Annotated in this window: 57 protein-coding genes and 1 pseudogene (1 of these 58 running past the window's edge); 3 read left to right on the forward strand and 55 right to left on the reverse strand. The window is 63.3% G+C overall.

The features are described 5' to 3' along the window. Positions 1–173: 173 nt before the first annotated feature. The 9 genes from ccmI to ccmA form a co-directional block, all read right to left on the reverse strand. Positions 174–1373, reverse strand: coding sequence for a c-type cytochrome biogenesis protein CcmI (ccmI, locus tag IFU31_RS03175; protein ID WP_192102296.1), 1200 nt, complete (start codon positions 1371–1373; stop codon positions 174–176). Next, a complete protein-coding gene (locus IFU31_RS03180) occupies positions 1370–1855 on the reverse strand; it encodes a cytochrome c-type biogenesis protein (RefSeq protein WP_244657634.1) in 486 nt (161 codons plus the stop codon). The genes ccmI and IFU31_RS03180 overlap by 4 nt, the downstream gene beginning before the upstream one ends. 2 nt (positions 1856–1857) lie before the next feature. Beyond that, positions 1858–2394 (reverse strand): DsbE family thiol:disulfide interchange protein, encoded by a 537-nt coding sequence (locus IFU31_RS03185; protein ID WP_192102298.1) that lies wholly within the window; start codon positions 2392–2394, stop codon positions 1858–1860. Further along, complete coding sequence (locus IFU31_RS03190; RefSeq protein WP_192102547.1) at positions 2391–4361, reverse strand: heme lyase CcmF/NrfE family subunit; 1971 nt, start codon at positions 4359–4361, stop codon at positions 2391–2393. Before IFU31_RS03190 ends, IFU31_RS03185 begins: the two co-directional genes overlap by 4 nt. Before the next feature lie 11 nt (positions 4362–4372). After that, complete coding sequence (gene ccmE, locus IFU31_RS03195; protein ID WP_122475863.1) at positions 4373–4816, reverse strand: cytochrome c maturation protein CcmE; 444 nt, start codon at positions 4814–4816, stop codon at positions 4373–4375. Continuing rightward, the gene (gene ccmD, locus IFU31_RS03200) at positions 4813–4989 is read right to left on the reverse strand and encodes a heme exporter protein CcmD (protein WP_122475865.1); all 177 of its coding nucleotides are present in this window, start codon (positions 4987–4989) and stop codon (positions 4813–4815) included. Before ccmD ends, ccmE begins: the two co-directional genes overlap by 4 nt. Further along, on the reverse strand, positions 4986–5750 hold the full coding sequence (locus IFU31_RS03205) for a heme ABC transporter permease (RefSeq protein ID WP_185794566.1): 765 nt from the start codon (positions 5748–5750) through the stop codon (positions 4986–4988). Before IFU31_RS03205 ends, ccmD begins: the two co-directional genes overlap by 4 nt. 61 nt (positions 5751–5811) lie before the next feature. Continuing rightward, the gene (ccmB, locus tag IFU31_RS03210) at positions 5812–6480 is read right to left on the reverse strand and encodes a heme exporter protein CcmB (protein ID WP_122475867.1); all 669 of its coding nucleotides are present in this window, start codon (positions 6478–6480) and stop codon (positions 5812–5814) included. Next, the gene (ccmA, locus tag IFU31_RS03215) at positions 6477–7109 is read right to left on the reverse strand and encodes a cytochrome c biogenesis heme-transporting ATPase CcmA (protein ID WP_192058214.1); all 633 of its coding nucleotides are present in this window, start codon (positions 7107–7109) and stop codon (positions 6477–6479) included. Before ccmA ends, ccmB begins: the two co-directional genes overlap by 4 nt. Positions 7110–7280: 171 nt before the next feature. On the opposite strand from ccmA, the gene fliK reads away from it, so the two are divergent. The 3 genes from fliK to IFU31_RS03230 all read left to right on the forward strand — a co-directional run bounded on the left by fliK (position 7281) and on the right by IFU31_RS03230 (position 12110). Next, positions 7281–8846 (forward strand): flagellar hook-length control protein FliK, encoded by a 1566-nt coding sequence (gene fliK, locus IFU31_RS03220; RefSeq protein ID WP_192102299.1) that lies wholly within the window; start codon positions 7281–7283, stop codon positions 8844–8846. Further along, entirely contained in the window at positions 8843–9163 is a 321-nt protein-coding gene (locus IFU31_RS03225) for an EscU/YscU/HrcU family type III secretion system export apparatus switch protein (RefSeq protein ID WP_192053356.1), read from the forward strand. The genes fliK and IFU31_RS03225 overlap by 4 nt, the downstream gene beginning before the upstream one ends. A 196-nt stretch (positions 9164–9359) precedes the next feature. Continuing rightward, the gene (locus tag IFU31_RS03230) at positions 9360–12110 is read left to right on the forward strand and encodes a dermonecrotic toxin domain-containing protein (protein WP_192102300.1); all 2751 of its coding nucleotides are present in this window, start codon (positions 9360–9362) and stop codon (positions 12108–12110) included. A 41-nt stretch (positions 12111–12151) separates the two neighbouring features. Here the strand turns inward: IFU31_RS03230 and IFU31_RS03235 are convergent, their stop codons facing one another. From IFU31_RS03235 to IFU31_RS03455, 46 genes and pseudogenes are all read right to left on the reverse strand, one after another. After that, positions 12152–12544, reverse strand: coding sequence for a DUF2802 domain-containing protein (locus tag IFU31_RS03235; protein WP_049858773.1), 393 nt, complete (start codon positions 12542–12544; stop codon positions 12152–12154). Next, the gene (locus tag IFU31_RS03240; RefSeq protein WP_043186096.1) at positions 12545–13024 is read right to left on the reverse strand and encodes a chemotaxis protein CheW; all 480 of its coding nucleotides are present in this window, start codon (positions 13022–13024) and stop codon (positions 12545–12547) included. 40 nt (positions 13025–13064) lie between these two features. After that, positions 13065–13934 (reverse strand): CheW domain-containing protein, encoded by an 870-nt coding sequence (locus IFU31_RS03245; RefSeq protein ID WP_192102301.1) that lies wholly within the window; start codon positions 13932–13934, stop codon positions 13065–13067. Next, the gene (locus IFU31_RS03250; protein WP_122475877.1) at positions 13934–14722 is read right to left on the reverse strand and encodes a ParA family protein; all 789 of its coding nucleotides are present in this window, start codon (positions 14720–14722) and stop codon (positions 13934–13936) included. Before IFU31_RS03250 ends, IFU31_RS03245 begins: the two co-directional genes overlap by 1 nt. Before the next feature lie 55 nt (positions 14723–14777). Beyond that, positions 14778–15662 carry a flagellar motor protein MotD gene (gene motD, locus IFU31_RS03255; protein WP_185794517.1) on the reverse strand — a complete coding sequence of 295 codons (885 nt, stop codon included), beginning with the start codon at positions 15660–15662 and terminating at the stop codon, positions 14778–14780. 11 nt (positions 15663–15673) lie between these two features. Continuing rightward, positions 15674–16414, reverse strand: a complete 741-nt coding sequence (locus tag IFU31_RS03260) for a flagellar motor protein (RefSeq protein WP_122475880.1) — start codon at positions 16412–16414, stop codon at positions 15674–15676. Beyond that, positions 16414–17538, reverse strand: coding sequence for a protein-glutamate methylesterase/protein-glutamine glutaminase (locus tag IFU31_RS03265; RefSeq protein WP_185794516.1), 1125 nt, complete (start codon positions 17536–17538; stop codon positions 16414–16416). Before IFU31_RS03265 ends, IFU31_RS03260 begins: the two co-directional genes overlap by 1 nt. Before the next feature lie 16 nt (positions 17539–17554). Further along, the gene (locus IFU31_RS03270; protein ID WP_185794515.1) at positions 17555–19729 is read right to left on the reverse strand and encodes a chemotaxis protein CheA; all 2175 of its coding nucleotides are present in this window, start codon (positions 19727–19729) and stop codon (positions 17555–17557) included. 58 nt (positions 19730–19787) lie between these two features. Further along, positions 19788–20576: a protein phosphatase CheZ gene (locus tag IFU31_RS03275; RefSeq protein ID WP_185794514.1), complete on the reverse strand. Its 789-nt coding sequence runs from the start codon at positions 20574–20576 to the stop codon at positions 19788–19790. A gap of 19 nt (positions 20577–20595) precedes the next feature. Next, a complete protein-coding gene (locus IFU31_RS03280; protein ID WP_090362272.1) occupies positions 20596–20970 on the reverse strand; it encodes a chemotaxis response regulator CheY in 375 nt (124 codons plus the stop codon). A 213-nt stretch (positions 20971–21183) separates the two neighbouring features. Next, complete coding sequence (gene fliA / locus IFU31_RS03285) at positions 21184–21930, reverse strand: RNA polymerase sigma factor FliA (RefSeq protein ID WP_240998692.1); 747 nt, start codon at positions 21928–21930, stop codon at positions 21184–21186. Beyond that, entirely contained in the window at positions 21924–22757 is an 834-nt protein-coding gene (gene fleN / locus IFU31_RS03290; RefSeq protein ID WP_122475888.1) for a flagellar synthesis regulator FleN, read from the reverse strand. The genes fliA and fleN overlap by 7 nt, the downstream gene beginning before the upstream one ends. 118 nt (positions 22758–22875) lie before the next feature. Beyond that, positions 22876–24195, reverse strand: a complete 1320-nt coding sequence (flhF, locus tag IFU31_RS03295; RefSeq protein WP_192058203.1) for a flagellar biosynthesis protein FlhF — start codon at positions 24193–24195, stop codon at positions 22876–22878. Between the two features lie 11 nt (positions 24196–24206). After that, positions 24207–26336, reverse strand: a complete 2130-nt coding sequence (gene flhA, locus IFU31_RS03300) for a flagellar biosynthesis protein FlhA (RefSeq protein WP_122476754.1) — start codon at positions 26334–26336, stop codon at positions 24207–24209. Between the two features lie 193 nt (positions 26337–26529). Further along, complete coding sequence (flhB, locus tag IFU31_RS03305) at positions 26530–27666, reverse strand: flagellar biosynthesis protein FlhB (protein WP_122713695.1); 1137 nt, start codon at positions 27664–27666, stop codon at positions 26530–26532. 3 nt (positions 27667–27669) lie between these two features. Then, complete coding sequence (gene fliR, locus IFU31_RS03310) at positions 27670–28455, reverse strand: flagellar biosynthetic protein FliR (protein ID WP_122475893.1); 786 nt, start codon at positions 28453–28455, stop codon at positions 27670–27672. Continuing rightward, positions 28455–28724 carry a flagellar biosynthesis protein FliQ gene (gene fliQ / locus IFU31_RS03315; RefSeq protein WP_043186065.1) on the reverse strand — a complete coding sequence of 90 codons (270 nt, stop codon included), beginning with the start codon at positions 28722–28724 and terminating at the stop codon, positions 28455–28457. The genes fliR and fliQ overlap by 1 nt, the downstream gene beginning before the upstream one ends. 27 nt (positions 28725–28751) lie before the next feature. Further along, a complete protein-coding gene (gene fliP / locus IFU31_RS03320) occupies positions 28752–29504 on the reverse strand; it encodes a flagellar type III secretion system pore protein FliP (protein WP_122475897.1) in 753 nt (250 codons plus the stop codon). Continuing rightward, entirely contained in the window at positions 29504–29947 is a 444-nt protein-coding gene (gene fliO / locus IFU31_RS03325; RefSeq protein ID WP_192102302.1) for a flagellar biosynthetic protein FliO, read from the reverse strand. The genes fliP and fliO overlap by 1 nt, the downstream gene beginning before the upstream one ends. Then, positions 29947–30417: a flagellar motor switch protein FliN gene (gene fliN / locus IFU31_RS03330; RefSeq protein WP_122475901.1), complete on the reverse strand. Its 471-nt coding sequence runs from the start codon at positions 30415–30417 to the stop codon at positions 29947–29949. The genes fliO and fliN overlap by 1 nt, the downstream gene beginning before the upstream one ends. A 42-nt stretch (positions 30418–30459) precedes the next feature. Further along, positions 30460–31428, reverse strand: coding sequence for a flagellar motor switch protein FliM (fliM, locus tag IFU31_RS03335; RefSeq protein WP_043186057.1), 969 nt, complete (start codon positions 31426–31428; stop codon positions 30460–30462). 9 nt (positions 31429–31437) lie between these two features. Then, the gene (fliL, locus tag IFU31_RS03340) at positions 31438–31947 is read right to left on the reverse strand and encodes a flagellar basal body-associated protein FliL (protein ID WP_192102303.1); all 510 of its coding nucleotides are present in this window, start codon (positions 31945–31947) and stop codon (positions 31438–31440) included. 118 nt (positions 31948–32065) lie between these two features. After that, on the reverse strand, positions 32066–33418 hold the full coding sequence (locus IFU31_RS03345) for a flagellar hook-length control protein FliK (protein WP_192102304.1): 1353 nt from the start codon (positions 33416–33418) through the stop codon (positions 32066–32068). Between the two features lie 90 nt (positions 33419–33508). Next, positions 33509–33853, reverse strand: coding sequence for an Hpt domain-containing protein (locus IFU31_RS03350; RefSeq protein WP_185794565.1), 345 nt, complete (start codon positions 33851–33853; stop codon positions 33509–33511). Between the two features lie 66 nt (positions 33854–33919). Continuing rightward, on the reverse strand, positions 33920–35629 hold the full coding sequence (locus IFU31_RS03355; protein ID WP_185794508.1) for an ATP-binding SpoIIE family protein phosphatase: 1710 nt from the start codon (positions 35627–35629) through the stop codon (positions 33920–33922). Beyond that, positions 35629–35952: an STAS domain-containing protein gene (locus IFU31_RS03360; protein ID WP_122475908.1), complete on the reverse strand. Its 324-nt coding sequence runs from the start codon at positions 35950–35952 to the stop codon at positions 35629–35631. Before IFU31_RS03360 ends, IFU31_RS03355 begins: the two co-directional genes overlap by 1 nt. Positions 35953–36036: 84 nt before the next feature. Further along, positions 36037–36486 (reverse strand): flagellar export protein FliJ, encoded by a 450-nt coding sequence (gene fliJ / locus IFU31_RS03365; RefSeq protein ID WP_122475909.1) that lies wholly within the window; start codon positions 36484–36486, stop codon positions 36037–36039. Between the two features lie 6 nt (positions 36487–36492). Further along, positions 36493–37851, reverse strand: a complete 1359-nt coding sequence (gene fliI, locus IFU31_RS03370) for a flagellar protein export ATPase FliI (RefSeq protein WP_122475911.1) — start codon at positions 37849–37851, stop codon at positions 36493–36495. Further along, positions 37841–38608: a flagellar assembly protein FliH gene (gene fliH / locus IFU31_RS03375; RefSeq protein WP_122475912.1), complete on the reverse strand. Its 768-nt coding sequence runs from the start codon at positions 38606–38608 to the stop codon at positions 37841–37843. The genes fliI and fliH overlap by 11 nt, the downstream gene beginning before the upstream one ends. Positions 38609–38707: 99 nt before the next feature. Next, positions 38708–39727 (reverse strand): flagellar motor switch protein FliG, encoded by a 1020-nt coding sequence (gene fliG, locus IFU31_RS03380; RefSeq protein WP_043193255.1) that lies wholly within the window; start codon positions 39725–39727, stop codon positions 38708–38710. After that, positions 39720–41507 carry a flagellar basal-body MS-ring/collar protein FliF gene (fliF, locus tag IFU31_RS03385; protein ID WP_192053332.1) on the reverse strand — a complete coding sequence of 596 codons (1788 nt, stop codon included), beginning with the start codon at positions 41505–41507 and terminating at the stop codon, positions 39720–39722. The genes fliG and fliF overlap by 8 nt, the downstream gene beginning before the upstream one ends. A gap of 14 nt (positions 41508–41521) precedes the next feature. Beyond that, positions 41522–41848: a flagellar hook-basal body complex protein FliE gene (fliE, locus tag IFU31_RS03390; RefSeq protein ID WP_122475915.1), complete on the reverse strand. Its 327-nt coding sequence runs from the start codon at positions 41846–41848 to the stop codon at positions 41522–41524. Positions 41849–41999: 151 nt separating this feature from the next. Further along, positions 42000–43409, reverse strand: coding sequence for a sigma-54-dependent transcriptional regulator (locus IFU31_RS03395; protein ID WP_192102305.1), 1410 nt, complete (start codon positions 43407–43409; stop codon positions 42000–42002). Beyond that, positions 43406–44623, reverse strand: a complete 1218-nt coding sequence (locus IFU31_RS03400; RefSeq protein ID WP_192102306.1) for a sensor histidine kinase — start codon at positions 44621–44623, stop codon at positions 43406–43408. The genes IFU31_RS03395 and IFU31_RS03400 overlap by 4 nt, the downstream gene beginning before the upstream one ends. A 225-nt stretch (positions 44624–44848) precedes the next feature. Then, entirely contained in the window at positions 44849–46330 is a 1482-nt protein-coding gene (locus IFU31_RS03405) for a sigma-54 dependent transcriptional regulator (RefSeq protein WP_122475920.1), read from the reverse strand. 151 nt (positions 46331–46481) lie between these two features. Further along, a complete protein-coding gene (locus tag IFU31_RS03410) occupies positions 46482–46775 on the reverse strand; it encodes a flagellar protein FliT (protein ID WP_122475922.1) in 294 nt (97 codons plus the stop codon). A 10-nt stretch (positions 46776–46785) separates the two neighbouring features. Further along, positions 46786–47193, reverse strand: coding sequence for a flagellar export chaperone FliS (fliS, locus tag IFU31_RS03415; RefSeq protein ID WP_122475924.1), 408 nt, complete (start codon positions 47191–47193; stop codon positions 46786–46788). Positions 47194–47398: 205 nt separating this feature from the next. After that, positions 47399–48853, reverse strand: a complete 1455-nt coding sequence (gene fliD, locus IFU31_RS03420; RefSeq protein ID WP_192102307.1) for a flagellar filament capping protein FliD — start codon at positions 48851–48853, stop codon at positions 47399–47401. A gap of 80 nt (positions 48854–48933) precedes the next feature. After that, positions 48934–49278, reverse strand: coding sequence for a flagellar protein FlaG (locus tag IFU31_RS03425; protein WP_122475927.1), 345 nt, complete (start codon positions 49276–49278; stop codon positions 48934–48936). 72 nt (positions 49279–49350) lie between these two features. Further along, positions 49351–50808 carry a flagellin gene (locus IFU31_RS03430; RefSeq protein ID WP_122475929.1) on the reverse strand — a complete coding sequence of 486 codons (1458 nt, stop codon included), beginning with the start codon at positions 50806–50808 and terminating at the stop codon, positions 49351–49353. Positions 50809–51338: 530 nt separating this feature from the next. Beyond that, a complete protein-coding gene (locus tag IFU31_RS03435; protein ID WP_122475930.1) occupies positions 51339–52265 on the reverse strand; it encodes a ketoacyl-ACP synthase III in 927 nt (308 codons plus the stop codon). 270 nt (positions 52266–52535) lie between these two features. Further along, positions 52536–54119, reverse strand: a complete 1584-nt coding sequence (locus IFU31_RS03440; RefSeq protein WP_192102308.1) for a flagellar hook-associated protein 3 — start codon at positions 54117–54119, stop codon at positions 52536–52538. A 13-nt stretch (positions 54120–54132) separates the two neighbouring features. Beyond that, positions 54133–56175 (reverse strand): flagellar hook-associated protein FlgK, encoded by a 2043-nt coding sequence (flgK, locus tag IFU31_RS03445; RefSeq protein ID WP_192058182.1) that lies wholly within the window; start codon positions 56173–56175, stop codon positions 54133–54135. An 11-nt stretch (positions 56176–56186) separates the two neighbouring features. After that, positions 56187–56879 carry a flagellar assembly peptidoglycan hydrolase FlgJ gene (flgJ, locus tag IFU31_RS21800; protein ID WP_446731002.1) on the reverse strand — a complete coding sequence of 231 codons (693 nt, stop codon included), beginning with the start codon at positions 56877–56879 and terminating at the stop codon, positions 56187–56189. Continuing rightward, positions 56859–57389: pseudogene (locus IFU31_RS21805) on the reverse strand (rod-binding protein); the annotation flags it as partial. The gene flgJ and the pseudogene IFU31_RS21805, both read right to left, overlap by 21 nt. Positions 57390–57400: 11 nt before the next feature. Further along, a protein-coding gene (locus tag IFU31_RS03455) for a flagellar basal body P-ring protein FlgI (protein ID WP_122475937.1) crosses the window boundary here: on the reverse strand, positions 57401–57671 show its end. The gene runs 839 nt beyond the window's last position; 271 of the gene's 1110 nt are visible here — the last part of the coding sequence; the start codon falls outside the window, past its right edge; its stop codon occupies positions 57401–57403.

Raw genomic sequence — 57671 nt, forward strand, 5'->3', positions numbered from 1 at the left:
GCAGGCGGTGCGGGCGGCGCAGGCGGGGTCGGCGCCGTGCTCGGTCCGGCTGGTGGCAGGGTCTGCACCGGCGGCCGGGGCTCCGGTTCGGACGGGCGCTGCACGGCGCAGGCACTCATGCCCAGGGCCAGGCCGATCACGGCCATTCGAGCTAAACGGTTCATGGCATCTCTCTAAAGGTCGGGACTGTCGATCAGCAATTGCTGCACGGCGGCGCTGTCACTGGCAATCGGCGCACCGCGTGCCAGCCATTCGCCCTGAGTGGGCTGGCCGGCCCTGGATATCCGGGCGATGAGTTTGACTTCGGCAAAGTTCGACAGTTTCAGCTGTGGCATCATCGCGTCGCTGTCCGCCAGCTCGACCTGCGCCGGGAGGTCAGCGACCGTCAGGCGCTTGACCGCCAGCGGCATCGGTGGCCCGGACACCGCGCGAGCAAAGACGAACACGCTGTCACCCGGCTGCACCTTGGCGACCAGCGCGGGCGCCAGCGTCACCCGCACCTTCAACCCGGCGCGTGCTGGCGTGGGCCGGGAGGCTGGCGGTGTGTCGGCGGACGCCAGTTGGCTACGAGCGCGCGCGATTCCAGCCTGCAATGCCGTGCGTGCCGGGTCCGCATCCGGCAACGTTGCCAGCAGCCGCTCCCAGTAGCCGATGGCTTGTTCGAAGCGCTGGCTCTCGAAGGCGGCGATGCCGAGCAAGCCAAGGCTGGTTGGCTCCTTCGGATCGCCCAGCAGTGCTTCGTCGGTCAACGCCTGGATGGGTTCGGACCACTGCTTGCCCGCAGCAAAATACAGCGCCTGCGCCCACTGCCCCAAAACCTCGGGCTGCCGCCCGGTCAGGGACGCCGCACGCTCGAACAGCGCGGCTGCTTGCGCTGGGCGATTCTGCGCCATGTAGGTTCGTCCCAGGATGTAAATGCCCTCTACGGCCTCTGGCTGCATCTGCACCGCCTGCTCCAGGCGCGCCGTCATCTGCGCCACGGACGTGGGCGGCACGGCGAACTCGCGGCTCAACTCGACCTGGTCGCTGGCGCCGTAATGCAGGTACAGCACCAGCCCCACGACCGGCACCAGCAGCGCCGCGGCCAGCGGTACCGCGCGGCCCAGGCGGACATCCGACGCCGTCTGGCTGCCGTCGGTATCGGTAAGCAGCTCACGGGCCGCTTCCGCCTGGCCGCTTTCCAGCTGTGCGGGAGTCAGCACACCGGCCCTTTGCTGGGTGTTCAGCTCGGCCAGTCGCTCTTGGTACAGCGCCACGTTGAGTGCCGTACGGTCTTGCTCGGGCTGCTCGCGACGAGCCCGCAGCAACGGCACCAGCACGAAACTCAGTGCAACCAGCAGCAACAGCCCGGCAGCGAGCCAGAAATCGATCATGGGCGGTCTTCATCCAGCGGTTTTTGGGCAAGCAAGTCAGCCAGGCGTGCCCGCTCGCCCGGGTCGAGATCGCGCGGGCTGGTGGCCGGTTGCCGACGTCGGCGGCGCACCGTCACCGCGATCACGCCCAGGCCAGCCACGAGCAAGGCCGCCGGGCCGAACCAGAGCAGCCCGGTGCGCGCGGTCAGCGCCGGTCTGTAGCGGACGAATTCGCCATAGCGGTCGACCATGAACTCGATGATCTGCTCGTCGCTCTTGCCTTCGGTCAACAGCCGATGAATCTCGCGGCGCAGGTCGCCGGCAATGGGCGCGTTGGAATCGGCGATGTCCTGGTTCTGGCACTTCGGACAACGCAACTGCTGAGTCAACTGGTGAAAGCGCTCGCGCAAGTCGTCATTGGCGAACCTATAGGTGTCGATGGCGGCGTGCGCCGCTCCGGCCAGGCTCGACAGCAGCACGCAGGTCAGCAGCCAGCGTTTCAGGTTCATGGTCGGGCCTCGTCGAGCAGCGCCTGGTACAGCGGCGCCAACTGCTCGCGCCATACGGTCTGGTCGATGACACCCACCCACTTGTGGCGAATCACCCCGCGGGCGTCGATAAGAAAGGTCTCCGGCGCGCCGTAAACGCCCAGATCAAGGCCCAGAGTGCCGTCCTTGTCATTGATGTCCAGCGCGTAGGGGTTGTGATAGTCCGCCAACCAGCGGCGCGCGGCTGCGTTGTCATCCTTGTAGTTGATGCCGTAGATCAGCACGCCCTGCCGGGCCAGCGTGTTGAGCAGCGGATGCTCGACCCGGCAGGCTACGCACCAGGTGCCCCAGACATTGACCAGTGCGGGTTTGCCCAGCAGGTCGGCGCGGGTCAATGTCCGTCCGCCCTGGGTATCGGCCAGGCTGAACGCGGGAAACGGCTTGCCGATCAGCGCCGACGGCAGCTGTGCCGGGTCCAGGTGGAGGCCGCGATACAGCAGCACCGCCACTATCAGGAATGCGCCCAAGGGCAGCGCCAGCAGCCAACGCTTCATGCCGGGGCTCCTTTGCCGAGTACGTCACGCACGCGCGCTTTGACCTTGAGCCGATAGCGCTTGTCCAGCGCGGCGAGCAATCCCCCCAGCCCCGTCAGCAACCCGCCCAGCCAGATCCAGCGCACGAACGGCTTGACGTGGATGCGTACGGCCCACGCACCGTTTTCCAGCGGTTCACCCAGGGCAACGTAGAGGTCGCGGGTAAAACCGGCGTCGATGCCTGCCTCGGTCATCACCGATTGCTGAACGGTGTACAAACGCTTTTCGGGATGCAGCAAGCTGACCTGTATACCCTCGCGCAGGACCTGGATGCTGCCACGCTGAGCGGTGAAATTCGGCCCGCGATGAGACTCGGCACCGTTGAAGATGAATTGATAGCCACCCAGTTCCACTGCATCGCCCGGTGCCATGCGCAGGTCGCGCTGGGCACTGTCGTGGCTAGACAGCACCACGCCCAAGGCACAGACGGCGATGCCCAAGTGGGCCAGTTGCATGCCCCAGTAGCTGCGCGGCAAGCCAGCCAGGCCTCGGCGAAAGCCCGTGTGACGGGTCTTGTCGTGCAGGTCGCGGGCACCGGCCAGCAGCACCCAGGCAGCCAGGGCAAAGATGGTCAATACCGGCCAGGCAAAATCCCCCAGGCACCACGCTGCCAGCGGCGCCAGCAAGGCACTGCCAATCAGTACTGGCACCAGCATGCCGCGCAGCCAGGCCGTTGGCGTGTGTTTCCAGCGCACCAGCACACCGACCGCCATGGTCAGCATCAGCAGCGCCATCAAGGGCACGAACAGCGCATTGAAATAGGGTGGGCCGACCGACAGCTTGGCGCCGGTCAGGGCATCCAGGGCCAGCGGATACAACGTACCCAGCAGAATCATGGAGGCGGCTACCAGCAGAATCAGGTTATTGCCCAGCAGCAGGGTTTCGCGCGACCACAGGCCGAAGCCCACGTGACTCTTGACCACCGGCGCGCGCAGCGCGAACAGGGTCAGCGAACCACCCACCACGAACAACAGGAAGATCAGGATGAACACCCCGCGCGTTGGGTCGGAAGCGAACGCGTGCACCGAGGTCAGCACGCCCGAGCGCACCAGGAAGGTTCCCAGCAGGCTCAGGGAAAACGCGGCGATGGCCAGCAGCACCGTCCAGCTCTTGAACACGCCGCGCTTCTCGGTGACCGCCAGCGAATGGATCAGCGCGGTACCCACCAGCCAGGGCATGAACGAGGCGTTCTCCACCGGGTCCCAGAACCACCACCCGCCCCAGCCCAGTTCGTAGTACGCCCACCATGAGCCCAGGGTGATGCCGATACCCAGAAAGCTCCACGCCACCATCGTCCATGGACGTGACCAGCGTGCCCAGGCCGCGTCCAGCTTGCCGCCCAGCAGCGCGGCAATGGCGAAGGCAAAGGCCACCGAAAAACCGACGTAGCCCATGTACAGCATGGGCGGGTGAACGATCAGGCCAATGTCCTGCAGCAAAGGGTTGAGATCGCGGCCGTTGGCGGGAATCTGCGGCAGCACCCGAGCGAAGGGATTGGACGTCAGGATCAGGAACAGCAGGAAGCCGACGCTGATCATGCCCATCACTGCCAGCACCCGCGCCAGCATCACCTGCGGCAACTGCCGCGAGCCGATCGACACGGCGAAGGTCCAGCCGCCCAGGATCAGCGCCCACAGCAGCAACGAGCCCTCGTGGGCACCCCATACCGCGCTGAACTTGTAGTACCAGGGCAAGGCGCTGTTGGAGTTTTCGGCCACGTAGCGCACGGAAAAGTCGTCGTTGAGGAAGCTTGCGGCCAGGCAGGCGAACGCCAGCACCAAGAACGTGAACTGGCCCCACGCAGCTGGCCGCGCCAGGCCCATCCACAGCCGGTCGCCGCGCCAGGCACCAACCAACGGCACACTGGCCTGCACCAGAGCCAGACACAGCGCCAGGATCATCGACAATTGGCCCAGTTCGGGCACCAGCAGCGCAGCGATCATGGCGAAGCTTCCATTCGGCCAGAGTCTTTCAAGGCTTTGGTGACTTCCGGGGGCATGTATTTCTCGTCGTGCTTGGCCAGTACCTCGTCCGCCTGCACCACGCCGGCAGCGTTCAGGGTGCCGAGGGCGACGATGCCCTGACCCTCGCGAAACAGGTCGGGGAGGATGCCGCGGTAGGTGATGGTGACGCTGCGCTGGAAGTCGGTAACCACGAAGCGGACATCCAGCGAGTCGCCGGAGCGCTGCAGCGAGCCCCGCTCGACCATGCCGCCGGCGCGAATGCGCGTGCCCACCGGCGCCTCGCCATTGGCGATCTGGGTCGGCGTGTAGAACAGGTTGATGTTCTGCTGCAATGCACCCAGGGCCAGGCCCACGGCAAGCGCGACACCTGCCACCAGGGCGAGGATGAGCGTCAGGCGTTTTTTGCGTAGCGGATTCACGGTCGACCCTCCCGACGCAGACGTCGCGCTTCCTGTTGCAGGTGACGCCGCCGGGCCAGCAGCGGCCCGGCCACGTTGACCACCAGCACCAGCAGGCACAGGCCATAGGCCGACCAGACGTAGACGCCGTGGCGCCCCATGCTCAGAAACTCGCCGAACGAATCGAAGCTCATGGCGCGGCCTTCGTTTTCAAGGCACCGGCCAGGTACTCCCGGACCCAGCGGCTGCGAGCTTCGCGTCTGAGCACCTCCAGGCGCATGCGCAACAACAGCACGGCGCCGAAGAAACAGTAGAAGCCGAGCACCGTGAGCAGCAGCGGCAACCACATCTGCGCGGGCATCGCCGGTTTTTCGGTCAGGCTGAACGTGGCGCCCTGATGCAGGGTGTTCCACCACTGCACCGAATACTTGATGATCGGAATGTTGACCACGCCGACGATGGCCAGTACCGCACAGGCCTTGGCCGCGTTCTCGCGGTTGCCGATGGCCTGCCCCAGAGCAAGCAGTCCCAGGTAGAGAAACAGCAGGATGAGCATGGAGGTCAGGCGCGCATCCCAGACCCACCAACTGCCCCAGGTCGGTTTGCCCCAGATGGCCCCCGTGGCCAGCGCCAACACGGTCATCCAGGCGCCCACCGGCGCAGCGCATTGCAGCGCGATGTCGGCGATCTTCATCTTCCACACCAGCCCGACCACGCCGGCCAGCGCCATCATCACGTAGCAGGACTGGGCAAGCATGGCTGCTGGCACGTGAATGTAGATGATGCGAAAACTGTTGCCCTGCTGGTAATCCGGCGGCGCGAAAGCCAGCCCCCAGACAACGCCCGTGCCGATCAGCAGTGCCGCCGCCGCGCTCAACCACGGCAGCAGGCGTCCGCTCAGGGCATGGAATGCCTTGGGCGAGCCGAGCTTGTGAAACCACGTCCAGTTCATCACCTTGTTCTTCATGACCCCGTATCCAAAAGCATGAGCCAGACGCACACGCGGCCTGGCCCGTTCATTCGCCGACACTGATCTTCAGCCCCGCCGCGATGGCGAAAGGCGCCAAGGTCACCGACAACGCTGTCAGGCTGCCCAGCCACAACAGGTAACCCGTGGCTGGCAGCTGCTGCAACGACGCCTGCAGGGCGCCACTGCCCAGAATCAGCACCGGGATGTACAACGGCAGCGTCAGCAGCGCCAACAGCAGGCCGCCGCGCTTGAGCCCGACCGTCAACGCCGCCCCCACTGCGCCGAGCAGGCTGAGCACCGGGGTGCCGAGCAGCAACGACAGCAACAGCACCGGCAGGCAGCGCTCGGGCAGCCCGAGCATCAGCGCCAGCAGCGGGGAGACGAGCACCAGCGCCAGCCCGGAAAACAGCCAGTGCACCAGCACCTTGGCCAGCACCAGCAAGGGCAGTGGATGTTCGGACAATATCCATTGTTCCAGCGAACCGTCCTCCAGATCGCTGCGAAACAGGCCGTCGAGTGACAGCAGCACGGCCAGCAGTGCCGCTACCCATACCAGGCCGGGGGAAAGACCTTGCAGCACTTGCATCTGCGGACCCACGGCCAGCGGGAACAGCGCGATGACGAGGGCGAAAAACACCAGCGGGTTGGCCAGCTCGGCGGGCCGTCGACACAGCAGCCGTGCTTCGCGCTTGAGCAACAGGACGAAAACACTCATGCCGCCTGCGCGTCCAGTTCCAGCCGCCGGTAGCTGCCGGGGGTCTGCGCCAGCAGATGGTGGGTGGTCAGCACGACCATGCCGCCTCGCTCGCAGTGTCCGACCAGGTGCCGTTCCAACTGCTCCACTGCCTGTGCATCGAGTGCAGTGAACGGCTCGTCGAGAATCCACAGCGGCGGGCCGGGCAGATGCAGACGAGCAAGCGCCACGCGGCGCCGCTGGCCGGCTGAAAGCCGGTGACACGGCACGTCTTCGAAACCGCGCAGGCCGATCGCCGCCAATGCCGCCCAGATGCGCTCGCGACTGGCCGGGGTGTGCAGCGCGCAGAGCCAGGCCAGGTTTTCCTCGGCGCTGAGTGTCTCGTTGATGCCGGGCGCGTGGCCGATCCATACCAGCGGACAGCCACGTTCGCGCCGGTGTGCGGTCTGCGTCTGCGCCGTCAGCGCGACCTGCCCTTCAGCGGGCTGCATCAACCCGGCCAGCAGGCGCAGCAGGCTGGTCTTGCCACAGCCGTTGGGGCCGCACACCTGAAGCATGTCGCCGGCTGCCACCTGTACCTGCAGACGCTCGAACAGCAGCCGCCCATCGCGCTCGCAGGATAGATCGATGGCGTGCAGGTATGGGGTCAAGACTCGGCCTTATGAAATCGGATCGCACGTCACGGCGTCGAGCCGTGTTCAAGTTCTGCAGGGCATGGCCGCTATACTTCCATGGCACTGTATAGCAGAGCCGGCCGCAGTGGCCGCGCATTATACATGCGCAGCTCACGCCCAAGGGCGCAACCGACACAGGTTTCATCCATGCCTGACCTGATCAGCAACCTAGCCGCGCTGCCGTCTGCCAGCGGAGCCGCGCGCGCCAGTGCCTCGAACACCGAGATGGTGAAGATCACCCAGCCACTGGACAACCTGCTGGCCCTGGGCGAGACAGTCGACGCCGAGGTGGTGTCGGTCAAGGCCGGCGCCCAGGACTTTCAACTGCTGCTGCGCCTGAGCCTGGCCGGTGGCGGGGTGGCGACGATCACCGCCAGCAGCCTGCAACCGCTGCCCCAGGGCACTGCATTGCTGGTTTCGCACCTGGCCGGCGGCGCGGCCCTGGTCGCCACCCAGGAGCGCGGCAACGGCGCCCCGCTGACCCTGACCCGCATAGACACCCAGGCATTGCCGGTGGGCACGCTGTTGCAGGGCAAGGTCAGCAGCAGCCAGATGTTGCCGCAGATCGCCGGGCAGCCGGCGGTGTATCGGGCCATGGTGACCCTGCTCAACACCGCTCAGGCGGGCAATATCCTGGCCATCGAGAGCCCTCAGCCGCTGCGCCTGGGCAGCCTGCTCAGCGCCCAGGTGATGAGCGACCGCAGCCTGAATTTCGTGCCCTTGAGCGGGCGCATGGACCAACTGGCCGTGGCCCAGCAATTGGGCGCCCAGCAAGCTCGGCAGGGTTCCTTGGACAGCCTCCTGAGCGCGGTGCAGAGCCTGCGGCAGAACCCGGAACTCGCGCCGCCGACGCGGGCGGGCCTGGAGCGTCTGTTGGCCAGCTTGCCGGACATGCAGCAAATGGCCGACCCGAAAACCGTTGCACAGGCCGTGGTCGCCAGCGGCGCATTCCTGGAAGCCAATCTGCTCAACGGCCAACCGGCACCCGATCTCAAGTCGGCGCTGCTGCGCCTGATGGCGCAGATCGCGCCTGCTGCGGTGCCCAATCCGGCGGCGCAACCGGCGGTGGCGGCCAATGTGCTCGCTCAGGTGCTGCCGGGGCGCGTGCGCAATGCCCTGAATGCCTGGGGGCAGGTCAGCGAAAAAATCGTCCCGGCAAGCTTTCCCCTGCCCGCCCGCACGGCGCAGAAAAGCGAAGGCGAAGACGATCTCGAACACCTGCTGCGCCTGGCCCGCGCGGCGGTGGCGCGCCTGCAGAGTCATCAGCTCGCGGGACTGGAACAGACCGGGCGTACCCCAGATGGCGCCACGCAGACCACCTGGCAACTGGAGATCCCCATGCGCCACCTGCACGATTTCATCCCGCTGCAGGTCAAGGTGCAACGCGAAGACCCACCACCGGACCAACAGCCCCACGACAAGAACGAGCCCAGGCCCGCCCAGGAAAAGATCTGGCGCCTGGACCTGGCTTTCGATCTGGATGCACTGGGCCCGCTGCAGGTGCAGGCGCAACTGGCCCACGGCAGCCTCTCCAGCCAGTTATGGGCGCAACGGCCAGCCACCGCCCTGCTCATCGAGAACCAACTGGACAATCTGCGGCAGCGCCTGCAGGCCAGCGGCTTGAACGTCGCTGACCTGCAGTGCCACCAAGGCACCGCTCCGCAAGGCGCCCGTACGCGTCTGGAACAACGCTGGGTGGATGAAACCGCATGAACGAACGAGCCCCACGCCAAGCCATCGCCCTGCGCTACGACGGCCAGAAGGCACCTACCCTCACCGCCAAGGGCGACGATGAGCTGGCTGAAGCGATCCTGGCCATGGCGCGCGAATACGAAGTACCGGTGTATGAAAATGCCGAGCTGGTGAAGATGCTGGCACGCATGGAACTGGGCGACAGCATCCCCCACGAGTTGTACCTGACCATCGCAGAGATCATCGCCTTTGCCTGGCACCTGCAAGGCAAGACCCCTTCCGGCTTCGAACTGGCGCCTGCGCCGGCCGAGCGAGACATCACGCCCAAGGCCTTGTAGCGCCTGGGCCAGAAGGCTTTTTCCACCCCTCGAATCGAGTCTACGGCGATCGCGTCGATAGCCTTTACCGGGCCGGTTTGCTATCGGCACCGGCGGCGGCCGCCCTAAACCGCCCTAAATAGTTACCACGTCCCCCCGATGCGCCGAACGAATCATGGCCTGGCACGACTTTCCGTGCTCTGAAAGGAATACCGCCATGACTTCCCGATTCATCAGCCCGCAGGGTGTGCAAGCCGTCCGCGACGCCCTCCAGGATTACCCCAGGCCCGATCGCGCCGCTGCCGATGCGGTACGCAAGTGGGCGTCGAAACAGGGCCTGGAGCTGAATCCGGACAAGGTCGACGCCGTTACCCTGCACTATCAATTCAAAGGCCAGCGCTGCATCGCCAAGGTCGTGCGCAAGCTGACCATGACCCAGGCGCTGCTGTCGAACTGGCAGGGCGAATCGAACAATGATCTGATCGGCGCCGCCCTGCATGCTGCCTGGGCCGGCACCCCGCCGCCCTACCCGATCACCCTGGTCGACCATCTGGATGAAAAGGGTTTGTTCGACTATGGCAGCGAGTACCTGGTGTACAACGGCCTGTACCGGCAGACATCGTCGGCGGGCTACGACCCGGCCAACCACGTACGCCTTCCTGCCGAAGAGTTTCAACGCTTCATCTGGCACATGGACTTCCAGACGCCCTACAAGCACATGCTCAAGGGCTACTGGAAAAACGGACTGCAAGCCTACCGCGACGCGGCCAAAGTCAATTTCATCGCGGCCTGCAACAGGCAGACGAGCCACGCGAGCCTGAGCGATGCCGGTCGGATTCTGGCCTGGCAGATTGCAGGCCTGCTGCCGCGGCCCCATGCCGTACACGTCGCCTGCCTGAATATCTACGGCTATGCAGCGACCAATCTGCTGTGCCTGAAAAACACTGCGACCGGGCTGACGGTGCTGTACATACCCGGCAACAGCTCGCCGTTCCACGAATTCACCGACGAATCGTCGATGAAGCGGTGGGTGGCCAAGCACTGCAGGCACCCACACACCCGTCAAGCGCTCGAAGCGCACTTTCCACCCGGCGACGAGGCCGACACGCTGGGTTTCAGTGGCCTCGCCACCGCGCTTACGGGTCTGGGCCTGTACCCCGCCTACCACCATTTCGATCCCGACAGACATCCCGGTTTCGCCACCAGCGGTTTGTGGGTACCCGAGGATACGGTCAACTACCGGACGAGCCACTACAGCCCGCCCATCGAAGGCGACCTGTTCATGGCCATGGCCCGCCAACAGAAGAAACGCAGCGAGCAGGACGCCGCGTTCATCATCGACACCGACAGCTCGGTAACCCAGGAAAAGTGGCGCGGCTACTTCACTTCGGCTATCAACACCCTGGCCCCGATCGCGATGGTGGTGCCGGAACTGGCGCCAATCTTTGCCTTGGGCGGCCTTGCTCAACTAGGCCTTGGGCTGGATCGGGCAATCAACGGCAAAAACCTGGAGCAGCGCGCCGCCGGCGCCGACGATGCGGTCTGGGGGATGCTCAATGCAACACCACTGCTGCACCTGCAGATTCCCCAAAGACCGGCAATCTTCCGCTTCAAGCGTGCCGAGTTCGTCATCCCGGCACGCATCAACGGCCAGCTCGGCTACCCGCTGAGCCCGGTGCAGGCTCCGCACCTTGCGGCCCTGGAGCCAGTTCTGGAGACCGCCTTCAGCCTGCCGCAATCGGTACAACCCGTGGCCGGGGCGGACCAGGCGCTTGGCGATGCCATTATTCGCGTGCCCAGCTACAGTGGCAGGCACGACCTTCTGGAATGTGAAATAGACGGATACGTCGCTGCCGTTCACTACGATGTGGAGCGCGACGCCTTCGTCCAGAGCACCGACCTCAACGAGATCGATCCGCCGTGCTACGTGGCGCCGCAGCCTGGCGGGCGCTCGCTGTCGCGGTTGCCGAACGTCGCGCGGCCCGTCACCGACGCCCAGCGCGTGCAAACCCTGCGGGCGCTGGGGGTCGATCTGACACTGCCGCTGAGCCTTGGCGAACTGCGCCCACCGGTCATGAAAGCCATTGCGAAGAAAATCTCCTGCCTGTGGGTCGGCGACAAGGTCATCAGCGCTGCCTTGCTGGAAAACGTAGGACGCAATGCCGCCCTGCTGCGCGACAGCAGTTACCAATACCGCCTGTTCCTTTCCACGACCTCACCGCAAGCCTATGCGCGCAACGTCGAGCTGTTGGCCCAGCATGCGCCCTCGCTGCGGGTCATCCCGCTCGAACCGCATCCGCTGTACACGGCGTTCAAACGCAGTCGCTATTTCCGGCAATACCAGGCGGCCATCGAAGGCAACGGCGGCATCGCCACCAACTACGCTTCGGCATCCGACGTGCTGCGCTATCGAATTCTGAAAAGCGAAGGCGGCCTGTACATGGATATGGACGACAGCATCCTCGCACCCGGAGAGAAAACCCCCATGGGGCAGCTGGCCGAGCCCATCGACAGCGTACCGCTGCGCACGTCGGACCGAGGCCTGATCCTTTCGGTGCCCCTGTCCAATGAAACCCTGGGCATGAACATCCAGTTCGGCAACAGCATGATCGGCAGCCACGCGGGCAATCCGACCCTGGATGCAGTGTCGCAAACGATGCTGGAGCGCTTCGAGGCGCAGCCACGGTTCTACGATAGCCGTCCGGATCGGGCGACCGATCCCGAAGGCTTCCAGCGTTATGCCATTACCTTGAACCACATCAGCGGGCCCGGTGCACTCAACCACACCATCAGCCAGCGGTTGCTTGAGCTGGCGCAGTACCGCGAGGCGTGGAACCTGGCGGCGTTGCCGATCCGTGACATCAACGGCGTCCTCGACTGGTCGGGATTCAACGATGCGTATCAGACACTCACGCCACTCAACCGCTTTTCGCGGGTAGGCAGCAGCCTGAGCTGGACCCACACCTGAGTGACACCGCCGGATGCTGACGAGCAACAGGCGCTGGGCGCTCAGCCGCGGTGCAGTTTGCTCATCAGCTCGGCCTCGGCCTGGGTGAGGCCGCAGGCCTGGGTCAGCTCATCCACCGACGCGCCCATGGCCACCAACTTGCCCGCCTGGGCAAACGACAGGCTGCCGGGGTCGCGTTGCTCGAGCTGGGCCAGCTTCTCCGGCAATGGCCCAACCACCGCGCGCAACTCGTGCAGTGCTTCGCCCAGGCGCACGTTGAGATTCTGGTAATCGTCCAGGCGCTTGGTCAGCTCGCGCAGCCGCTGATCGCGCAGCGCATCGCCTGCCGCCTGTTCAGCAGCCAGCAGGCGCTGGCTTTTCTGGTAGGACAGGAACAGCGAGACCGTTCCAACCCACAGCACCGCCAGCAGGACGACTGCAACCTCGAAGATCAATCAGATATTCTCCAGCTCGGACCACTCTTCTTCGGACATCATCTTGTCCAGCTCGACAAGAATCAGCAGTTCGCCATTCTTGTTGCACACGCCCTGAATGAACTTGGCCGACTCGTCGTTACCGACGTTGGGCGCCGTTTCGACTTCGGACTGGCGCAGGTAGACCACCTCGGCCACGCTGTCGACCAGAATCCCTACCACCTGCTTGTCGGCCTCGATGATGACGATGCGCGTATTGTCGCTGACATCGCTGGAATCCAGACCGAAGCGCTGACGCGTATCGATCACCGTGACCACGTTACCGCGCAGGTTGATGATACCCAGCACGTAGCTGGGCGCACCCGGCACCGGTGCGATTTCGGTGTAGCGCAACACTTCCTGCACCTGCATCACATTGATGCCATAGGTTTCATTGTCCAGACGGAAGGTGACCCACTGCAGGATCGGATCTTCGGAACCTTGGGCGGACGACTTCTTCATGCTACTAACCCCTCAAATGCCATGACGGCGGCGTGTTCATTCAATTCTTGACGATAGCGGTGGTGGCGGCAGGCTTGCCTGGCGCCGAGGCGACTGGACGCAGATGGCGTGCGCCGCCACTGGCGATCAGCTCGGCCAGTTCGGCGACGTCCAGCAGCGCGCACATGTGTTCGATGACGGTTCCCGCCAGCCATGGCCGCTGGCCGCGCTGACTGCGCCACTTGATCTCGTTGGGGTCCAGGCGCAGCGATCGGCTGACCTGGTGCACGGCCAGACCCCACTCGTAGCCCTGCACCGAAATCACGTACTGCAACCCCTGGCGGAAATCATCGCGGTAGCGATCGGGCATCACCCAACGCGCGGTGTCGAGCACTTTCAGGTTGCCACTGTTGCTGGGCAGGATGCCGAGAAACCAGTCGGGCTGGCCGAACAGCGGCGTCAGGGTCTGGCCAGCCAATGCATAGATCGAACCCAGGCACACCAGCGGCACGGCCAGGGTCAGCCCGGCAACGTCGAACAGCAGGCACTCGAACGGCTCGGCGGCCCAGCTGGGGCGACCATCTACGGTTGCCGAGAGCGGCTGCAGACTTGCCGACGGCAGATGGACATCGACCACCGGTGCGACCAGCGCCGACTCGGCTGACGGGATTGAATCGGCAATGGGCGTGGGCACCTGCCCCTGCACCGGCGGCGAAAGCACTGGCACTGGCACTGGCACTGGTACCGGCTGCAGGCTTGCAGCATCGCGCACCTGTTCCTCGAGCACGGCTGCCTGGAACTCGTCGAGTCTGTCCAGGCCGGCGTCGAGATCCAGCGCTTCGAACGCCTCGGTGGCTTCATGCAACAGGCTGTCCAGGTAGGACTGCAAGGCCACCTGGGGCCGTTGGGCAATATCGACGGGACGGTTCATCAGGCTACCTGCGCGACGAGTTGTTGGGCCAGCAAATGCTTGAGCAAGGCCCGGTAGGCGACCACGGCGCGGCTTTTGCCGTCGAAGCGCGAGGGTGTCTGTCCGGCCCGGCTGGCGTCGCGCAGACGCGTGTCGACCGGGATGTAACCCGGCCATATGTGCTGCGGGTAATCGTCGCGCAAGGTGCGCAGGGTGCTCAGCGACGCTTGGGTACGACGGTCGAACAACGTCGGAACGATGCTGTATGGCAGGGCCTGACGGCGCGAACGGTTGATCATGGTCAAGGTGCTGACCATGCGCTCCAGGCCTTTGACTGCCAGGTGCTCGGTCTGTACCGGGATCACCAGTTGCTGGCTCGCCGCCAATGCATTGACCATGAGCACGCCCAGCAGCGGCGGGCTGTCGATCACGGCGTAGTCGAAATCCTGCCACAGTTGCGCCAGGGTCTTGGCAATCACCAGGCCCAGGCCGCTCTGCCCAGGTTGCTGGCGCTCCAGCGTCGCCAGTGCGGTGCTCGAAGGCAGCAACGAGACGTTGGCCTCGCCGGTCGGCAGCAGCAGTTGATGAGCCAGGCCTGGCGGCACGGCGCCCTTGTGCAGGAACAGGTCGTAACAGCTGTGCGCCAGTTCATCGGGGTTGTGCCCGAAATAACTGGTCATCGAGCCATGCGGATCGAGATCGACCATGACCACGCGCTTGCCCGCCTCGGCGAGCAAACCGGCCAAGGCGATCGAAGTCGTGGTCTTGCCTACCCCGCCTTTTTGATTGGCTACTGCCCAGACTCTCATGGTGATGGTTTCCCCTCGGTAAACGGCGCACTACCGAGATAGTGAAGCTTTCGGGTTATGGGCCGGGCGGCGGACTTTTGACAGACCCAGGCGCGGACGGCACGGTTAAGGGCGTCTTTGCAGTTTGTGTGCCAGCCCGGCGCAATGCTGCATCCGGCTGGGCGTTGGCGCTGCCAGAACTGGTGATGCTGCGACGCACGTCAAGGTTGCGCGAAATGACCAGCACCACCCGACGGTTGCGCCCCCGTCCATCGGCGCTGGCGTTGTCGGCCACCGGCTGGAACTCTCCATAACCGACGGCCGCCATGCGCCGCGGGTCGATGCCTTCCATGGCCATCATGCGCACGATGCTCGCTGCCCGAGCGGTCGACAGCTCCCAGTTGGTCGGGAACTGCGCAGTGCTGATGGGCAGGTTGTCGGTGAAACCCTCGACATGAACCGGATTGTCGAAAGGCTTGAGAATGCCCGCCACCTTGTCGACGATGGCGAACGCCATGTCGCTGGGCATGGCATCGCCACTGCCGAACAGCAGGCTGGACTTGAGTTCGATCTCGATCCACAGCTCGTTGCCGCGCACGGTCAGTTGATCCGAGGCAATCAGGTCGCCGAACGCCTGACGGACATTGTCGGCAATGGTCTGCAATGGGTCGACCGCCTCGCCGATGGCCGCTTCCGATTGCTCGCTGTCGGTGACCAGCGGCTGCACAGGACGGGTGGTCAAGGGTCGCTCCTCGCCGATCGGGATGGGCCTGACGCTACGGTCCGGGTCGCTGAACACCCCGACCAGCGCCTGCGACAAGACCTTGTACTTGCCTTCGTTGACCGACGAGATCGAATACATCACCACGAAGAAAGCGAACAGCAGGGTGATGAAATCGGCGTAGGACACCAACCAGCGTTCGTGGTTTTCCGGCTCTTCGAGGCGACGACGACGGGCCATGCCATGCTCTCCTAGTCGAGGTAGCCTTGCAGCTTCATTTCGATCGAGCGTGGGTTCTCACCTTCGGCGATGGACAGCAGCCCTTCGAGCAGCATTTCCCGATAGGCCGCCTGACGCTGAGCGAGCGCCTTGAGCTTGTGCGCCACCGGCAGCAAAAGCAGGTTGGCGCTGGCTACACCGTAGATGGTCGCCACGAACGCCACCGCGATGCCGTTGCCCAGCTGGCTCGGGTCGGCCAGGTTGCCCATGACGTGGATCAAGCCCATCACCGCACCGATGATGCCGATGGTGGGCGCATAGCCACCCATGCTTTCGAACACCTTGGCTGCCTGCAGGTCACGGGTTTCGCGGTTGTACAGATCGACTTCTAGCACGCTGCGGATGGCCGCTGCCTCGGCGCCATCGACCAGCAACTGCAGCCCCTTTCGCGCATAGTCGTCGGGCTCGGCTTCGGCACTGGCTTCCAGCCCCAGCAAGCCTTCCTTGCGCGAGACCAGGCTCCAGTTCACCACACGATCGATACCGCCGGCCATGTCGATCCTGGGCGGGAAAAGAATCCAGCGCACATTGTGCAGCGCGCGCTTGAACGCACTCATGGGCGACTGGATCAGCGCCGCTGCCAGCGTGCCGCCAACCACGATCAGCGCAGCAGGACCATTGAGCAGCGCCGACAGGTGGCCACCCTCGAGAAAATTGCCACCGATGATGGCAACGAACGCGAGGATGATCCCGATCAGGCTGAGTACATCCATCAGCCGCACGCCTCGACCAGGTGCCGGCCAATGTCGTCGAGGCTGTAGATGGCGTCGGCCAGGCCAGCCTTGACGATCGCCATGGGCATGCCGTAGATCACGCAGCTTGCTTCGTCCTGGGCCCAGATGTGACTGCCGCCCTGCTTGAGCAGGCGCGCGCCTTCTCGACCGTCGGCGCCCATGCCGGTAAGCACCACCGCCAGTACCTTGTCGCCGTAGGACTTGGCCGCCGAACCAAACGTGATGTCCACGCAGGGTTTGTAGTTCAGGCGCTCGTCACCGGGCAGAATCTTCACCGCGCCGCGGCCGTCGATCATCATCTGCTTGCCGCCGGGCGCCAGCAATGCCAGCCCGGGACGCAGCACGTCGCCGTCCTCGGCTTCCTTGACGCTGATCCGGCACAGCTTGTCGAGGCGCTCGGCGAACGCGCGAGTGAAGGCGGCCGGCATGTGCTGGACGAGCACGATCGGCGTTGGAAAATGTGCCGGCAGCTGGGTCAGCACGCGCTGAAGCGCCACCGGCCCTCCGGTGGAAGTGCCGATGGCCACCAGTTTGTAAGGCTTGCGCCGCGGCGTCGCACTGCTGGCGGTCGGCGCCGGCGCCCGCACCGGCGTCACCGGTGCGGGCGTACGCGTTGGCACGGGCCGCGACGGTGTCAGGGCGGCTGTAGAGGCCGCGGCCGCGAGCGCCGGAGCGGGCGTGGCCATGTGCGCACCCAGCCGGCGGTTGCTGCGCGAGAGTGTGTGGATCTTCTCGCAGAGCATCTGTTTGACCTTCTCGGGGTTGCGAGAAATGTCTTCGAAATTCTTCGGCAGGTAATCCACCGCCCCCGCGTCGAGGGCGTCGAGGGTTACCCGCGCGCCCTCGTGGGTGAGGGAGGAAAACATCAGGACTGGGGTGGGACAGCGCTGCATGATATGACGCACGGCAGTGATGCCGTCCATCATCGGCATCTCGTAGTCCATGGTGATCACATCGGGTTTGAGCGCCAGGGCCTGATCGATCGCTTCGCGGCCATTGGTAGCGGTCCCGACCACCTGGATGGTGGGGTCCGACGAAAGAATTTCCGAGACGCGGCGGCGGAAAAAACCGGAATCATCCACCACCAGGACCTTGACTGCCATAAACACTCCACTACGATCAGATACGCCGTGCGGCGTAGCGCTTGAGCATGCTCGGTACATCGAGGATCAAGGCGATTCGGCCGTCACCGGTGATGGTCGCGCCGGACATGCCGGGCGTGCCCTGCAGCATCTTGCCCAGCGGCTTGATCACCACTTCTTCCTGCCCGACCAGTTGGTCGACCACGAAACCGATGCGTTGGGTGCCGACCGACAGGATGACCACGTGGCCCTCGCCCTGCTCCTCGTGGGCCGCCGACTTGACCAGCCAGCGCTTGAGGTAGAACAACGGCAGCGCCTTGTCGCGCACGATGACCACTTCCTGGCCATCGACGACGTTGGTGCGCGAGAGGTCCAGGTGGAAGATCTCGTTGACGTTGACCAGCGGGAAGGCGAACGCCTGGTTGCCCAGCATCACCATCAGCGTCGGCATAATTGCCAGGGTCAGCGGCACCTTGATGACGATCTTCGAGCCCTGGTCCTTGGCCGAGTAGATGTTGATCGAGCCGTTCAGCTGGCTGATCTTGGTCTTGACCACGTCCATGCCGACGCCGCGGCCCGACACGTCGGAAATTTCCGTCTTGGTGGAAAAGCCCGGCGCGAAAATCAGGTTGTAGCAGTCGGACTCGCTGAGGCGGTCGGCGGCGTCGCGGTCCATCAGGCCCTTTTCCACGGCCTTGGCGCGCAGGACCGCAGGGTCCATGCCCTTGCCGTCATCGCTGATCGACAAGAGGATATGGTCGCCTTCCTGCTCCGCCGACAACACCACGCGCCCACCGCGCGCCTTGCCGTTGCGTTCGCGCTCTTCCGGCGTCTCGATGCCGTGGTCGACGGCGTTGCGCACCAAGTGCACCAACGGGTCGGCCAGGGCCTCGACCAGATTCTTGTCCAGGTCGGTTTCTTCACCGACCAGTTCCAGGTTGATTTCCTTCTTCAACTGCCGGGCCAAGTCGCGGACCAGCCGCGGGAAACGCCCGAAGACCTTCTTGATCGGCTGCATGCGCGTCTTCATGACGGCCGTCTGCAGGTCGGCCGTCACCACGTCGAGGTTCGAGACTGCCTTGGACATGGCTTCGTCGCTGCTGTTGGCGCCCAGGCGCACCAGGCGGTTACGCACCAGCACCAGCTCGCCGACCATGTTCATGATTTCGTCCAGGCGCGCGGTATCGACGCGTACGGTCGTCTCGGCTTCGCTGGCAACCGGCTTCTCGGCCACCGGTGCACGTGCAGGGGCTGCCTCGACCTTGCGCGGTGCCGCCACCGGCGCGGGCGCGGCCGGAGCCGGCTGCGTCTCGGGCAGGCTGGCGACATCGCTGAACTTGCCCTTGCCATGCAGTTGGTCGAGCAGTGATTCGAACTCGTCGTCGGTGATCTGGTCGCTCGTGGGAGCCTGCGCCTGCGCCTGGGCAGGCGGTGGCGTGACCGCATCGGCAGTGAACGTACCCTTGCCATGCAACTGGTCGAGCAGCGCCTCGAACTCGTCGTCGGTGATCTCGTCGCCAGACGCACCCACGGCAGCCTGCGCCGAAGCGGCTGGCGATGCCGCAGCCGGCGCCAGCGCATCGACCGCGAACTGACCCTTGCCGTGCAGCTGGTCGAGCAGCGACTCGAATTCGTCGTCGGTGATATCGTCGCTGGCCGCACCGTGCTGTGCAGCAGCGGACGCGGTGGGCGCGGCGGCCTGCGCTTTGGCCGCGCTCAAGGAATCGAGCAATTGCTCGAACTCGCTGTCGGTGATGTCTTCGCCCGGCGTCGAGGCTGGCGCCGCAACGGGCACCGCCACGGACGGCGCAACGACCGCCGCAGCCGGTTCGGCCAGGCGCGCCAGGGCATCGAGCAACTGGGGGCTGGCCGGCGTGACCGGAGAGCGTTCACGCACCTCGGTGAACATGCCGTTGACCGCGTCCAGCGCTTCGAGAACGACATCCATGAGTTCGGCGTCGACCCGGCGCTCACCTTTGCGCAAGATGTCGAAGACGTTCTCGGCGATATGGCAGCACTCCACCAGCTCGTTGAGCTGGAGGAAGCCGGCGCCGCCTTTTACAGTGTGAAAACCGCGAAAAATTGCATTGAGCAAGTCGGCATCATCGGGACGGCTTTCCAGCTCGACCAGTTGTTCGGACAGTTGCTCGAGAATTTCGCCGGCCTCTACCAGGAAATCCTGAAGGATTTCTTCGTCGGCGCCGAAGCTCATGTGGATGCTCCCTGGAATACGTGATTAACGGTCAACACAGTCAGGCGCAGGCGATGGCCTAGAAGCCCAGACTGGACAGCAGATCGTCGACATCGTCCTGACCGGATACGACGTCTTCACGTTTATCGGCATGGATCTGCGGACCTTCACCCTTGGCGGGATGTTTTTCTTGATCTTTTTCGGCGCGGAGCTGTTCGTGATCATGCTGGATGCCGGCGAAGCGATCGACCTGGCTGGCCATCAGGACCAGTTTGAGCAGGTTGCTCTCCACTTCGGTGACCAGCGCGGTGACACGCTTGATGACCTGGCCGGTGAGGTCCTGATAATCCTGGGCCAGCACGATGTCGTTGAGGTGGCTGGCGACTTCGCGATTGCCCTGCTCGCTGCGGGTCAGGAAGCTGTCGACCCGGCGCGCCAGTTCGCGGAACTCGTCGGCGGCCACTTCGCGGCGCATGAAGCGCTGCCAGTCGGCGCTCAAGGCACTGGCTTCGGCACTCAGCGTATTGAGCACCGGGGTGCTCTGCTCGACCAGATCCATGGTGCGATTGGCCGCGTTTTCGGTCAGGCGTACCACATACGACAGACGTTCGGTCGCGTCGGTGATCTGCGAAACCTCTTCGGCCTGGGGGATGTTCGGATCAATCTGGAAACTGACGATTGCGCTGTGCAGCTCGCGCGTAAGCTTGCCCACTTCCTGATACAGGCCGCGATCGCGGGTCTGGTTCAGTTCGTGGATCAATTGCACCGCGTCGCCGAAACGGCCTTTTTCAAGGCTGTCGACCAGCTCCACTGCGTGTTTTTTCAGGGTCGACTCGAAGTCCCCCAACGTGCTTTGTTTGTGGTCCATTGCGCCCCCATTGCAGACTTCAGCTATTGACGCGCTCGAAAATCTTTTCGATTTTTTCTTTCAGCACTTGCGCAGTGAAAGGCTTGACCACATACCCGTTGACCCCGGCCTGGGCGGCTTCGATGATCTGCTCGCGCTTGGCCTCGGCGGTGACCATCAGCACCGGGAGGTGCTTGAGGCGATCGTCGGCGCGCACCTGGCGCAGCAGGTCGATGCCGGACATGCCAGGCATGTTCCAGTCGGTGACGAGAAAATCGAAGTTGCCGCTGTGCAACATCGGCAAGGCGGTGTTGCCATCATCGGCCTCGGCGGTGTTGGTGAAGCCCAGGTCACGCAGCAGGTTCTTGATGATGCGCCGCATCGTCGAGAAATCGTCGACGATGAGGATTTTCATGTTCTTGTCCAATTAGACCTCCAGCAGTCTTGAACACGCCCAGCCCCTGGACGTGCATAACAATCGAATTCGCCTGAACCACTTGCCGCTGCAGATCGCCTACCCGCGCTACGCCAGCGGGCCTCTTCACGGACAGAGCCCGCTTCCACGGTCTCGACCTGTGTGGGAGCGGGCTCTGCCCGCGACAAAGCCCGCACCGGTCTTGCCGTTCCTTCAGCGTGCCCGCCATTCCCCCAGGCGCCCGCGAAGTCGCGCCGCGCACTGGCTGTGCAACTGGCTTACCCGCGACTCGCTGACACCCAGTACCTCGCCGATTTCCTTGAGGTTCAGCTCTTCGTCGTAATACAACGACAGGACCAGCTTCTCGCGCTCGGGCAGGTTGGCGATGGCCTCGGCCAGCGCGCCTTGAAAGCGTTCGTCCTCGAGATCCCGCGAGGGCTCCAGCGAACCGCTGGCGCCGTCTTCGTGCAGGCCCTCGTGCTCACCGTCCTGCAGCAGATCGTCGAAGCTGAACAAGCGGCTGCCCAAGGTATCGTTCAGGATCCCGTAGTAATCATCCAGACTCAGACTAAGTTCGGCAGCGATCTCGTGATCTTTAGCGTCGCGACCGGTTTTCGACTCGATTCGGCGAATGGCATCACTGACCATGCGGGTATTGCGGTGCACCGAACGCGGCGCCCAGTCGCCCTTGCGCACTTCGTCGAGCATGGCGCCGCGGATACGAATACCGGCGTAGGTCTCGAAACTGGCCCCCTTGCTCGAGTCGTACTTGGTCGAGACCTCCAGCAGACCGATCATGCCGGCCTGGATCAGGTCTTCCACCTGCACGCTGGCTGGCAGACGCGCCAGCAGGTGATAGGCGATACGCTTGACCAGCGGCGCGTATTGCTCGATCAGCTGATGCTGCTGCGAGTCGCGCGACGCCTTGCTGTACATACGGTATCCGCTGGCACTCATGATACGGGCCCTGCGCTGGTTTGCTGGACCAGGCGTTCGACGAAGAACTCCAGGTGGCCACGGGGGTTGGCCGGCAAAGGCCAGGTGTCTACTTTCTGCGCGATCGCCTTGAAGGCCAGCGAGCATTTGGAACGGGGGAACGCCTCGTACACGGCGCGCTGCTTCTGCACGGCCTTGCGCACCGACTCATCGTAGGGCACGGCGCCGACGTACTGCAGGGCAACGTCGAGGAAGCGATCGGTCACCTTGGTCAGCTTGGCGAACAGATTGCGCCCTTCCTGGGGGCTCTGCGCCATGTTGGCCAGGACCCGGAAGCGGTTCATGCCGTAATCGCGGTTGAGCAGCTTGATCAAGGCGTAGGCATCGGTGATCGAGGTAGGCTCGTCGCATACCACCAGCAGGACTTCCTGGGCGGCGCGGACAAAGCTCACTACCGATTCGCCGATACCGGCGGCGGTGTCGATGATCAGTACGTCGAGGTTGTCGCCCACATCGCTGAAGGCCTGGATCAGGCCGGCATGCTGGGCCGGGCTCAACTGCACCATGCTCTGGGTACCCGAGGCTGCCGGCACGACACGGATGCCGCCGGGGCCCTGCAACATCACGTCGCGCAGTTCGCAGCGACCTTCGATCACATCGGCCAGGGTGCGCTTGGGGGTCAGGCCCAGCAACACGTCGACGTTGGCCAGGCCAAGGTCGGCGTCCAGCAACATGACCCGGCGGCCGAGCTCGGCCAACGCCAGGGACAAGTTCACTGACACATTAGTCTTGCCGACGCCACCTTTGCCGCCGGTCACCGCGATCACCTGTACGGGATGCATGCTGCCCATGTTTGTTCTTTACCTTGTCTAGACCGAGGCCACACGAGTGGCTGCCAGTTCGATTGCTCGAGTGTTTCCTGGCAACCCTACGATGCAGGAAGAGTGTGTTTGCATAACGTTCTTCACCTCAGCCAACTCGCTTGTCGGGGCTGTGGTAGAGACCCGCGAACATATCGGCCATGGCCTCTTCGCTGGGCTCTTCTTGCATTTGCACGCTCACTGCGCGGCTGACCAACTGGTGCCGGCGCGGCAAATGCAAGTCATCGGGAATGCGCGGCCCATCGGTAAGATAGGCAATCGGCAGTTCCTGAGTGATGGCCAGGCTCAGCACTTCGCCGAGACAGGCCGTTTCATCCAGTTTGGTCAGGATGCACCCGGCCAGACCGCAACGCTTGTAGCTATGGTACGCCGCGCTGAGCACCTGCTTCTGGCTGGTAGTAGCCAGCACGAGGTAATTGCGCGCATTGATCCCGCGTCCGGCCAGGCTTTCGAGCTGCATGCGCAGGGCCGGATCGCTGGCTTGCAGGCCAGCGGTGTCGATCAATACCACGCGCTTGCGCAGCAGGGGTTCCAGGGCCTGTACCAATGACTGGCCCGGATCGACCTGAGTCACCGATACATTGAGAATGCGGCCCAGGGTCTTGAGTTGTTCCTGGGCACCGATGCGAAAGCTGTCCATGCTCACCAGCGCCACGCTCTGGGAACCGTACTTGAGCACATAACGGGCCGCCAGCTTGGCCAGAGTGGTGGTCTTGCCCATGCCAGCCGGGCCGACCATGGCGATCACGCCACCTTCTTCGAGCGGTTCCACTTCCGGTGTACGGATCATACGCGCCAAGTGCGCCAGCAGCATCCGCCATGCCTGCCGAGGTTCGTTGATTTCGCTGGTCAGGCTGAGCAGCTCGCGAGCGATCGGGCCGGACAAGCCGATGCGCTGCAAACGACGCCACAGATTCGCCTGCGCCGGCTTGCTGCCTTGCAGCTGGGTCCAGGCCAGGGAGCCCAGCTGCACTTCCAGCAGTTGGCGCAAACCGTTGAGTTCGGAACGCATGGAATCGAAAAGACGTTGGTCGACGGCAGGCTGTGGCGCGGGGGCCACCTGCACACGCGGGGGCTCTTCGCGACGCGGCTCGACCAGCGGCTCGGCGGCGGTCAACGGCAGGCCGGCAACCAGCTGGCGGTTGGTAGCCGCATCGCTCTCGCCACGGGTGCTCAGCTCGGCCTGGGCCGAAACGATCCGCGATTGGGTCTTGCGCAGCTCTTCTTCCAACTCCAGGTTGGGCACGCGCGGCGCCAGGGCCGACAGCTTGTAGTCCAGCGCTGCGGTCAGCTCGACGCCGCCGGCGATGCGACGGTTGCCAATGATGGCAGCGTCGGCGCCCAGCTCATCGCGGACCAATTTCATGGCCTGACGCATGTCGGCGGCGAAAAATCGCTTCACTTGCATAACCCACTACCTCAGCCGTTGGGCCCTACTGTCGCAACGATGGTGACTTGCTTGTTATCAGGGATTTCCTGATAGGCCAGTACGTGAAGGTTGGGGATCGCCAGGCGACCGAAGCGTGACAGCATCGCGCGGACCGGACCGGCTACCAGCAGTATCACCGGTTGGCCCTGCATCTCCTGCCGCTGCGCCGCATCGATCAGGGATCTCTGCAGTTTTTCCGCCATGCTCGGTTCCAGCAAAACGCCTTCTTCCTGACCCTGACCAGCCTTCTGAAGACTATTTAGCAATATCTGTTCCAACCTTGGTTCCAGCGTGATGACAGGCAGCTCCGACTCAATGCCTACAATGCTTTGCACGATTGCGCGGGACAAACCGACCCTGACGGCCTGAACCAGCGCGGCGGTATCTTGACTCCGATGCCCGTTGTTGGCGATGGCTTCTGCGATGCTGCGGATGTCGCGTACGGGTACCTGCTCAGCCAGCAGGGCCTGCAGGACCTTGAGCAGCGAAGACAGCGAAAGGATGCCTGGAACCAGCTCTTCGGCCAGCTTGGGCGATCCTTTTGCCAGAACTTGCAGCAATTGTTGCACTTCTTCGTGGCCGATCAGCTCATGGGCATGCTTCTGCAGAATCTGGTTCAAGTGCGTGGCCACTACCGTACTGGCATCGACCACCGTGTAGCCCAGCGACTGGGCCTGGCTGCGCAGGTTGACGTCGATCCAGACCGCGTCCAGACCAAACGCCGGATCCTTGGCGGTGATGCCGTTCAACGAGCCGAACACCTGCCCGGGGTTGATTGCCAGCTCGCGATCCGGGTAGATCTCGGCTTCGGCGAGGATCACCCCCATGAGCGTCAAACGATAGGCGCTGGGCGCCAGGTCGAGGTTGTCGCGAATATGCACGGTAGGCATCAGGAAGCCCAGGTCCTGGGACAGCTTCTTGCGTACGCCCTTGATCCGCGCCAGCAATTGGCCGCCTTGATTGCGGTCCACCAGCGGAATCAAACGGTAGCCAACTTCCAGGCCGATCATGTCGATGGGCGTCACGTCATCCCAGCCCAGTTCCTTGGTTTCCTGGGTGCGCGTCGGTGAAGGCAGCAGCTCTTGTTGGCGCTGCACTTCGGCCTGGGCCTGGACCTTGACGTCGTTCTGCTTTTTCCACAAAAGGTAGGCACCACCACCGGCGATGGCACCTAGGGTGATAAAGGCCATGTGCGGCATTCCGGGCACCATGCCCATGATCACCATCAGCGCGCCGGAGACGGCCAGTGCCTTGGGCGAAGCGAACATCTGCCGCTGGATCTGCTTGCCCATCTCCTCGGAGCCCGAAGCACGGGTCACCATGATGGCTGCCGCGGTGGACAGCAACAGCGATGGCAACTGAGCGACCAGGCCGTCACCGATGGTCAACAGGGCGTACACCTTGCCTGCCTCGGCGAATGGCATGTTGTGTTGCAGCATGCCCACCAGCATGCCGCCGATCAGGTTGATGAACAGGATCAGCAGACCGGCGATGGCGTCGCCACGGACGAATTTGCTGGCACCGTCCATCGAGCCGTAGAACTCGGCTTCGGCGGCCACTTCGGTCCGACGCGCCTTGGCCTGGTTCTGATCGATGAGGCCGGCGTTGAGGTCGGCGTCGATGGCCATCTGCTTGCCGGGCATGGCATCCAGGGTGAACCGCGCGCTCACTTCGGAGATGCGCCCGGCGCCCTTGGTGACCACCACGAAGTTGATGATCATGAGGATGGCGAACACCACGATACCGACGATGTAGTTACCGCCGATCACCACCTCACCGAATGCCTGAACCACTTTACCTGCGGCGGCATGGCCTTCCTGGCCGTGCAGCATGATCACCCGCGTCGACGCCACGTTGAGCGCAAGGCGCAGCAGCGTGGCCACCAGCAGGATGGTCGGGAACACGGCGAAGTCCAGCGGACGCAGCGCGTACACGCACACCAGCAGCACGACGATGGACAAGGCGATGTTGAAGGTGAAGAACACGTCCAGCAGCAGTGCCGGGATCGGCAGCATCATCATCGCCAGCATCACCAGCAACAGCAGCGGCACGCCAAGGTTGCCGCGGCCAAGGCCAACGATGTTGCTGCGAGCGGTGTTGATTAATTGAGAGCGATCCACCGACATTCCCCACTTCCCCAAGCGAACTTTTGACGCGCCAGGCGTCTTGCCAAGGGGTAGTGCAAGAAGGGGTCCAACTTTTGCCGGAGGGGGTTAAAGATTATTGAAGGGCTGCCGAGATGGAGTGAAATCGATCTATCGGGGGCGCGGCCTTCGCGGGCAGAGCCCGCTCCCACAGGGGGCTCGCCGCGGCCTAACTGTCCCGCTGTAGATCCGGCGGGATCGGCAGGTCCTGCAACGGATCGGGACGCTTGCCTCGCCCGGCCTGGTACTGGCGGATCTGGTAGACATAGGCAAGCACCTGCGCCACCGCCAGGTACAACCCCGCAGGAATCTGCTGTTCGATCTCGGTGGAATAGAAGATCGAACGCGCCAGGGCCGGTGACTCCAGCACCTGGATGCGATGCTCGTTGCCGATCTCGCGAATTTTCAAGGCAATGAAGTCCGAGCCCTTGGCCAGCAATACCGGCGCATTGCCCTTCTCCGGATCGTATTTCAACGCCACCGCGTAGTGAGTCGGGTTGGTGATGATCACGTCCGCTTCGGGAATCGCCGTCATCATCCGGCGCTGCGACATTTCGCGCTGCAACTGGCGTACCCGCCCCTTTACCTCGGGCCGGCCTTCGGAGTCCTTGTGCTCGTCCTTGACCTCCTGCTTGGTCATCATCAGCTTCTGTTTGCTGCTGTAGAGCTGGAACGGCACGTCCACGGCGGCAATCAACGCCAGTCCGCAGGACATCCACAAGGCGCTCCAGCCGACCAGCTGCACGCTGTGGATGATCGCCATTTCCAGCGGCTCGTTGGCAATCGCAAGCAGGTCGGTACGGTCTTTGGCCAGCACCATCATGGCAACGATCAGGGTGATGGCGAACTTGGCCAGCGCCTTCAGCAATTCGGTCAATGCATGCATGGAGAACATGCGCTTGAGGCCGGCGGCCGGGTTCATGCGGCTGAACTTGGGCGCCATGGAGCTGGCGGCGAACAACCAGCCGCCCAGCGCGACCGGGCCGATCAGCGCCGCCAGCAGCAAGGTCAGCAGAATCGGCTGGGTCGCCAGAATCGCCACCTTGCCCGACTGCAGCAGAAAAATGCCCATGTAGCGCTCATCGAGCAACACCTCGCGGCTCAAGGTGAAGTTGCTGCGCATCAGTTCCAGCAGGCTTTGCGCCAGATGGCCGCCGAACGCCAGCAGCGCGCCGCACCCGGCGACCATCACTGCCAGCGTGTTGAGCTCCTTGGAACGGGCGATCTCGCCCTTCTCGCGCGAATCCTTCTTGCGCTTGTCCGTGGGGTCTTCTGTCTTGTCCGCACCGCTTTCGCTTTCGGCCATTGCCTACTCCGCTCGCGCCAATTCGCGCAGCCACTGCAAGGCGTTGGCCGCCAGCGGCTGATACTGGTTGAGAATGTCGCCCAGGCTGACCCACAGGATGAACATCCCCAGCACCAGGGTCAGCGGGAAACCGATGGAAAAGATGTTCAGTTGAGGCGCCGCGCGGGTCATCACGCCGAAGGCAATGTTGACCACCAGCAAGGCTGTGATGGCAGGCAGCACCAGCAACACCCCGGCGCCCAGCACCCAGCCCATGCGCAGCACCACGTCCCAGTAGTGCGCGGTCAGCAGGCCGCCGCCGATGGGCAGCGTGGTGAAGCTCTCGGTGAGCACCTCGAACACCACCAGATGGCCGTTCATGGACAGGAACACCAGGGTCACCAGCATGCTGAAGAACTGGCCGATCACGGCCACGGACACGCCGTTGGTGGGGTCGACCATGGACGCGAAGGCCATGCCCATCTGGATCGCGAGAATCTGCCCGGCAACGGTAAAGGCCTGGAACAGGAACTGCAGCGAGAAACCGAACAGCGCGCCGATGATGATCTGTTCGGCCACCAGCAGCAGCGCCTGGCCGCTGATCGCATCCACCGTGGGCGCTGGCGGCAATCCCGGCACGATGACCACGGTAATGGCCACGGCCACGTACAGGCGCACGCGCTGCGGCAGTACCTGGGTGCCGAAGATCGGCATGGTCATCAGCATCGAGGCCACGCGGAACAGCGGCAGGATGAAGCTGGCCACCCAGCCGCCGATCTGCGCATCGGTCAATTGCAGCAGCGGCTGCATCAGCCGATCACCTGCGGAATATTGGAGTACAGGGTAGTGATGTACTCCATGAAGGTGCGCACCATCCATGGCCCGATGACGATCAGCGTCACCAGCATGACCAGCAGGCGCGGAAGGAAGCTCAGGGTCTGTTCGTTGATCTGCGTGGCGGCCTGGAACATGGCGATGATCAGGCCGACGATCAGGCTCGGCAAAACCAGGATCGCGACCATCACGGTGGTCAGCCACAGTGCTTCGCGGAACAGGTCGACGGCGACTTCCGGGGTCATGGATTCACGCTCCTGTGAAAGGCAATGTCATACACCACCGAAACTCCCGGCCAGGGTCCCGATGATCAGCGCCCAGCCATCGACCAGCACGAACAGCATGATCTTGAACGGCAGCGAGATGATCAGCGGCGACAGCATCATCATACCCATGGCCATCAGCACACTGGCGACCACCAGGTCGATGATCAGGAACGGAATGAAGATCATGAAGCCGATCTGGAACGCCGTTTTCAGCTCGGAGGTGACGAACGCCGGCACCAGGATGGTCAGCGGCGCCTGGTCGGCGCTGGCGATGTCGGTGCGCTTGGACAGCCGCATGAACAGCTCCAGGTCGCTCTGCCGGGTCTGAGCCAGCATGAAGTCCTTGATCGGGCCCTCGGCACGTGCCACGGCATCCTGGGCGCTGAGCTGTTCACTCAGATAGGGTTGCAGGGCCTGCTGGTTCACCTTGTCGAACACCGGCGCCATGATGAACATGGTCAGAAACAGCGCCATGCCGGTCAACAGCTGGTTGGACGGCGTCTGTTGCAGACCCAGTGCCTGGCGCAGGATGGAAAACACGATGATGATACGTGTGAAGCTGGTCATCAACATGACGAACGCCGGAATGAAACTCAGCGCCGTCATGATCAACAGGATCTGCAGATTGACCGAATACTCCTGCTGGCCGTTGGCACCGCTGGTCATGGTCAATGCCGGAATCTGCAGCGGATCGGCGGCCATGGCCAGGGGCGCCACCAACAGCAGGCCCAGTGGCAGGACAGTGCGCAACACACCCATCACTTCTTATCCTTCTGGTCCTTGCCCAGCAGTTCCATCAGGCGCTGGGCGAATTCGGGTGTGGCCTGGGTGGTTCGGTCGGGTGGCTGCACCGGCGCGCTCATCACGTGCAGCGCGCTGATGCGCCCCGGGCTGACACCCAGCAGGATCTGCTCCTCGCCCACCTGCACCAGCACCAGCCGATCACGTGGCCCCAGCGCCTTGGCGCCAATCACGTCGATGACCTGGCCCTGGCGCGGCGCCGCCTGCTGCACGCGCCGCATCAGCCACGCCAAGGCGAAGATCAAGGCCACCACCGCCAGCAGCCCCAGCACGGTCTGGGTCAACTGACCGGCCAGGCCAGTGCCTCCCGACGCCACCACCGGCGCCGCAGCAGGGGCCACTTCCGGCGCTGCCAGGGCGACCACGGGCAAGAGCAGCAAGGCCCACAGGAACCGGCCCATCACCGCAGCTTCTTGATGCGTTCGCTGGGGCTGATCACGTCGGTCAGGCGAATGCCGAACTTCTCGTTGACCACCACCACTTCGCCGTGGGCGATCAAGGTGCCGTTGACCAGCACGTCCAACGCCTCGCCGGCCAGACGGTCGAGCTCGATCACCGAGCCCTGGTTGAGCTGCAGCAAATTGCGGATGCTGATATCGGTCGCCCCAACCTCCATGGAAATGGTCACCGGGATATCCAGGATCACGTCGAGGTTCGGGCCCTCGAGCGTGACCGGGCCGTTACCCGACTTGGGCGAACTGCCGAACTCTTCCATCGGCAGGCGGGAGGAACTCGAACTGCCGCGCGTATCGGCGGCCAACAGCGCGTCGATATCGTCCTGCCCGGCATCCCCGGACTCATCCAGAGCCGCCGCCCATTCATCGGCGAGCGCCTGGTCTTCGGCAGAAATTGTCTCATCTTGATCAGCCATCAGTGGTCCTCGACGGGCATCTAAATCATCAGGTCAAACCGATCAGCGACGCTCGATCGGTTCGATAACTTGTAAAGCCAGGTTGCCTTTGTGCGAGCCAAGCTTGGCTTTGAACGAAGGCACGCCATTGGCACGCAGGATCAACTCTTCCGGCAGTTCCACCGGGATCACGTCACCGGGCTGCATGTGGAGAATATCGCGCAGCTTGAGCTGACGCCGCGCCACGGTGGCGCTCAAGGGAACGCTGACATCCAGGACATCTTCGCGCAGGGCCTTGCTCCAGCGCTCGTCCTGGTCGTCCAGGTCGGACTGGAAGCCGGCATCGAGCATCTCGCGCACGGGCTCGATCATCGAGTACGGCATGGTCACGTGCAGGTCGCCACCGCCGCCATCGAGTTCGATGTGGAAGGTGGATACCACGACCGCCTCGCTGGGACCGACGATGTTGGCCATGGCCGGGTTGACCTCCGAGTTGATGTACTCGAAGTTGACTTCCATGATGGCCTGCCAGGCTTCCTTCATGTCGAGAAAAGCCTGGTCCAGCACCATGCGTACCACGCGCAGCTCGGTAGGGGTGAACTCGCGCCCCTCGATCTTGGCGTGGCGGCCGTCACCGCCGAAGAAATTGTCGACCAGCTTGAACACCAGCTTGGCATCCAGAATGAACAGGCCAGTGCCGCGCAGCGGCTTGATCTTCACCAGGTTGAGACTGGTCGGTACGTACAGCGAATGCACGTACTCGCCGAACTTCATCACCTGCACGCCACCTACCGCCACATCGGCAGAACGACGCAACAGATTGAACATGCTGATGCGGGTGTAGCGAGCGAAGCGCTCGTTGATCATTTCCAGCGTCGGCATGCGCCCACGCACGATGCGATCCTGAGTGGTCAGGTCGTAGCTTCTGATCCCCCCGGGCTCGCCATTGCCTTCGGTTTGCACCAGGCCATCGTCGACGCCATGCAGCAGCGCATCGATCTCGTCCTGGGACAGCAGGTCCTGTACGGCCATGAGTTGTTCCTACTGCAATACGAAGTTAGTGAAGAGCACCTGGTCGATCACGGGCTTGCCCACTTCTTTCTGCGCCACTTCCTGAACGCTCGCGGTAGCTTTCTGGCGCAGCATTTCCTGGCCGATGGGCGTGGTCAAGGTTTCGAACGGTTGCCCGGAAAAAAGCATGACCAGATTATTGCGGATGACCGGCGTGTGCACCTTCAGAGCATCCATGTCGGCCTTGTCCCGCGCCTGCAAGACGATGCTGACCTGCATGTAGCGATCACGGCCGTTCTGCTTGAAGTTGACCACGAACGCAGGTGTCAGTGGCTCGTAGATCGCCGCAGGCTTGGCATGGGCAGCATCGGCCGACGCCTGCTCTGCAGGCGCTTCGGCGGGCTTGTGCATGAGAAACCAGGTGGCCCCGACCGACAGGCCGACGGCCAGCAGCAAGCCCACGACCAGCAGGATGATCAGCTTGAGTTTGCCCTTGCCTTCCTTGGCTGCGGGTTCCTTTGCTTCTTCGGTCTTTGCCATGCCAATAATCCGTCACCATTGAGGGGTAAGCGTACCCATGGCGACGATGGAGCAAGGGTTATGCCAACAATCCTGCGGGCTCGATTTCGAGCCTGGCAACCGACCCCTTCAGGCACTGTCAGGCGTAGTAATCCACAGCGCTGGTCCCCAGCACCGTGCCGGAGGTCAGGGGCTGCGCAGCCGCGACGGCGGGCTCGGCGGAATCGAGCGCGTCCGCACCAGAGCGTGCGCCACCCGTGCGGCGGCTCTGTTGCGCCTGCTGCTCGCCTTGGGACTGACGGGACTGATCGGAAACGTTGACGTCCAGCTGCCCCATGCCCTGCTGGTTGAACATGTCCTTGAGCCGATGCTGCTGGCTCTCCAATGCCTCACGCACGCCGATATGGGCGCTGGTGAAGGTCACTTGGGTCTGCTGGTCCGGGGTGATGTCGACGCGAATGTCCAGGCGCCCCAGTTCCGCCGGTGTCAGTTGGATGTCGGCTGATTTCAAGTTCTGGCTGGACAGGTACATGACCCGGTTGACCAGGCCTTCGGTCCATCCTGACTGCTGCATGGCCAACGGCTGGCCCAGCGGGCTGGCCAGCGGCGCCGCAGTGCCGGTCTTGGCCGTGGTCGACTGGGTCAAGGCCTGCAGGCGGTCGGCGAAGTTATCGAGGCGGCTGTCGCTGGCCGTTGCGTCGGCATCCTTCAAGCCCCCGCCGATCAAACCAGCAAAACCGTCATCGCCGCCCTCACCCGCTTCGCCTGCCGACTCCTTGCTCACCATGGCCGCCAGACCATTGACGAAATTGCCTTCTATACCCTGCTCGCCTGCCTTCGAGGGATCGCCCGATGACGTTTGGCTGGCATGTGCAGAGGTAGTGCCATTATTTTTGGCCGTCTGCTCCAGGGCCAGGCGCAGCGCCGGCAAATCGGCAAGCACGTCTTGAGCTGGATCGAAATCCTCGCCAGCGCCGACGCTATCGCTGTCCGCCGGGCTGAGAGCGGCCACTGCCGGTGGCGGCACCTGGGCCAGTGCCGGATTGGCAGCGGGATCGGCCGGGATGGGTACCGCGGCAGGATCGACCGGTGCCGCAGCAGCGCCAACGCTGGGATCGTCCTTGTCGGCGGTATCGCTGACCTTGTCGTCGTCCTTGGCGGCGGGCTTGTCGGTTTTGTCGGTTTTGTCGGTCTTGTCGAGCTTCTCAGGCTTGTCGGCCTTGGCAACTGGCAACTTCTTGCCGCTATCGGCAACCGTCGGGTTGGCGCCAGCCGCCTTCGAGGCCGGCGGCGTGGCGGTTTCCCGTGGGGCACTCGGCGCAGGCTCGGTCCGCGGCTTGACCGCGACTTCGTGGTTTTGACGGGCATAGAGATCGGCGAAACGAGGCGCCGAATCGTTGTCCGCTGCACTGGGCCTGGCCGCGCCGGTGACCGATGTGGCGCGAGCAGCGGCGCCCAGTTGCAGCAACAAAGGGTTTGAAGCGACAGCCATGAAGATCTCCCCGATACGGTGGCGTTAACGCTGATTGCCATGGAGAAAGCAAGTATCGGGCCAGCGAGGAACCAGCAACGTCAACGACGCTCAACCTGCAAAGCGCGCGCGCTCCTGCGAGTACAGTTGAAGGACCAGGACGAATTCGCGGTCGATCCGCTGTACATAAGCATCCACACCCTCCAGCGCACCTTGTCGGCAGTACTGCTCGAGCTCGCTGCACAACTGCGCCAGGCGCAGAGCGCCCATGTTGCTGCTGCTGCCCTTGAAGCTGTGGGCGGCATGGCCCAGTTCGACCAGATCGTGGGACCGGTGCAGTTCGTTCAAGCGCAGTTGCGAGTCGCTCAGGAAGGTGTCGAGCAACAGAGGGTATTCATCCTCCATGACCTCTTGCAGGGCCTCGAGGGCCGTGGGGTCTACATGGGGCTTTTGCAGTGCTTCAGCCAGTTGTTCTTCAGCCAATTGTTCGATGGGCACTTGTTCGCTCCTTGATCAAGCCGATTACGCTTGAGACTCCCAGGTAAATTCGACGTGCGCGCTGCGCCCGTCTTCCGACCAGCCCGCGCTGTGGCTCAGTTGGCGGACCAGATTGACACCACGCCCAGACAGTCCGTGCACGCTCGGCGGCTTCGCCAGGACCTGTTTCGGATCGAATCCCTTGCCGCTGTCTTCGACCACGATTCTCAGGACTCCGCCAACCCCGTGCGGGCGTATCTGCAAGTGTATGCGTATATAGCCCTCTTCCAAAGCCGCCAGGCGATCGTTACGCAACGCGTAGTACTGGGCGAATCCGGTGGCATCGCACTTGAGCGCGGAATCGAGGCCGAGTACGCCATGCTCCAGCGCGTTGGAGTATAACTCGGCAAACACGCTGTACAGCTCTCCACTCTGCGGACGCAGGCCGTGAATTTCCTGCAGCAATTGCAGGATGTACGGCAAGGGATTGAAGCGGCGCAAGGTGTCGGCACGAAACTCGAACATGGCCGACCAGTCGAGCGGGCTCGACTGGCCGCTGTCGGAATAGATCAGGCTGGCCGGGGGCTGGCGCTCGGCGTCGATCAATGCCAGCTGCACCATGCTCACATCGTCGCGCGATTCACCGCGGAAATCATGCAAAGCCTGCAGGATGCCTTCGAACAGCGACTCAGGGTCCTTGTGCGTGTCGAAGACGCGTTCGAGCCTCTCCACGCCGAAAGACTGCTCTTGCGCATTGCTGGTTTCGATGACGCCGTCGGACAGCAGCAGAACTCGATCGCCAGGCGCCAGCGGCCAGACCTCGGTCTGGTCCTCGAAACGGGTGGCCGGCAATACGCCCAGCGGCAGATGACGCGACACCAGCGCGACACGCGCCGAGCCATCCTGGCGGTGCAGGTAGCCGTCGGGCATGCCGCCGTTCCAGACTTCGACCGTGCAACGCTGGAAGCTCAGGCGCAACATGGTGGCGCAGCAGAACATGTCCACCGGCAGGATCCGCTTGAGCTTGGCGTTCATCTCGCGAAGAATCTCGTTGAGCCCGTAGCCCTTCGCCGTCATGCCATAGAACACCTCGGCCAAGGGCATCGCGCCCACCGCCGCCGGCAGCCCGTGCCCGGTGAAATCACCGAGCAGCACATGCATGTCGCCCGAAGGCGTGTAGGCAGCCAGCAGCAGGTCGCCATTGAACAGCGCATAGGGCGACTGCAGGTAACGCACGTTGGGAGCGTCGAGGCATCCGGAATGGGCGATCTGGTCGAACACCGCCTTGGCCACGCGCTGCTCGTTGAGCAGGTAGTCATGATGGCGGGTGATCAGGTCTCGCTGCTCGAGCACCGTGGCCTGCAAGCGGCGCAGGCGATCCATTGCCTTGATCTTGGCGGCCAGGATCACCTGGTTGTAGGGCTTGGCCAGAAAATCGTCGCCACCGGCGTCCAGACAACGCACCAGCGCCTGTTCTTCGGTCAGCGAGGTCAGGAAGATCACCGGCACCAGGGCCTCACCGGCCAGCTGCTTGATGGCACGCGCAGCCTCGAAGCCGTCCATGACCGGCATCATGGCATCGAGCAGCACCAACTGCGGACGCTGCTGGCGGAACACTTCGACCGCCTCCTGGCCGTTGCTGGCCGTGATCACCGCATGCCCCTGACGTCGCACGATGCTGGACAGCAGCATGCGGTCGGTCATGTTGTCGTCGGCGATCAGGACCGTCAGCGCTTCCTCGTTGGCTGGCTGCATCAGGAGATCTTGAACAACTTGTCGAAATTGGAGATCGCCAGGATCTTGCGCACGTCGGGAGAAATGTTCATCAGTGCGATGTCGGCGTTGTCGCCCCCGGCGTGGTCGCGCAACAACAGCAGCATGCCCAGGGCTGAGCTATCCATGTAGGTAGTGTTCTTCAGGTCGATGACATAACGGCTGGGCTTACCGGCACGCTCGTCCTCGTAGGCTTCGCGAAACTGCTGGTGCAGGCTGAAATCGAACCGGCCCGAAATGGCCACCGATGACGTATTGCTTTCAGGGTCGAAGGTCTGGGTGACAGAACTCTGGGTTACAGCCATGTAGTAATGCTCCTTGGGTGTGCCTTGCAGGCCAGATGTAGCACCGCTCTGCAGAGCGTTCAACGGGGTACTGACAAATTCCGGCTAAAAGTTCTCGTGCCTGGGCAGGCGTTGCGACAACTCGTCGAGCAGCCGCTGTTCCCGCTTGTCCTCCAGCTGCCTGGCCTCGAGGATATAGCGCTGCACCAGCTTGCGCAGCCCTTCCACTCGAGCATAGGCCTGTTGCCAGGTGGCGCGCGCATTGTTCAAGTTGTTCTGATGCCACGCAAGGCTCTGTTTCTGCTGGCCGACGGCCGTTTCCAACTGGTTGAGAAAGCGCTGATAGTTCAACAGCCATTGCCCGGACACGCCACGACTGCCGTTGCTGATCCACTGTTGCTGGTAGTCGTTGCGGAAGCGTTCGAGCTCGGCCAGCTTGGCTTCGGCCAGGCTCACCTGACCCTGGAAATGCCCCAGCCGCTGGGCAGCCTTGCGCTCGGTGCTTTCGGCCATTTCCACCACGGGCGCCAGGCGCGCCGCACGACTCATCGCCATGGTCGCTTACCCCGGTGCCACGGGCGTGAACACTGCCGCCAGGCGCTCGGCGCTGGCCTGCAGGCTCTCATTGTCGTTCAGACCCTGGCGCAGGTAGCGCACCAGTTGCGGCTGAAGGGCAATGGCCAGGTCGGTCTCGCGATCGCCGCCGGCCACGTAGGCACCGACGCTGATCAAGTCACGGCTCTGCTGGTAGCGCGACCACAGCTGCTTGAACTGCTGGGCCTGGGCCAGATGCTGGGGGCTGACCACGCTGGGCATCACCCGGCTGATCGACGCTTCGATATCGATGGCCGGGTAATGCCCTTCTTCGGCCAGGCGCCGCGACAGCACGATGTGGCCATCGAGTACACCCCGTGCCGAGTCGGCGATCGGGTCCTGCTGGTCGTCGCCTTCGGACAACACCGTATAGAACGCGGTGATCGAGCCGCCCCCGGCCTCGGCATTGCCGGCCCGCTCGACCAGCTTGGGCAGCTTGGCGAAAACAGAGGGCGGATAGCCCTTGGTGGCAGGTGGCTCGCCGATAGCCAGGGCGATTTCCCGCTGGGCCTGGGCAAAACGGGTCAGCGAGTCCATCAGCAGGAGGACGTTCTTGCCCTTGTCGCGGAAATATTCGGCAATGCGGGTGCAGTACATGGCCGCGCGCAGACGCATCAGCGGGGCTTCGTCGGCCGGCGACGCCACCACCACCGAACGGCGCAGGCCCTCCTCGCCCAAGGTGTGTTCGATGAACTCCTTGACCTCGCGGCCGCGCTCGCCGATCAGCCCGACGACGATGATGTCGGCCTCGGTGAAGCGCGTCATCATGCCCAGCAGCACACTCTTGCCCACGCCGGTACCGGCGAACAGACCCAGGCGCTGGCCACGGCCCACGGTCAACAAGCCATTGATGCTGCGAATGCCGACATCCAGTGGCTGGCTGATGGGATCACGCTTGAGCGGGTTGATGGTGGGCCCGTCCATGGGGATCCAGTCCTCGGCCTTCATGCCGCCCTTGCCATCCAGCGCACGGCCGGCGCCGTCGAGAATGCGTCCGAGCATGCTCATGCCCATGGGCAGGCGCCCGGTATCGGCAACCGGGACCACCCGCGCGCCAGGCGCAATGCCGCTCACGCTGCCCACCGGCATCAGGTAGATCTTGCTGCCGGAAAAGCCCATGACTTCCGCTTCGACCTGCACCGGCTGGTCGCTGTCGTCGTTGATGACCACACAGCGACTGCCCATCGCGGCACGCAACCCTTCGGCCTCCAGGGTGAGCCCGACCATGCGCAGCAGGCGGCCTTCGACGATTGGCTGGCGCGGCAGGTCGATGGCCGCCTCGTAGGTGCCCAGGCGCTTGCCGAAGCTGGTGCGATCAAGCTTCATCGGGCTCACCCAGCTCGATGGTGATGTCGGCCGGGGCCGGGTGCATGTTCTGCTCGTGCAGTTGGTCGAACAGCTGGGCAATGGCCTGGGTGATGCGCGTCTCCATGCTGGCATCGATGCGACTGTGCTCGGTTTCGATACGGCAGCCACCGGGCTGCAGCGCGTCGTCTTCCTGGATGCGCCAGTTTTCCTCGTGCTTCTCCCGCAATGACTTGATCTGCTCGAAATCCTGGGGATTGATGAAGATGCGGATGTTGTTGGCGCCCATGGGCAACAACTTGAGCGCCTCACGCAGTACTTTCTCGATCTGGCTGGAATCGGTGACCAATTCGCGGCGAATGACCTGCCGGGCAATGTGCCCTACCAGCTCGACCAGGGATTTTTCGATCTGGGTGTCCTGATCGGCGATGGGCGTCAACAGGTGCCCCAACAGCCGGTCGAACTGGACCAGCTTGCTGGCCAGTGCGGCCTCGGCTTCCTGACGCACTTTGAGCTGGGTACTGTGAAAGCCTTCTTTTTCGCCGGTGGCGAAACCCTCGTTGTAGGCTTCCTGGCGAATGGCTTCGAGTTCTTCCAGGGTGATGGGCTGGACCTCGTCGAGGGGAACCTCTTCGATCTCCTCGACCGACACCGGCGCCAGCACCACCTCGACGGCGGGCCGTTCGGGATCGAAACTGGGCAACGCCCACAGGTCGGCGCTGCGCGCGTCGACGGCGCGGATCAGTTCACTGACGGGTTCTTGCGGGGGGCGGGACATGGCTTGCGATTCCTGGCGCCTGGGTGCGAAGTGGGGTCGCTCGGAGCCGACCACCCCAGGGTGGCCAGCCTCCACGACGGAGGTCCGGGAGAGGGACGATTAGATCATCTCTTCCCCACCCTTGCCACCCAACACGATTTCACCGGCCTCGGCCATGCGCCGGGCAATGGTGAGCACTTCCTTCTGCGCCGACTCGACATCGCTGACCCGCACTGGCCCCTTGGCCTCGAGGTCGTCGCGCAGCAGTTCGGCCGCGCGCTTGGACATGTTCTTGAAGATCTTCTCGCGCACGCCTTCGTCGGCGCCCTTGAGCGCGACCACCAGTACGTCGGAAGAGACTTCGCGCAACAGCGCCTGAATGCCGCGATCGTCGACATCCTTGAGATTGTTGAAAACGAACATCAGGTCTTCGATCTGCCCGGACAGCTCTTCATCGACCTCGCGTATGGAGTCCATCAACTGGCCCTCGGACGAGCTGTCGAGGAAGTTCATGATGTCGGCGGCGCGCTTGACCCCACCCAGCGTGGTCCGCGTGGCGTTGGAGTTGCCGGAGAACTGTTTCTCCAGAATGGTATTGAGCTCTTTGAGCGCCGCAGGCTGTACGGTGTTCAGCGAAGACACGCGCAGGATGATGTCCAGGCGCGCCTTGTGCTCGAAATGCGCCAGCACTTCGCCGGCCTGGTCGGGGTCGAGGTAGGCCACGACGATCGACTGGATCTGCGGGTGTTCGTAGCGAATCACATCGGCCACGGCGCGGGGTTCCATCCATTTCAGGCTGTCCAGGCCGCTGGTGTTGCCGCCCAGCAGAATTCGGTCGATCAGGCCGTTGGCCTTGTCTTCGCCAAGGGCCGAGGTGAGCATCTTGCGGATGTAGTTGTCGGAACCCACGCCCAGGCCGGTCTGGTCGCCGACCACGGTGACGAATTCACTCATCACCTGCTCGACCTGCTCGCGGTGCACATTGCGCATCTGCGCCATGGCCACGCCCACGCGCTGGACCTCCTTGGGACCCATGTGGCGAAGCACCTGCGCCGCGTCGGTTTCACCCAGCGACAGCAGAAGAATGGCGGCCTTGTCGACCTTGGTCAGCTTGGGGGTGACGGCTTGTGAACTACTCATCGGCATTGATCCACTCTTTCACGACCTGGGCCACTCGGCCCGGGTCTTCGGCCACAAGACTCTTGATTGCATTCAGTTGGGCGTCATAGCCCTCGGTCGGGCTGGGCAGCAGAATGCTCTGCGGCCCACCCAGGCTGACCCGATCGTTGGCCAGCTCGCTGTCCATGCCCAGGGCGGCCACACCGCCCAGCCCGCCGGCGGCACCAAGTTCGCCATCGCCCGGCCTGGATTTGCCACCACCGGTGATGTTGGTCAGCACCGGGCGCAACACGCCGAACACCAGGACCAGGATGAACAGCACGCCCAGCGCCTGTTTCATGATGTCCCAGAACCAGGGTTCCTTGTAGAACGCAGGCTCGGTGATGACTTCCGCCGAGTTGGGCGCGAACGGTACGTTGATCACGGTCACGCTGTCGCCACGGCTCGCATCGAAGCCCACGGCATCCTGTACCAGACGGGTGAAACGGGCCAGCTCCTGGGCATTCCAGGGCGCCAGGGTCACGGTGCCGTCGGCCGGGTTGACCTTGGCCTGGTCATCGACCACCACGGCGACCGACAACCGGGTCAGGCGACCCTGCTGCTGCTTGGTGTGGCTGATGGAGCGGTCGAGCTCGAAATTCTTGGTCGACTGCTGACGCTTGTCGGCCGGATACGGCGCCAGCATCGGCTGGCCGGTGGCCGGGTCCATGATCTGCTGGCCATTGGCGTCGAGCAGCGGCTGGCCTGGCTGGATCGCGCCAGCGGCTGCCTGCCCCTGGGCGGCATTCTGCGGTGCGGTGGCCGGGCCCGGTGGCTGGTTGCTCAAGGCGCCGGGCACACCCGATGGGCCCGAACCGCTGGAACGTTGCTCGCTGGTGGACTGCTCGCTGCGCAGTGCCGGCTGGTCCGGGTTGAACTGCTCGGAGGTCGACTCGACCGCGCTGAAATCCAGGTCCGCCGACACCTCGGCCTTGAACCGATCACTGCCCACCACCGGTTGCAGTATGTTGTGGACACGCTGGGTCAGCATGCTTTCCATGCGGCGACTGTAGTCGTACTGCTTGCCGGCCATGGTCAACGCGTTGTCTTCCAGCTGCGCCGACAGCAGGGTGCCCTTCTGGTCGACGACCGACACGTTGGACTTGTTCAGTTCCGGGACGCTGGTCGCCACCAGATTGACGATGGCCGCGACCTGGCCGGCATCCAGGGTCCGGTTGGGGTACATTTCCACCAGCACCGAGGCGGTTGGCTTGCGTTCGTCACGGACGAACACCGAACTCTTCGGGATGGCCAGGTGCACGCGCGCAGCCCGGATATTGTTCAGGCTGCCGATGGTACGGGCCAGCTCGCCTTCCAGGCTGCGGCGGTAGCGCGCCGTTTCCATGAACTGGCTGGTGCCCAGGCCTTGTTCCTTGTCGAGCGACTCGTAGCCGACGTTGCCGTCGCTGGGTGCAACGCCGGCCGAGGCCAGGGCGATGCGCGCACGCGACTGGTCGTCGGCCTTGACCAGCAAGGCGCCGGAGTTGGGTTCCACGGTATAGGGAATGTTGGCCGTGGTCAGGGTGTCGATCACCTGCTTGGTGTCCATGCCCGCCAGGCTGCCGTACAGCGGCCGGTAGTCGGGTTGCTGCGACCAGAGCACCACGGCGAAGCCGATCGCGACGCTCGCAGCCAGGCCGACCAACAGGCCGACCTGACGCAGCATGGTCATCTGCGACAGATTCTGCAGGACAGACAAGCCCATGAGCGGCGATTTGTTGCCGCTCTTGGCAGGGAGGTTATCGGTGGTCGCTTCAGCCATGACTCAATTCGTCCTCAGACCGGCATCTGCATGATGTCTTGATATGCCTGGACCAGCTTGTTGCGCACTTGGGTCAAGGCCTGGAACGAGACACTGGCTTTCTGCGAGGCGACCATCACATCGGTGAGGTCGACGCCGCTCTTGCCGATCTCGAAAGCAGTGGCCAGTTGGCTGGAAGCACCCTGCACGTCCGCGACCTTGTTGATGGCGCCGCCGAGCATGTCGGCAAAGCTGCTGGCGCCGACTTCCGGCGCCGCAACCGCCGCAGGCCTGGCCATGGCGTCCGCCTGCATGGCGCGCATGTCCAGCATCAAGCGGTTGAATTCAATACCTTGGCTCATGGGTGACCCTCTGCGACGACCTGCGTTTTTTTGACACTGCTGCATTCACTACAGAGGTAGTAGCAAGGAGGGTGCCAGTTGCAGTCGCAGGCTTGCGAAACAGATCGATGGCGACGAATCGCCGCAGCCGCTGCCGGTCAGAGGGCGTCCGTCACGAGGCGAACAGACTGGCCTCCACGTCCATTCCGGCATCGCGCATCTGCGCCAGCTTGTAGCGCAGCGTTCGTGGACTGATGCCCAGGCGCTGGGCGGCTTCCTTGCGGCGGCCGCGCTCGCTGCGCAAGGTATCAATGATCATTTCGAATTCCCGTCGGCGCAGATCGTCCTCCAACGCGCCGGCCGGCAGCCCGACCGGGGCCTGGGTTTCCAACGGCAGTGCCGGGGCACGGGCTTGCACCACCAGGCTCAACGGCGGCAACGGTGCCGCGCCTGCAGGCCCGGCCAGGCAGAAGTCGGCTGCCTGGATCAACCCGCCGTGCTGCAGGATCAAGGCGCGCTGAATGGCGTTGTCCAACTCGCGAACGTTGCCCGGCCACGGATGATCGAGCAGGCACTGTTCGGCCGGTGGCGAGAAACGCACAGGCGCGTGCTTCATCTTGTCGACATGGCGGTCCAACAAGCGTCGCGCCAGCGGCAGGATATCGGCGCGGCGCTCGCGCAGAGGTGTCCACGCCAGCGGGAAGACCGAAAGACGGTAGAACAGGTCTTCGCGAAAGCGCCCCGCCGCCACGTCGGCCGCCAGGTTGCGGTTGGTGGTGGCGATGACGCGTATGTCCAGGGCGATGGGTTTGCGCGCGCCGACGCGCTCGACCTCACGCTCCTGCAACACGCGCAACAGCTTGGCCTGCAGGCCCAGCGGCATCTCGGAAATTTCATCGAGCAACAAGGTGCCGCCATCGGCCTGCTCGAACTTGCCCGCCTGCGCCGCGACAGCGCCGGTGAACGCGCCCTTCTCGTGGCCAAACAGCGTGGCTTCGAGCATGTTGTCGGGAATCGCCGCGCAATTGATGGCGACGAAAGCCTGTTCTGCGCGCCGCGACTGCTGGTGAATGTAGCGTGCCAGCACTTCCTTGCCGGTGCCTGATTCACCGGATATCAGCACCGTGGAATCACTGCGTGCAACCCGTGCCGCCAGCTCGAGCAAGGCCAGGCTGGCCGGCTCCAGTGCAACCGGGCCGTGATCGGTACCGGCCGTGACCAGGCCGCGGCCATGCCGGGTCACCAGGTCGAGCAGCGCGCGCGGCTCGAATGGCTTGACCAGGTAGTCCGCCGCACCCTGGCGCATGGCATCCACCGCACGCTCGACGGCGCCATGGGCCGTCATCAGCAACACCGGCAGTTGCGGCTGCCGGGCGCGTAGCCTGGCAAGCAACTGGTGCCCATCGATACCGGGCATGTTGACGTCGCTGACCACGATCCCGAAGGGCTCGCGCGCCACTGCCAACAATGCTTCCTCGGCACAGCTCACTGCCTCGAATTCGAAGCCACCCAGCTCCAGCGTATCGCCCAGCGCCTCGCGCAGGGCCCGGTCGTCCTCGACCAACAGCACCTTGATGCTCATGGAGCTCGCTCCTGCAGGGCCACCAATGGCAGGGTCAAAGTGGCGCAGCTGCCGCGGCCGAGCGTGGAGCGCAGTATCAACTCGCCTTGATGCGCCCTTGCCACGGCCTTGACCACCGACAGGCCGAGCCCGGTACCGGTGGGCTTGGTGGTAAAGAACGGCTCACCCAGCCGCGCCAGCGTTGCCGGGGCCATGCCAGGCCCATTGTCACTGACGCACAGGCGCAGGGTGTCGTCGCGCGCATACAGATGGACCTTCAGCCGTGCCTCGCCGGCGCTGGCCTGGATGGCGTTGTCGATCAGGTTGAGTACCGCGCCCACCAAGGTGTCCTTGTTGCACAGCAACTCGCCGGCATGGCTGTCGCACTGCCAACGCACGGCGACATTGTGCACATGGGGCTGGGCGGCGGCCTGCAGGGCCTGCAGCAACTGGCGGGGCGTGAGGCGATCGGGCAGCGGCAGCTCGCCGCGGGCGAACACCAGCATGTCGCGAACCTGGTTTTCCAATTCATGCAGACGCTCCTTGAGGCGTCCAGCGAAGCGCTGCTGGATCTGCACCGGCAGTGGTTTTTCGGTCAGGTGACTGGCGTACAACAGCGCTGCCGACAGCGGCGTGCGTATCTGATGGGCCAGCGAGGCCATCATCCGGCCCAGTGACGACAGGCGCTCACTGCGCGCCACTTCGCTCTGCAGACGGCGGGTCTCGGTCAGATCGGTAAGCAACACCAATTGACCAGGCTCGGCGTCCAGCGAGCGGGTGGAAATCGACAGACGCCGCCCATCGATCAAAGAGATTTCATGACCGTCGTCGCGGCGTGGCGCGAAACTGCGGACGATCACCTCGCGCCACAGTTCGCCTTCCAGAGGCGCACCCAGCATATTCGCGGCTGCCGGGTTGGCTTCGCGCACACGACCATGCCCATCGATGACGATGACGCCGCCGGGCAACAGATCGAGCAGGTTCTGCAGGCGATTGGCAAGCCGTTCCTTTTCCGCCAGTTCGGCCAGGCGCTGGGCGCTGACCACTTCCAGCTCACCCTTGAGCGATGCCACGCGCGCCTCGAGCAGGCTGTAGGAGTCGCTCAAGCGGTCGGACATCTGGTCGAACAGGACGAACGCCTGGTCCAGCCCCTGGCGGCTGTCGGATGGCGCTACGGACACGGAAGCGTCGCTGCGGGGCATGGGCGCGGAGGGCTGGATAGCGGCCTGTGGCATGGGTCTCTCTCACTTGGCTCACCGTCAAAAACGGTATCGTGAAAGGGATAAAAGCAATAGCCGTGCCGGGTGAAACCCTGCGGGCTGCGAGCGCCGCAAGGAACAGTCGGATGGCGCAGGGAAAGTGTGGGAGTTCAAGCGCTTGGCGCGCTTTGCCGGAAACGGCAGATGTTGTATGAAGCATGGCCACTGCCTGAAGGGCAGCGGCCGGTCGAGCCGCAGGCGTCAATCGTCTGCCTGTTGCTCTTCGCCCTCGCCTTCGCGTCGGCTCATGCCGTACTTGCGCATCTTCTCCACCAGGGTGGTACGGCGGATGCGCAGACGTTCCGCGGCGCGCGCGACGATGCCATTGGCATCGTCCAGCGCCTGCTGGATCAAACCCTGTTCCAATCCGCCCAGGTAGTCCTTGAGGTCGAGCCCCTCGGGCGGCAGCATGGCGCTGGAAGCGAAGTCGGGCGTATGGCCGTTGATTGCCACACGCTCTTCCAGATCGCTGCGCAGGCTGTCGACCAATTGCTCGTCCTCGTCGTCGACGTAGCGAAATTTCTTCGGCAACTCGACCACGCCAATCACACCATACGGATGCATGATCGCCATCCGCTCGACCAGGTTGGCCAATTCACGCACGTTGCCCGGCCAGCCATGGCGGCAGAGCGACATGATGGCTGCCGAGTTGAAGCGGATCGACCCACGCTTTTCATGCTCCATGCGCGAGATCAGCTCGTTCATCAAAAGCGGGATGTCTTCCACGCGCTCGCGCAGCGGGGCCATCTCGATGGGGAACACGTTGAGGCGGTAATACAGGTCTTCACGGAACGTGCCGACCTCAATCATGCTTTCCAGATTCTTGTGCGTGGCCGCAATGATGCGCACATCGATGCTCTGGGTCTTGTTGCTGCCCACGCGCTCGAATGTCCGTTCCTGTAACACTCGCAGCAGCTTGACCTGCATCGGCAACGGCATGTCGCCGATTTCGTCGAGGAACAGGGTACCGCCGTTGGCCAACTCGAAGCGGCCGGCGCGGCTGGTGATCGCGCCGGTGAAGGCGCCCTTCTCGTGACCGAACAGCTCGCTTTCGAGCAACTCGGCCGGAATCGCGCCACAGTTCACCGGCACGAATGGCGCATCGCGACGCTTGGAATGGTAGTGCAGGTTGCGCGCGACCACTTCCTTGCCGGTACCCGACTCGCCGAGGATGAGCACGCTGGCATCGGTATCGGCCACTTGCTGCATCATCTGGCGCACATGCTGGATGGCGCGGCTGGTGCCCACCAGGCTGCGGAACAGGTTGGGTTCGCGCTGACGGCCGCGCTCGCGGGCCTGGTCGTACATCTCGCGATAGACCTGGGCACGGTGCAGGGAATCGAGCAGCTTGCTGTAGCTGGGCGGCATCTCCAGGTGCGACAGCACGCGACGACGCAGGTCGTCGGGCAGCTCGACAGCACCTGGCTCGCCCAGCAGCAGCACCGGCAGGAACTCGTCCCAGTTGGCGAGCGTCTTCAGCAGGCCGGCAAGGTTGCCCGAAGACACCTCCCCCACCAGGACGCAGAGCACCTCGCGGCTGGACGACAGCGCGTCGACCGACATCTGCCAGTCAGCGCTGCCACAGGCCAGGTTCTCTTCGCCAAGAAAGTTCAGGATGACCGCCAGATCCCGGCGGCGAACGCTATCGTCATCGATCAGCAGAATTTTGGTTTCACGCCACATGCAATAGCAACTTCCCTAGTCAACTCGAAGCCCGAAAGGGCGCTTTCGACGTTTTTGGCCATGGTTTCAGCTAACAGACGCCAGACGAATCGTAACAGCCACTAGTAAAGGCAAAAAAATCGACTTAGTCAAATTTATGGCGCAATGGCTGTCAGCGGAACAGATGGTAAACCTTTGCAGCGTTCTTCGCTTGGGTGAACTGTGACATTTCGTCGACAACTGACTGACGCGCTAATCGAGTGACGTTGAGTAATTGACGGTAGACCTCGAGCAGATCCTCGAGGTGACTGCGCAATTGCACTGGGTCTTCCGGGACTTCCTGCAATACGCTGTCGACACAAGCCCGGCATTCGATGTCCAGAACGCCGATCGCATCCCAATCGCCTGCCTGCATGGCGTCTACCAAGGCGTGGCGAGTCTGCTGAATCCGCTGTAGTGCACTCATGGCAAACTCCTCAGGCCGGCTGTGCCGATTCGTGGCTGGCGATGGCGTCCCAACCGCTCTTGACGGTGATCATCAGCCGGGCGACTTCGTCGATCAACTGCGGATCATTCTTGATGTTGGCTTCGGTCAGGCGGCCGGACATGTAGGCGTAAAGGTCGTCGAGGTCCTTGATGGATTGCGACTCGCCGGCCTTGCTTGGATCCAGCCCCTGGCGCAGGCCACCAATGATGGCCACGGCCTTGCCGAGCATCTCGCCCTTCTGCGACACCTGACCACGGCTCAGCGCACCCTTGGCCTGGGCCATGCGATCGAGACTGCCCTGCATCAGCATCTGCACCAGCCGATGCGGCGTGGCTTCGGATGTCTGGGCATGGGAATCGACCTTCTGGTATTGGCTCAGCGCTCTCATGGCGTTCATTGCGGCGGACCTCGTAACACATGATTTGATGTTGTATCGCTTGGTTACTATGTCGTCGCGGGCGGGAAAAACTTTAGTGAGCCTGATGGAATATGCAAAGTAACGTGGTATCAGGTAATGAACGCCGTCGATATGGAAGCGTTCGTGCAAATGACGGATATGCAAAGGCCCGGCATAGACCGGGCCCCGTGAGTGGCACTTTTCGTCAATCGCTGTCGGTTTTGTTCAGCGCGTTCAGCGTGGTCATGATGCTCTTGCTGGTGGCGTTGAGCTGCGCGACGAGGGTGTCCATGGCGGTGTACTTGGCATTCAAGGTGTCCGTCAGGTTCTTGATCCGGCGGTCCAGGGCCTGCTGTTGCTCGGTCAATTTGGTCAGCGTGCCGGAGAGCGAATCCGAGCGCGAGGCGAGAATGCCGCCTTTCACCGCATAGGAGTCGGTCGCGGTGGTCATCCGCGAAAGCAGACCGTCCTTGCCGGTGAACATGTCCTGGATGGCTGCCACGTTGGCGGGATCGCCCATGGCCGTGTTCCACTTGGCGTCATCCATTGCCAGCAGACCGGTCTTCTGGTCGGTGTTGATGCCGAACTGCGACAGGGTCAGCTTGCTCGAGCCCGAGGAGGTGACCAACTCGTTGCGCATCGACTGGATCAGGTGGCGCACGGTGGAGTCGCCGGTCAGCCCTCCCCCACTGGTCGTGCCGTCGGCCCCGGTGCTGACCTTGGTCAGCGTGTTGAGTTGGGTCATCAGCGCGTTGTAGGCATCGACGAAGCCAGTGGTGGCTTTCTTCAGGGTGTCAGTGTTGGTGCTGACCGAGATGGTCGTCTTGGCGGCCCCTGCTTCCAACAGTTTGATTGACACGCCGCTGATGGCCGCGGCGACCGTATTGGTCGACGACTCCATCTCGATGCCGTCGATCTTGTACGTCGCATTGGTGGGCTCGTTCACAGTGGTGGAGGCAGTCAGCTTGTCGAGGCCACTGCCCGCCTCGGCGGTCATGGAAATCTCGGTACCCTTGCCGGTGGTCGAGGAGCTGAGGACAAGGCGCGAGCCACTGGCGTCGGTCAGGATGTTGGCACTGATACCGCGACCGACCAGCTGGGTGTTGATGAGATCGCGGGTCTGCGCCAACGTCGCACCCGCCGGAATGCTGATCTTGCTGTCTTTGAATGACTGAGTGATCGTCAAGGTCTGGGCGGAAGACGTAGCATTGACCACGGCTGCGCTCTTGTCGGCGTAGACGCCAGAAGAAATCTTCGAGGAAGTCGCCAGGGTCGTTACTTCAAGCGAGTACGTACCGTCGGAGGCGGAATCGGTCACGGTCACCGAAGCCGCCTTGTCGTTGGACGAGGCTCCGGTCAAGCCGCTGAACGCCGAGGCCTTGTTCATTGCCGCGACGGCGGCCCGATAGGTTTCCAGCGAGCTCTTGACGGTGCCAACGGCGGTCAAGGTGGTGGTGGTGGTCAGCGTCTGGGTATCGATCTGCTTTTGCTTGGGCGCTTTCTCGGCATTCACCAAGGCCTTGACGATGGCATCGGTGTCGATACCCGTGCCCACGCCGCTGGACTTGATCGCGCCGCTGGTGCTTGAGGTGGTGGTGCTTGAAGTACTGGCAGTCGTGGTGGCGGCGGTGGTGCCGGTAGTGGAGGAAACAGTAGCCATCGGTATCTCCTAGAATCGAGTCAGGCGTGTTTTTGACGGATACCGCCCCAAGCACACCCAGCTACATTTTTCGTGCCAGCTCAGATGGTCGCGTCGAGCAGACCGCTGCGACCGTCTGCCAGGCTCTGCGCCAACTTGAGCGCGGCCTCGGTTGGCAACTGACGAATGATTTCACCGCTGTCCGTAGCGATGACCTTGACCACGACGGCATGCGTCGAGTCGTCGATGGAGAATTCCAGGTTGCGCTGTGCGGTATTCACATGCGCCTGGAGGTCCTTCACCGCTTGTTCCAATTCGGCCCGCTCGGGAGTCACCGACTCGACCGCGGGTTCATCCTGCTTGACCTGCCGGGCAGGCAGGGAGGCGGCGCTCGCTGGCGCTGACGTGGCGGCAAGAGGCAATCTTGCAGTAACGCTCATGTCCATGTTTGATCACCCCGAAAATCAAAAAACGGAAGGGCGCGTGGGCACCCTTCCGTCAGTCAGCCAGGGGCCGTATTACTGAAGCAGCTTCAGTACGGACGATGGCAGCTGGTTGGCCTGGGACAGGATCGCGGTGGATGCCTGCTGCAGGGTTTGCTGCTTGGTCAGCTCGGCGGTTTCCGAAGCGAAGTCGGCGTCCTGGATACGGCTACGAGCGGCCGAGGAGTTCTCGGAGATGCTCTGCAGGTTCGACACAGTGCTGTCGAAACGGTTTTGCACCGCACCCAGGTCGGCGCGCTGGGCGTCGATGTTGGAGATGGCCTTGTCCAGTGCAGCGATTGCGTTCTGGGCGTTGAACGCGGTGGTGATGTCGGTTTCGCTGACCGAGGTGAGCTCGGAGGCCTTGCTGGACGAAGCACCGGCAGTACCAGTGGCGAACAGGCCGGTAACACCTACACCAGCGACCGAGTAGCCTTTGGACGAATCAAGCGAGACAGCACCGGTGGCGATGAAGGTGTCTGCAACGCCTACCGCAGTGCCTGGAGTACCGCTAGCGTCTTTGGTAGCTACCGTCACGTTCGCAGCAGCGGCGGCGGCACCGGTGACGGTGGTATCAACGCCGAACACGATATTTTCACCGGTGTCGGATTTGACCGACAGCGTGCCTGCCTTGCTGTCGTAGTTGACACTGATACCCAGTTTCGCGGCGTTCGAGTTCAACTGATCGGCAAGCGAGGCGGTATCGGTCACGCCAACCATGCTGACGGTTTCGCTGCTGCCGACCTTCATAGTGAAGGTTGCCGGAGCGGCTGCGGCACCTGCGCCTACGACGAAAGATGCCTCGGTGCTTGCCTTGGCGGTCAGACCGGGTACTGAACCGTTAAGCTGGCTGGCGATAGTCTTGGCTGACGCTTTGGCGTCGATGGTCACATCTTTGGTCTCACCCCCGCCTGTAACCTTGACTGCACCACCTGCAACCCCGGCAGCCGACACGGCTACACCGATACTCTTGACCTGCTGCGAACCGATAGCGTTGGCAGACACATCGCCCAACGTCACGTTGATGGTTTCGTTGGCATTGGCGCCGATCTGGAAGGCGGTGGAACCGAACGAGCCGTCGACCAGGTTGCGACCACCAAAGGTGGTGGTGTTGGCGATACGGGTCAGCTCGGAAGTCAGCTGGGTGTACTCGGACTGCAGCGAAGTCCGGTCATCGCCGCTGTTCGAACCGTTCGCCGACTGCAGGGCCAGTTCACGCATACGCTGCAGGATGTTGGTGGATTCCTGCATCGCGCCTTCAGCGGTCTGGGCGATGGAGATACCGTCGTTGGCGTTCTTCACTGCGACCGACAGGCCGTTGATCTGGCTGGTCAGACGGTTGGAGATCTGCAGGCCGGCGGCGTCGTCCTTGGCGCTGTTGATTTTCAGGCCCGAGGAAAGACGGGTCATCGAGGTGCTCAGCGCATCGGAAGCCTTGTTCAGGTTTTTCTGAACGGTCAAGGAAGCGGTGTTGGTGTTTACGGATAAGGCCATGACAAATTCCTCGGGGTTGTTAGCTGTGGCTTCCGGCCCTGGCGAGCGCCGGGTGTGGCCTAGAGAACCTTCGTAGTAGTTATCGTCGGTTCAGCGCTTTGCTTGAGGGCGATTGCAATGTTTTTTCGCCTTCAAGCCGCTGTAGCCGGAAAAAGCAAGCGTTGGCTTGATCTCTCTTGATAACTGTTTCGTCCGAGGAAGGGGGAACTTGAGGGGAATGGACAGCGATAGCGCGAATTTCTGGCGTCAACGGATCAACGGTAGCAGTGACCCGAATCGCGTCACGGTTGCCGCCGTGTGCATGCAAGAGCGCGGCGAGCCCGGACGCGGCTTGCGCCGCTGCTACAGGGGATCGCGGTATCTGTAGCAGCGGAGCAAGCCGCGTCGGCGGGCAACGCCGCATTTGTAGCAGCGGCGCAAGCCGCGTCGGCGGGCAACGTGGTATCCGCAGCAGCAGCTCAAGCCGCGTCAACGGACAACGCCGCATTTGTAGCAGCGGCGCAAGCCGCGTCTGGGGGCAACGCGGTGGATCAGGGGCGGTAGATGAGCGCCGAGCCCCAGGACAGGCCGACACCGAAGCCGCTCAGGGCAACGCGCTTCCAGGCGGAGTCGAGAATGTGCTTTTCCAGCAGCAGCGGGATACTGCTGGACACCGTGTTGCCGGTTTCGACCATGTCCTTGATGAACTTCTCCGGCTCTTCCTCGAAACGCCGGGCCACGGCATCGACGATCGCCGCACTGCCCTGGTGGATGCAGTAGGCGTCGACGTCGGCGCTGGTCAGGCCCGACTCATCGAGCAATTCGTGCAGATGCGCCGGGACCTTCAGCAGAGCGAAGTTGAACACCTGCCGACCGTTCATGAAAAACACCCCATCGGTGACCTTCAGGTGCGGGGCGCCGGAACCATCGGTACCGAACTTGGCCTTGCCCAGCTGCCAGGGCGCGTCCTCGCCCATCCAGGTGGCGGTGGCCGCGTCGCCGAACAGCATGGTGGTGTTGCGATCCTCGGGGTCGACGATCTTGGAGTACGGGTCGGCGGTGATCAGCAGGCCGTTCTTCAAGCCAGCCGCTTCCATGAAGCCCTTGAGCGCATAGATGCCGTACACATAGCCCGAGCAACCCAGGCTGATGTCGAACGCCGCAACGTTGGTCGACAGGCCGAGCTTGTCCTGAACGATAGCTGCGGTGTGTGGCAGGCCCTCCTCGTCCCCGTTCTGGGTGACGACGATCAAGGCGTCGATGGACTCGCGGGACAGCTGCGGATTGCTGGCGAACAAGGCGTTGGCCGCTTCCACGCAGAGGTCGGAGGTTTCCTGGTCGTCGGACTTGCGCGGCAGGAAGGCCGAACCGATCTTGCCGATGATGAAATCTTCATCCTTGGCGAATTTGGCACCTTGGGCGTAGTTGTCCAGGCCTTCGGCAGGCACGTAACTCGCGATGCTTTTTATGCCAATCATTGTGGCTTCCCAATACAAAGGTAGCTGGAGGCCATTACGCGGAGCGTTTGCGCAATGCCATCGAAAAGGGTGTCAGGCGGCGTCGGCCCAGGTAAGACGGCGCCACTGCTGCCAGAAACGAAGCAGCTGCAGGCCGCTGATTCAGCGGCCCGGCAATACATAAGTGTGAAGATGCACGATTCGACCCATTGGTCACACAGGTATTGTGCCATAGGCGGTAGGAAATGGCGCGCGGCGGGGTCGTGCGAGACGGGGCCTGCGCCCCGCCGATCAGAGTTTGTTGAACAGACTCAGCTGGGAGATCTTCGCGAAGGCCAGCTGCGAAGCCTGCAGCATGGTCTGTTGCAGACTCAAGGTCACCGATGCGGTGGCAAAGTCGGTGTCGGAAATCGCCGACTGCGTGCTCTTGTTGGCCAACGCCAGGCTGACGTTCTCGTCGTTCTGGATAGCCAGCGAGTTGAGCCGCGCACCGATCTGCCCGCGGGAGATGTCGATGTTCTCGTTGGCGCTGGCCAGGTTGCCCAACGCCGAGTCGGTGGCGTTCTTCAATGCCAGCGCGGATCTGGCGTCGGTCACCGGTAGCTCAAGGGCGGACTTGAGCTGATGCAGCGTATCCAGCACGTTCTGGGTCTTGTGGCTGTTCGCGTTGACACTGAAGCTGTCGCCCGCGCCGGCCTGGCCCGAAACAGTGAAGGTCACCCCCGCCGCCGTGATCGAACTGCCAGCGGCACCGACAACCACTGCTCCCTTGCCAATGGCTTGGCTGGAATCGGTCAGTGGTTGGGCGTAGACCTCGTACTCGCTGTCGCTGGTGAACTTGATCACCGCCCCGCCAGCCGGGAAAGCTGCGGAATAGCGATCGGCATCGGTCACGTTCGCGCTGGTCAGCTGCGCCGTGGAGGTGTTGGCCGCGTTGCGCGTCGAACTGATGCTGTCCGGCTTGCTGCCCAGGCTGAACGTGCGCCCTGCCATGTCGGCATCGGCAACGGTGCCCAGCGCGCTCTGCTTGGCCGCCACGTCGATGTCGAACTCCACACCGTACAGGCTGATAGTGGTACCACCGTCGGCCTTCGGGTCAAAGGTGCCGTTGCCAGTGACCTGCGAGGTCACATCCTGGTTCTTGCTGTTGGTGAGGGTGAACTGGGTGCTGCTGGTGAACGTCAGCTTGTACGGCTGGCCGTCGGTGAACGCCTTGTTGTAGGTGGTCAGCGATTCGAGGCGGCCATCGGACACGGTCAGCAGGCCGTCGTCGACCACCGGTGCGGTCATGGTGGTTTGCGTACGGCTGGTGTTCACCGCTGTTTCCAGGATGCCGTAGCCGGTGTCGTTGGTCGCCAGTTGCAGGGTATCGGACACCTGCAGGCTGAGCTGGGTCTGGTCGCCCTGGTAGGTATAGCTGCCGTCGCTGTTCTGCACATAAGGCGGCGTGCTGGTCTTGGATCCGGAGAACATGTACTGGCCGTTGGCATCCTTGGTGTTGAGCAGGCCAAGGACGTTTTTCTCGATCTCGCCGATTTCGCTGGCAATCGAGGTGCGGTCGGCATCGCTCAGGCCGCCGTTACCGGCCTGAATCGTCAATTCCTGGGCCCGCTGCAAGGCCGTAGTGATGCTGTCGAGCACACTCTCTTCCTGGGTCAGCGAGTTGGTAACGCTGGTCATGTTGCCGCTGTACTGGGTCAGCAAGGTGCTCTGCTGCTGCAGTTGCAACAGTTTGGCGGCACCGACCGGATCGTCACCGGCACTCTGGATGCGATTGCCCGAGCTGATCTGCGCCTGGGTCTTGGCGGTGTCCGAGAAATTCTTGGAATAGCCGGTCGCGCTGGTCTCGAAGTACTGAGAAGTGGAAATTCGCATGGTCGACTATTCCTTAGAGGGCGTTGATCAGGACGCTGAATGTTTCCTGCGCAGCCTTGATGATCTGCGAGGACGCCGTGTAGTACTGCTGGAACTTCACCAGGGAGGCGGCTTCGTCGTCCAGATTGACACCCGATACCGAGTCGCGGTTGGTCTTGGCCTGGGTCAGCACGGCACCGGTGGCCTTGGTATCGACGGTGGCCTGGCTGGCCTTGGCACCAACCCGCTCCACGAGCGACGCGTAGGCACTGGTGAAGCTCATGCCGGGGTTGCCCGCCGTGGCGCCAACCGTGGCCTTGGTCTGCAACGCCAGCAATTGCGTGGCATTGCGGTTGTCGGACTTGCCATCGGCGTTGAACGACACGGTGTAGCTGTCGTTGACCGCAGGCGTGCCGCCCACGGTGGTGTCGAAACTGAAGGTCAACTGCTTGCCGTCGGCGCCGTTGACAGGCTTGCCGTCGGCACCCACCACCGGCACGGTCAGGCTCAGGTTGTTGCTCTGGCCAGGCACGATGGTACCGCTGCCGATACTGGTGCCTGACGCGTTGAACAGACTGTAGCTCTGCGCACCGTCGGTGGTCTTGCCGAACACCAGCTTGACCGGCGACGAGGTTTCGATGCCGCTCTGCAACTGGCTCAGGGCCGTGCCACTGTAGATGTCCAGCTTGCTGCCCAGCACCGGCTGGGTGAAGGTGCCGGTGCCCGAGTTGCCAACGGTCGCCGTGCCGGTGAGCGGCGCGGCAAAAGCCAGCTTGTTCGAATCGGTGAGTGTGGTGGTGATAGCGCTCGCGCCGCTGCGCGTCGGTGTGACGACGAAACTGTCGCCGCTGGCAACCTTGCCGTTCAGGCCCAGGGTGACACCGTCGATCACCGGTGCCGGGTTGGCGCCCAGGTCGAAGCTGCCCATCGACGTGCCGTCCGAACGGGTCACGCTGTAGGCAGTGGTACTGCTGAACTTGACGTTGTAGTCGTAGATGCTCAGCTTGCTGGAGTCGGCAACGGTAACGCTCAGGTTGCCCGAACCTGCGCTGTTGGTGGACGCAGCCAGGCTGCGGTTGGCCGTGGCGGTGGCACTGTTGATGCTGGCGAATACCGACGAACCGAAGTCCCCGTTGAGGTCGATACCCTTGCCCAACTGGCCGTTCAACGTGTCGCTCACGACAATGGCGGCGCGCCCCAGCTCGTTGATTGCCGGGTTCAGCGCATCGCTGCGAAAGCGCAGCAGGCCGCCGATCTCGCCGCCGGTGGTGACCGAGGTCACGTCGGTGCTGTAGCCCTGATACTGGATGGTCAGGCCATACTGGCTCTTGTCGGCCACACCGGGTGTGGCCACCAGCGAATTGGCCGAACTGCCGGTGACCAGCGACTGCCCCGAGCCCAGGTAGACGTCGTAGTTGCCGTCACGCTGCTGCACGCTGACACCGACCAGCTCGTTGAGCTGACGAACGTTTTCGTTGCGCGCATCGAGCAGACTGTTGGGCGTGGAACCGGTGCCCGACATCTCGGTGATCTGCCGGTTGAGTTCGGCGATGTTGCCGCTCAGCTTGTTGACCTGGCCGGTCAGGGTGGTCAACGACGCATTGATGCTGTCGTTCTGCTGGCTGAACTGCGACGAAATCGAATTGAAGCGATTGCTCAGGGTTTGCGCCTGGGTCAGCAGCAGTTGCCGCGACGAGGTATCGCTCGGGTTCGCCGCTGCGGTCTGCACGGCGGAAAAGAAGCTGCTGAGCACGGCGCTGATACCCGTGCTGCCATCGGACAGCAGTTTGTCGATGCTGTTGATCTGGGTGCTGTACGCGCTCGCGTCGTTGCTCAACGCAGTGCTGGTCTGCAGTTGGGTATCCATGTAGCTGCTGTAGATACGGCGCACGTCGGAGATCGTGGTGCCGGTGCCCAGATAGCCCACGCCGATGTTCTGCAAGCCACTGGCAGTGTTCACCACCGACTGCCGGGAATAGCCCGCAGTCGCGACGTTGGCGATGTTGTTACCGGTGGTCGCCAGGGATGCCTGGCTGGACGCCAGACCGGACAGCCCAATGGAGATCAGATTCGACATGGGTTCAAACCTTATAGATTCGTGGTAGCGCTGGTGCTGCTGCGAGCGTAGTTCTCATAGCCTTGCATCTGCTTGGCGATGGAAGAGATCTTGCTGGCGTAGTTCGGGTCGGTGGCGTAGCCGGCCTTCTGCAGTTCCTTGACGAATTGTTCGGGGTTGTCCGCGGACTTGACCACGCCCTGGTAGCGATCGTTGTTCTGTAACAGGCTGACCAGGTCGTGGAAGCTGTCTTCGTACGAGGTGTATGAGCGGAAATCGGCGGTTTCCTTGACCATCTGGCCGTCGCGGAATTCGCTGGTGATCGCGCGGGCGTTCTCGCCTTTCCAGTTGCCGGTGGCCTTGATGCCGAACAGGTTGTGGCTGCTGCTGCCGTCGTCGGCGCGCATGATCGATTTGCCCCAGCCGGTTTCCAGCGCCGCCTGGGCGACCAGCACCTTGGGGTCGACACCGATGCGAGCAGCGGCTTTTTCGGCCATCGGCAGCATGGTCGCGATGAACTCGTCGGACGAGGCGAACGCGCGCTTGGCCGGGGCCAGGGGCGGCTGGGCGACGCTCTTCGCCAGGCTGCTGCCCTCGACCGCAGCGCCACTGCGCACGGTCTTGGCAAGGCTGTTGAGCGGTGCATCGGCCGCAACGTTGATGAGGTTCTTGCTGCCGCTGGCTGCCCCTGCTTCGGTGGCCGCCGACGGCACGATGCCGGCCACCAGACGGTCGGCAAGCTTGCTGGGCAACGACAGCCGACGCTGGTTGAGCAAGGCCATGTCGTTGTGACCAACGCTGCCGGCGGCCTTGGCATCGGCCGAGGCGTCGCGAGTGGCACCCAGCGGCTTGTTCAAGCTGTTGTCGGCATGGGCGAACGGGTTCGCGCCGGCACGGACCACGCCCTTGGTCTTGGACAACTGGCGCATGAGCACGTCCTGCAGGCCGATACCGCCACCTTCCTTGGAGAGGGTCACGGACAGCTGCTGGTCGTACATCGACTGGTACTGCTTGGTGGTTTCGGTGTTCAGCGGGTTGTCCTTGGCCAACACGTCATTTGCCGAACGCATGGACTTGAGCATTTCACCGAGGAACAGCGACTCGAATTCCTGGGCCACCTTGCGCAGGTTGGCCTCGCTGTCGCGATCCCCGACTTTCAACGAGCTCAGGCGATTGAGGTCTGTGTAAGCCCCCGAATCCCGTGTTCCCGATACTCCACCATTCGGCATTTCCATCAGCTGTTACCTCAAATCACGATCAGGTCGGCCTGCAATGCGCCGGCCTGTTTCAGGGCTTCGAGAATGGCCATCAAGTCACCGGGCGCTGCCCCCACCTGGTTGACCGCGCGGACGATCTCGTCGAGCGTGGTGCCAGGGCCGAACTTGAACATCGGTTTGGCTTCCTGCTGGGCGCTGACCCGCGAACGTGGCACCACCGCCGTTTCGCCACCGGACAAAGGCCCTGGCTGGCTGACGATCGGGTCTTCGGTAATGGTCACCGTCAGGCTGCCGTGGGTC

The sequence above is a fragment of the Pseudomonas sp. CFBP 13602 genome, from assembly GCF_014842725.1.
GTDB classification, from domain to species: Bacteria; Pseudomonadota; Gammaproteobacteria; order Pseudomonadales; family Pseudomonadaceae; genus Aquipseudomonas; species Aquipseudomonas baltica.

Coding starts and splice junctions, on each gene's coding strand:
- fliF (WP_192053332.1), bottom strand. CDS start 41,507: ATGGCTGAAGCGACCACCGATAACCTCCCTGCCAAGAGCGGCAACAAA.
- IFU31_RS03245 (WP_192102301.1), bottom strand. CDS start 13,934: ATGAACCGTCCCGTCGATATTGCCCAACGGCCCCAGGTGGCCTTGCAG.
- IFU31_RS03440 (WP_192102308.1), bottom strand. CDS start 54,119: ATGCGAATTTCCACTTCTCAGTACTTCGAGACCAGCGCGACCGGCTAT.
- flhB (WP_122713695.1), bottom strand. CDS start 27,666: ATGGCCGAAAGCGAAAGCGGTGCGGACAAGACAGAAGACCCCACGGAC.
- fliG (WP_043193255.1), bottom strand. CDS start 39,727: ATGAGTAGTTCACAAGCCGTCACCCCCAAGCTGACCAAGGTCGACAAG.
- fliM (WP_043186057.1), bottom strand. CDS start 31,428: ATGGCCGTACAGGACCTGCTGTCCCAGGACGAGATCGATGCGCTGCTG.
- fliO (WP_192102302.1), bottom strand. CDS start 29,947: ATGGGCCGGTTCCTGTGGGCCTTGCTGCTCTTGCCCGTGGTCGCCCTG.
- fliQ (WP_043186065.1), bottom strand. CDS start 28,724: ATGACCCCGGAAGTCGCCGTCGACCTGTTCCGCGAAGCACTGTGGCTG.
- fliL (WP_192102303.1), bottom strand. CDS start 31,947: ATGGCAAAGACCGAAGAAGCAAAGGAACCCGCAGCCAAGGAAGGCAAG.
- fliP (WP_122475897.1), bottom strand. CDS start 29,504: ATGGGTGTGTTGCGCACTGTCCTGCCACTGGGCCTGCTGTTGGTGGCG.
- IFU31_RS03395 (WP_192102305.1), bottom strand. CDS start 43,409: ATGAGCATCAAGGTGCTGTTGGTCGAGGACGACCGGGCCCTGCGCGAG.
- ccmI (WP_192102296.1), bottom strand. CDS start 1,373: ATGATCGATTTCTGGCTCGCTGCCGGGCTGTTGCTGCTGGTTGCACTG.
- IFU31_RS03260 (WP_122475880.1), bottom strand. CDS start 16,414: ATGGATGTACTCAGCCTGATCGGGATCATCCTCGCGTTCGTTGCCATC.
- fliS (WP_122475924.1), bottom strand. CDS start 47,193: ATGAACGCCATGAGAGCGCTGAGCCAATACCAGAAGGTCGATTCCCAT.
- IFU31_RS03360 (WP_122475908.1), bottom strand. CDS start 35,952: ATGGCTGTAACCCAGAGTTCTGTCACCCAGACCTTCGACCCTGAAAGC.
- IFU31_RS03230 (WP_192102300.1), top strand. CDS start 9,360: ATGACTTCCCGATTCATCAGCCCGCAGGGTGTGCAAGCCGTCCGCGAC.
- IFU31_RS03250 (WP_122475877.1), bottom strand. CDS start 14,722: ATGAGAGTCTGGGCAGTAGCCAATCAAAAAGGCGGGGTAGGCAAGACC.
- flgK (WP_192058182.1), bottom strand. CDS start 56,175: ATGTCGAATCTGATCTCCATTGGGCTGTCCGGTCTGGCGTCCAGCCAG.
- fliH (WP_122475912.1), bottom strand. CDS start 38,608: ATGTCCCGCCCCCCGCAAGAACCCGTCAGTGAACTGATCCGCGCCGTC.
- fliD (WP_192102307.1), bottom strand. CDS start 48,853: ATGGCTACTGTTTCCTCCACTACCGGCACCACCGCCGCCACCACGACT.
- ccmB (WP_122475867.1), bottom strand. CDS start 6,480: ATGAGTGTTTTCGTCCTGTTGCTCAAGCGCGAAGCACGGCTGCTGTGT.
- IFU31_RS03265 (WP_185794516.1), bottom strand. CDS start 17,538: ATGGCAGTCAAGGTCCTGGTGGTGGATGATTCCGGTTTTTTCCGCCGC.
- fleN (WP_122475888.1), bottom strand. CDS start 22,757: ATGGGCAGCATGCATCCCGTACAGGTGATCGCGGTGACCGGCGGCAAA.
- flhF (WP_192058203.1), bottom strand. CDS start 24,195: ATGCAAGTGAAGCGATTTTTCGCCGCCGACATGCGTCAGGCCATGAAA.
- IFU31_RS03355 (WP_185794508.1), bottom strand. CDS start 35,629: ATGCAGCCAGCCAACGAGGAAGCGCTGACGGTCCTGATCGCCGACGAC.
- IFU31_RS03410 (WP_122475922.1), bottom strand. CDS start 46,775: ATGAGTGCACTACAGCGGATTCAGCAGACTCGCCACGCCTTGGTAGAC.
- IFU31_RS03400 (WP_192102306.1), bottom strand. CDS start 44,623: ATGCCACAGGCCGCTATCCAGCCCTCCGCGCCCATGCCCCGCAGCGAC.
- IFU31_RS03435 (WP_122475930.1), bottom strand. CDS start 52,265: ATGATTGGCATAAAAAGCATCGCGAGTTACGTGCCTGCCGAAGGCCTG.
- fliN (WP_122475901.1), bottom strand. CDS start 30,417: ATGGCTGATCAAGATGAGACAATTTCTGCCGAAGACCAGGCGCTCGCC.
- IFU31_RS03240 (WP_043186096.1), bottom strand. CDS start 13,024: ATGAAGAAGTCGTCCGCCCAAGGTTCCGAAGATCCGATCCTGCAGTGG.
- fliE (WP_122475915.1), bottom strand. CDS start 41,848: ATGAGCCAAGGTATTGAATTCAACCGCTTGATGCTGGACATGCGCGCC.
- ccmD (WP_122475865.1), bottom strand. CDS start 4,989: ATGAGCTTCGATTCGTTCGGCGAGTTTCTGAGCATGGGGCGCCACGGC.
- IFU31_RS03425 (WP_122475927.1), bottom strand. CDS start 49,278: ATGGACATGAGCGTTACTGCAAGATTGCCTCTTGCCGCCACGTCAGCG.
- fliI (WP_122475911.1), bottom strand. CDS start 37,851: ATGAAGCTTGATCGCACCAGCTTCGGCAAGCGCCTGGGCACCTACGAG.
- IFU31_RS03185 (WP_192102298.1), bottom strand. CDS start 2,394: ATGAAGCGTTGGCTGCTGGCGCTGCCCTTGGGCGCATTCCTGATAGTG.
- IFU31_RS03405 (WP_122475920.1), bottom strand. CDS start 46,330: ATGTGGCGTGAAACCAAAATTCTGCTGATCGATGACGATAGCGTTCGC.
- IFU31_RS03225 (WP_192053356.1), top strand. CDS start 8,843: ATGAACGAACGAGCCCCACGCCAAGCCATCGCCCTGCGCTACGACGGC.
- IFU31_RS03430 (WP_122475929.1), bottom strand. CDS start 50,808: ATGGCCTTATCCGTAAACACCAACACCGCTTCCTTGACCGTTCAGAAA.
- motD (WP_185794517.1), bottom strand. CDS start 15,662: ATGGCCCGTCGTCGTCGCCTCGAAGAGCCGGAAAACCACGAACGCTGG.
- fliJ (WP_122475909.1), bottom strand. CDS start 36,486: ATGGCGATGAGTCGTGCGGCGCGCCTGGCGCCCGTGGTGGAAATGGCC.
- IFU31_RS03270 (WP_185794515.1), bottom strand. CDS start 19,729: ATGAGCTTCGGCGCCGACGAAGAAATCCTTCAGGATTTCCTGGTAGAG.
- fliR (WP_122475893.1), bottom strand. CDS start 28,455: ATGCAGCCGCTGCTGCAATTGACCGATGCGCAGATCGGCGGCTGGGTG.
- IFU31_RS03275 (WP_185794514.1), bottom strand. CDS start 20,576: ATGGACCACAAACAAAGCACGTTGGGGGACTTCGAGTCGACCCTGAAA.
- IFU31_RS03345 (WP_192102304.1), bottom strand. CDS start 33,418: ATGGCTGTCGCTTCAAACCCTTTGTTGCTGCAACTGGGCGCCGCTGCT.
- fliK (WP_192102299.1), top strand. CDS start 7,281: ATGCCTGACCTGATCAGCAACCTAGCCGCGCTGCCGTCTGCCAGCGGA.
- IFU31_RS03280 (WP_090362272.1), bottom strand. CDS start 20,970: ATGAAAATCCTCATCGTCGACGATTTCTCGACGATGCGGCGCATCATC.